44 protein-coding genes (1 of these 44 running past the window's edge) are annotated in these 57,671 nt (G+C 45.8%); 20 read left to right on the top strand and 24 right to left on the bottom strand.

Annotated features, from left to right (window positions below; translation table 11 throughout):
- From QUB35_RS07130 to QUB35_RS07120, 3 genes are all read right to left on the bottom strand, one after another.
- Positions 1-34, bottom strand: the start of a protein-coding gene (locus QUB35_RS07130) for a hypothetical protein (protein WP_333140672.1). The gene continues 242 nt to the left of window position 1, outside the view; only the first 34 of its 276 coding nucleotides appear in the window; its start codon is at positions 32-34; its stop codon lies beyond the left edge, outside the window.
- A 97-nt stretch (positions 35-131) separates the two neighbouring features.
- Positions 132-302, bottom strand: a complete 171-nt coding sequence (locus QUB35_RS07125; RefSeq protein ID WP_333140670.1) for a hypothetical protein — start codon at positions 300-302, stop codon at positions 132-134.
- A gap of 56 nt (positions 303-358) precedes the next feature.
- Complete coding sequence (locus QUB35_RS07120) at positions 359-679, bottom strand: DUF433 domain-containing protein (protein WP_333140667.1); 321 nt, start codon at positions 677-679, stop codon at positions 359-361.
- A gap of 318 nt (positions 680-997) precedes the next feature.
- On the opposite strand from QUB35_RS07120, the gene QUB35_RS07115 reads away from it, so the two are divergent.
- The 4 genes from QUB35_RS07115 to QUB35_RS07100 all read left to right on the top strand — a co-directional run bounded on the left by QUB35_RS07115 (position 998) and on the right by QUB35_RS07100 (position 5,343).
- Positions 998-2,110, top strand: coding sequence for an SPFH domain-containing protein (locus QUB35_RS07115; RefSeq protein WP_333140665.1), 1,113 nt, complete (start codon positions 998-1,000; stop codon positions 2,108-2,110).
- 558 nt (positions 2,111-2,668) lie between these two features.
- Positions 2,669-2,986, top strand: a complete 318-nt coding sequence (locus QUB35_RS07110) for a YkvA family protein (RefSeq protein WP_333140663.1) — start codon at positions 2,669-2,671, stop codon at positions 2,984-2,986.
- A gap of 143 nt (positions 2,987-3,129) precedes the next feature.
- Positions 3,130-4,170, top strand: coding sequence for a UDP-3-O-(3-hydroxymyristoyl)glucosamine N-acyltransferase (gene lpxD, locus QUB35_RS07105; protein ID WP_333140661.1), 1,041 nt, complete (start codon positions 3,130-3,132; stop codon positions 4,168-4,170).
- 309 nt (positions 4,171-4,479) lie between these two features.
- On the top strand, positions 4,480-5,343 hold the full coding sequence (locus QUB35_RS07100) for a CPBP family glutamic-type intramembrane protease (RefSeq protein WP_333140659.1): 864 nt from the start codon (positions 4,480-4,482) through the stop codon (positions 5,341-5,343).
- A gap of 421 nt (positions 5,344-5,764) precedes the next feature.
- On the opposite strand, the gene QUB35_RS07095 is transcribed toward QUB35_RS07100, so the two are convergent.
- The 4 genes from QUB35_RS07095 to QUB35_RS07080 all read right to left on the bottom strand — a co-directional run bounded on the left by QUB35_RS07095 (position 5,765) and on the right by QUB35_RS07080 (position 7,757).
- Positions 5,765-6,223: a hypothetical protein gene (locus QUB35_RS07095; protein ID WP_333140657.1), complete on the bottom strand. Its 459-nt coding sequence runs from the start codon at positions 6,221-6,223 to the stop codon at positions 5,765-5,767.
- Between the two features lie 65 nt (positions 6,224-6,288).
- On the bottom strand, positions 6,289-6,651 hold the full coding sequence (locus QUB35_RS07090) for a hypothetical protein (RefSeq protein ID WP_333140656.1): 363 nt from the start codon (positions 6,649-6,651) through the stop codon (positions 6,289-6,291).
- Between the two features lie 84 nt (positions 6,652-6,735).
- Positions 6,736-7,074, bottom strand: a complete 339-nt coding sequence (locus tag QUB35_RS07085) for a hypothetical protein (protein WP_333140654.1) — start codon at positions 7,072-7,074, stop codon at positions 6,736-6,738.
- 173 nt (positions 7,075-7,247) lie between these two features.
- Positions 7,248-7,757 carry a hypothetical protein gene (locus QUB35_RS07080; RefSeq protein ID WP_333140652.1) on the bottom strand — a complete coding sequence of 170 codons (510 nt, stop codon included), beginning with the start codon at positions 7,755-7,757 and terminating at the stop codon, positions 7,248-7,250.
- A gap of 695 nt (positions 7,758-8,452) precedes the next feature.
- Here QUB35_RS07080 and QUB35_RS07075 point away from each other — a divergent pair.
- Positions 8,453-10,435, top strand: coding sequence for an NB-ARC domain-containing protein (locus tag QUB35_RS07075; RefSeq protein WP_333140650.1), 1,983 nt, complete (start codon positions 8,453-8,455; stop codon positions 10,433-10,435).
- A gap of 206 nt (positions 10,436-10,641) precedes the next feature.
- Here the strand turns inward: QUB35_RS07075 and QUB35_RS07070 are convergent, their stop codons facing one another.
- Positions 10,642-10,839 (bottom strand): hypothetical protein, encoded by a 198-nt coding sequence (locus tag QUB35_RS07070; protein WP_333140649.1) that lies wholly within the window; start codon positions 10,837-10,839, stop codon positions 10,642-10,644.
- Positions 10,840-11,193: 354 nt separating this feature from the next.
- On the opposite strand from QUB35_RS07070, the gene QUB35_RS07065 reads away from it, so the two are divergent.
- A complete protein-coding gene (locus QUB35_RS07065; RefSeq protein ID WP_333140647.1) occupies positions 11,194-12,882 on the top strand; it encodes an SWIM zinc finger domain-containing protein in 1,689 nt (562 codons plus the stop codon).
- Between the two features lie 9 nt (positions 12,883-12,891).
- On the opposite strand, the gene QUB35_RS07060 is transcribed toward QUB35_RS07065, so the two are convergent.
- The 5 genes from QUB35_RS07060 to QUB35_RS07040 all read right to left on the bottom strand — a co-directional run bounded on the left by QUB35_RS07060 (position 12,892) and on the right by QUB35_RS07040 (position 22,606).
- Positions 12,892-17,649: a CHAT domain-containing tetratricopeptide repeat protein gene (locus QUB35_RS07060; protein WP_333140645.1), complete on the bottom strand. Its 4,758-nt coding sequence runs from the start codon at positions 17,647-17,649 to the stop codon at positions 12,892-12,894.
- Between the two features lie 421 nt (positions 17,650-18,070).
- The gene (locus QUB35_RS07055) at positions 18,071-18,913 is read right to left on the bottom strand and encodes a DUF1822 family protein (protein WP_333140643.1); all 843 of its coding nucleotides are present in this window, start codon (positions 18,911-18,913) and stop codon (positions 18,071-18,073) included.
- Positions 18,914-18,916: 3 nt separating this feature from the next.
- The gene (locus QUB35_RS07050; protein WP_333140641.1) at positions 18,917-19,615 is read right to left on the bottom strand and encodes a hypothetical protein; all 699 of its coding nucleotides are present in this window, start codon (positions 19,613-19,615) and stop codon (positions 18,917-18,919) included.
- Between the two features lie 403 nt (positions 19,616-20,018).
- Positions 20,019-21,323, bottom strand: a complete 1,305-nt coding sequence (gene cbiE, locus QUB35_RS07045; RefSeq protein WP_333140639.1) for a precorrin-6y C5,15-methyltransferase (decarboxylating) subunit CbiE — start codon at positions 21,321-21,323, stop codon at positions 20,019-20,021.
- A gap of 542 nt (positions 21,324-21,865) precedes the next feature.
- Positions 21,866-22,606: a DUF1868 domain-containing protein gene (locus tag QUB35_RS07040; protein ID WP_333140784.1), complete on the bottom strand. Its 741-nt coding sequence runs from the start codon at positions 22,604-22,606 to the stop codon at positions 21,866-21,868.
- Between the two features lie 173 nt (positions 22,607-22,779).
- Between QUB35_RS07040 and holA the strand changes: the two genes are divergently transcribed.
- Positions 22,780-23,757 carry a DNA polymerase III subunit delta gene (gene holA / locus QUB35_RS07035; RefSeq protein WP_333140637.1) on the top strand — a complete coding sequence of 326 codons (978 nt, stop codon included), beginning with the start codon at positions 22,780-22,782 and terminating at the stop codon, positions 23,755-23,757.
- A 230-nt stretch (positions 23,758-23,987) separates the two neighbouring features.
- Positions 23,988-25,025 carry a hypothetical protein gene (locus QUB35_RS07030; RefSeq protein ID WP_333140635.1) on the top strand — a complete coding sequence of 346 codons (1,038 nt, stop codon included), beginning with the start codon at positions 23,988-23,990 and terminating at the stop codon, positions 25,023-25,025.
- Between the two features lie 197 nt (positions 25,026-25,222).
- On the opposite strand, the gene QUB35_RS07025 is transcribed toward QUB35_RS07030, so the two are convergent.
- Together QUB35_RS07025 and QUB35_RS07020 are read right to left on the bottom strand one after the other, a co-directional pair.
- Positions 25,223-26,257: a histidine kinase gene (locus QUB35_RS07025; RefSeq protein WP_333140633.1), complete on the bottom strand. Its 1,035-nt coding sequence runs from the start codon at positions 26,255-26,257 to the stop codon at positions 25,223-25,225.
- 611 nt (positions 26,258-26,868) lie between these two features.
- Positions 26,869-28,284, bottom strand: coding sequence for an S-layer homology domain-containing protein (locus QUB35_RS07020; protein WP_333140631.1), 1,416 nt, complete (start codon positions 28,282-28,284; stop codon positions 26,869-26,871).
- Positions 28,285-28,353: 69 nt separating this feature from the next.
- Here QUB35_RS07020 and QUB35_RS07015 point away from each other — a divergent pair, with 69 nt between their 5' ends.
- From QUB35_RS07015 to QUB35_RS06995, 5 genes are all read left to right on the top strand, one after another.
- Entirely contained in the window at positions 28,354-28,908 is a 555-nt protein-coding gene (locus QUB35_RS07015; protein ID WP_333140629.1) for a hypothetical protein, read from the top strand.
- Between the two features lie 16 nt (positions 28,909-28,924).
- Positions 28,925-29,125, top strand: coding sequence for a hypothetical protein (locus QUB35_RS07010; RefSeq protein ID WP_333140627.1), 201 nt, complete (start codon positions 28,925-28,927; stop codon positions 29,123-29,125).
- Between the two features lie 405 nt (positions 29,126-29,530).
- Positions 29,531-30,013, top strand: coding sequence for a BON domain-containing protein (locus tag QUB35_RS07005; protein WP_333140625.1), 483 nt, complete (start codon positions 29,531-29,533; stop codon positions 30,011-30,013).
- Between the two features lie 398 nt (positions 30,014-30,411).
- Positions 30,412-31,644: a histidine kinase gene (locus tag QUB35_RS07000; protein ID WP_333140623.1), complete on the top strand. Its 1,233-nt coding sequence runs from the start codon at positions 30,412-30,414 to the stop codon at positions 31,642-31,644.
- A gap of 1,488 nt (positions 31,645-33,132) precedes the next feature.
- Positions 33,133-34,194 carry a pentapeptide repeat-containing protein gene (locus tag QUB35_RS06995; RefSeq protein WP_333140621.1) on the top strand — a complete coding sequence of 354 codons (1,062 nt, stop codon included), beginning with the start codon at positions 33,133-33,135 and terminating at the stop codon, positions 34,192-34,194.
- Between the two features lie 495 nt (positions 34,195-34,689).
- Here QUB35_RS06995 and QUB35_RS06990 read toward each other — a convergent pair whose 3' ends face one another.
- Entirely contained in the window at positions 34,690-39,597 is a 4,908-nt protein-coding gene (locus QUB35_RS06990) for an ATP-binding protein (RefSeq protein ID WP_333140619.1), read from the bottom strand.
- Positions 39,598-39,670: 73 nt separating this feature from the next.
- Between QUB35_RS06990 and QUB35_RS06985 the strand changes: the two genes are divergently transcribed.
- Both QUB35_RS06985 and speD read left to right on the top strand, forming a co-directional pair.
- Complete coding sequence (locus QUB35_RS06985) at positions 39,671-39,874, top strand: hypothetical protein (protein ID WP_333140617.1); 204 nt, start codon at positions 39,671-39,673, stop codon at positions 39,872-39,874.
- A gap of 253 nt (positions 39,875-40,127) precedes the next feature.
- Positions 40,128-40,550 (top strand): adenosylmethionine decarboxylase, encoded by a 423-nt coding sequence (gene speD, locus QUB35_RS06980; RefSeq protein ID WP_190743421.1) that lies wholly within the window; start codon positions 40,128-40,130, stop codon positions 40,548-40,550.
- Between the two features lie 84 nt (positions 40,551-40,634).
- On the opposite strand, the gene QUB35_RS06975 is transcribed toward speD, so the two are convergent.
- Entirely contained in the window at positions 40,635-41,231 is a 597-nt protein-coding gene (locus tag QUB35_RS06975) for a hypothetical protein (RefSeq protein ID WP_333140615.1), read from the bottom strand.
- Positions 41,232-41,376: 145 nt separating this feature from the next.
- Between QUB35_RS06975 and queF the strand changes: the two genes are divergently transcribed.
- Positions 41,377-41,796: a preQ(1) synthase gene (gene queF, locus QUB35_RS06970; RefSeq protein ID WP_006633986.1), complete on the top strand. Its 420-nt coding sequence runs from the start codon at positions 41,377-41,379 to the stop codon at positions 41,794-41,796.
- Between the two features lie 37 nt (positions 41,797-41,833).
- Here queF and QUB35_RS06965 read toward each other — a convergent pair whose 3' ends face one another.
- From QUB35_RS06965 to QUB35_RS06950, 4 genes are all read right to left on the bottom strand, one after another.
- The gene (locus tag QUB35_RS06965; RefSeq protein WP_333140612.1) at positions 41,834-42,031 is read right to left on the bottom strand and encodes a DUF2283 domain-containing protein; all 198 of its coding nucleotides are present in this window, start codon (positions 42,029-42,031) and stop codon (positions 41,834-41,836) included.
- Between the two features lie 130 nt (positions 42,032-42,161).
- Entirely contained in the window at positions 42,162-43,574 is a 1,413-nt protein-coding gene (locus tag QUB35_RS06960) for a cytochrome c biogenesis protein (protein ID WP_333140610.1), read from the bottom strand.
- A gap of 315 nt (positions 43,575-43,889) precedes the next feature.
- Positions 43,890-44,621: a cytochrome c biogenesis protein CcdA gene (locus QUB35_RS06955; RefSeq protein ID WP_445252019.1), complete on the bottom strand. Its 732-nt coding sequence runs from the start codon at positions 44,619-44,621 to the stop codon at positions 43,890-43,892.
- A 644-nt stretch (positions 44,622-45,265) separates the two neighbouring features.
- On the bottom strand, positions 45,266-45,982 hold the full coding sequence (locus tag QUB35_RS06950; protein WP_333140608.1) for a pentapeptide repeat-containing protein: 717 nt from the start codon (positions 45,980-45,982) through the stop codon (positions 45,266-45,268).
- 526 nt (positions 45,983-46,508) lie between these two features.
- Here QUB35_RS06950 and QUB35_RS06945 point away from each other — a divergent pair.
- Positions 46,509-47,222: a tetratricopeptide repeat protein gene (locus QUB35_RS06945; protein WP_333140606.1), complete on the top strand. Its 714-nt coding sequence runs from the start codon at positions 46,509-46,511 to the stop codon at positions 47,220-47,222.
- Positions 47,223-47,302: 80 nt separating this feature from the next.
- Here QUB35_RS06945 and QUB35_RS06940 read toward each other — a convergent pair whose 3' ends face one another.
- Positions 47,303-48,652 (bottom strand): peptidylprolyl isomerase, encoded by a 1,350-nt coding sequence (locus QUB35_RS06940; RefSeq protein ID WP_333140604.1) that lies wholly within the window; start codon positions 48,650-48,652, stop codon positions 47,303-47,305.
- A gap of 119 nt (positions 48,653-48,771) precedes the next feature.
- Here QUB35_RS06940 and QUB35_RS06935 point away from each other — a divergent pair, with 119 nt between their 5' ends.
- Positions 48,772-49,323 carry a peroxiredoxin gene (locus QUB35_RS06935; RefSeq protein WP_333140602.1) on the top strand — a complete coding sequence of 184 codons (552 nt, stop codon included), beginning with the start codon at positions 48,772-48,774 and terminating at the stop codon, positions 49,321-49,323.
- Between the two features lie 710 nt (positions 49,324-50,033).
- Here the strand turns inward: QUB35_RS06935 and QUB35_RS06930 are convergent.
- Positions 50,034-50,573 carry a phosphate-starvation-inducible PsiE family protein gene (locus QUB35_RS06930; protein WP_333105942.1) on the bottom strand — a complete coding sequence of 180 codons (540 nt, stop codon included), beginning with the start codon at positions 50,571-50,573 and terminating at the stop codon, positions 50,034-50,036.
- A 381-nt stretch (positions 50,574-50,954) separates the two neighbouring features.
- On the opposite strand from QUB35_RS06930, the gene QUB35_RS06925 reads away from it, so the two are divergent.
- A complete protein-coding gene (locus tag QUB35_RS06925) occupies positions 50,955-51,557 on the top strand; it encodes a superoxide dismutase (RefSeq protein ID WP_333140780.1) in 603 nt (200 codons plus the stop codon).
- Between the two features lie 370 nt (positions 51,558-51,927).
- Here QUB35_RS06925 and QUB35_RS06920 read toward each other — a convergent pair whose 3' ends face one another.
- On the bottom strand, positions 51,928-54,648 hold the full coding sequence (locus QUB35_RS06920) for a bifunctional acetate--CoA ligase family protein/GNAT family N-acetyltransferase (RefSeq protein ID WP_333140599.1): 2,721 nt from the start codon (positions 54,646-54,648) through the stop codon (positions 51,928-51,930).
- Between the two features lie 420 nt (positions 54,649-55,068).
- On the opposite strand from QUB35_RS06920, the gene pflB reads away from it, so the two are divergent.
- Entirely contained in the window at positions 55,069-57,297 is a 2,229-nt protein-coding gene (gene pflB / locus QUB35_RS06915) for a formate C-acetyltransferase (protein WP_333140597.1), read from the top strand.
- Positions 57,298-57,671: the final 374 nt, after the last annotated feature.

The raw sequence follows: 57,671 nt of genomic DNA, 5'->3' as shown, positions 1-57,671 counted from the left end.
AATACTGTGGCTTTTCAGGTTGAGAAATGGACATGGCACTGATTCCCGTGCGGTATGGTGCAAAAGCGGTCTTGTTGAGTACATTTTAACATAACCTATAGTTTCATTTTTCAATTGTTAAGTTTATTTTACTATGTTCTCGCGATCGCCTTTCCCATACCGAATCCCTGCATTGCGATCGCTCCTTTCCATCCAGCTATCCCAAAAGCGATCGCCCTTTTTGTCCGAAAGTGCGATCGGCTTACAATCATGTCAAATATATTCAATCCTCCCGCTCGTTTCTTCAGGTGCATACACTTCATAAATTAAAATCAAACTACGGATAATCTCGCCCACAGAACGAGAATAACGAATTTGCTCACTCACCTCTAATTGCCCTCAATTTTTCTTGTAACGGAGATGGTGGACTATTACGCTTTAATTCTTCCACAATAGCTCGACTTTCAGCCGTGCGACGATCGATTTCTTCTCGACGATCGTAATAATAGGTCATTGCTGCATGAACCGAAGCCAGTGGCAAATCATACTTGCCCGCGATTTCTTCTATAGAAATCCCCATTTTCAGATACATTTCGGCGATGTGTGCTACAGCAATTCGATGGCCAGCAATGCGTGGCTTACCACCAAGTACCCCAGGCGTAATTTCGATATGTTCTGTGATGACGGATTCCTTAGACATTATAGTTAAAGGCTATTAATTGGTAATTTTTAAGCTCTTTAATATTAGCACAAATAGTCACAGTTACAGGAAATTGTAGGGTGCGTTAGACATTAATTCTTTCGATTTCAACAGGTTTAAAGGATCAGACGCACCCTACGGACAGTATTTCGATCGCCCCCACTACCAACTAGATGCAAACTAGATCCAGTCCGGCCTGAATCGCGGGGAGTCTAGAAGTATAGAATAGAGGTTGCGAAACCGGCACACCGCCCGATCGCTCGCCCCCAGCAATTTGTTACCCTAAAAATAGAATCTCCCCTCCCTCAACTCCCTCCCATGAACAACGCTTCTCCCCTGATTCAAACGATAACTCCAGAACGCTGGGCCGGGTTTAGTATGGACTTTATAGGGGCGGGTTACACGGGTTTGTTGGTCAAAAACGGCCGCGCCGTGCGTACCCTGAAATCCGGGCGGCATTTCAGCTTTGCCCTTCCCCTGCTGGAACAGGCTCAAATTGTCCTCGTAGACACCAAACTCCGCAATTTGGAGGTGCAGTCGCACGGAGATTTTTTGTCTAAGGATCGATTTTTAATTGATGCCACTCTGACCGTTATTTATCAAGTTATAGATCCGAAACGGGTAGCTTTGGAATTGTCCGATCCTATAGGTGCTTTAGCAAGTGCAGTTAAGGATTGTATGGGATTAGCGATCGGGCAAATACCCCTACAACAGCTTATCAGTCAAGGACGGCTGTTGCTGCGCCAAAATTTGCTCGATCGCGTCCAAGATTTTTATACCCTAGGTTTTAACTTAGAAGACGTGCGAATTGGCGATGTCAGCTTTCCCGAAACCAACGGAGTTATTCGCCAAGTTGAGGGAATGAGTGCCCGACAAGAAGCAGAAAATGCCGCCGCCCTGCAAATGAGAATTGCCGAAGCCGGCCGCCCGATTGTTCCTCAATCTCCCGTACAGCAGTTAAACTTAATTTCAGGTAATTCTCCTGCGAGTCTTCCCGCTTCTGACACAGCAGCGGGGTTCGATCGAGATTTACAACAACTAACACAACAACTTGCTCAAAACAGCCTCCCTGCGGGGAGAAATCCTCCCCAACTTGCACCAACCGTACTCGCCAGCAGCGATCGCCAAACAACCGCATATTTAATCTACAAACTTTCTGGAGAGGCGATCGCCCTAACAGCCAATCCCTTTACAATTGGACGCGAACCAACCAACACTTTAGTATTACAAGATCCGCAAAGTTCGCGCTACCACGCTCAAATCCGCCGCGCCACTGACGAACTTGGCAAACAGCGGTATCAGCTTGTCGATAGCGGCAGTTCCAACGGCACTTTTGTGGGTGGGCAGAGGCTGGCTGCTAACGAGCCTTTTTGGCTGCCAAATGGCTGCGAAATTGCGATCGGCGACCAAAGATGGATCTTTCAAAATTAGTGAGTGAGAGAGATGAAGATTTGTTTAAACAGCAGATGAACACAGATAAATCCCATCGGCGTTCATCTGTGTTTATCTGCTGACATCTGCGGTTGAAAAATCCCAATCTAAGTAACTTGCTTTAATCACGATATAAAAGTAATAGATTCCGAATCTACCGTCAACAATATGAATGTTTTTTTAAACCGCAGATAAACGCAGATAAACGCAGATTCATTCCATCGCCTTTCATCTGTCAGGTTTCTGTAGGGGCGTTGTCAAGAGTCCCCGCCCTTCCCACACAGCTTGACCACGAATTTCAAAGGTGGTACCCGCCACGTGATTTATCCGTGGAATCAATCCCAAATCGAAAATCGAAAATCCTCAAGCCCCCGCATTTATCCGTGGGGTCGCCTCGAAAATCTAAAATCTAAAATCTAAAATCGATTGACACCTTCTCCCTCCCCAATTCCCTATACTCCCAGGTAGAAGTCTCTTGCCAACCCTAGGGGGGATATCTCCACAAGCATTTCGAGCGACAATTTGTCAAGATGGAAAATATAAGTAGAGGACAACCTGATGAACTTTTCTATACAATCTGTTTACAACTGGTATCGCGACACCCTCCGCAACCCCAAATACCGCTGGTGGATTATTCTGGGAACCCTGGCATATCTGGTAAGCCCGATCGACATTGCCCCAGACTTTCTCCCCGTCGTTGGACAAATTGACGATGTGGCAATTGCAGTCTTGCTGATTTCCGAAGTTTCCCAAATGGCGATCGACTACTTTAAATCCCGCCAAACAGAGACAGCTTCAGCATCCGAAGCCACCGGTGCCAATTATTCAGAAGCCAACGGCAGCACCGTTGACGTAGATGCAGTTTCTGTAAAATAATTGCCAAAAATAATCGAGCGCTACAACCCCGACTTCTTCAAGAAACCGGGGTTTTTGTTTTTTAAATGGCAACTGCTCAGATCGTGCTCCAAAGCTGGTAATTTTAACTATGATCCATCTGTGCTAACAACAAATTTTTATAGATGAAGTTTAGCGAAATAGTACAAAAACTTAATTTAGCCACCAGTCGCACCCTCACAGCGTCGGTTGCTACCGATCCAGAAATTACAGGCGCGGCCCCTGTTGATGAAGCTGCATCGGGCACAATCAGTTACATAGAAGGTGCTAAATTTGCCGTTCATACAGCCACTACAAATGCTTCGGCTTTAATTTTGCCCTTAGATGAAAGTCTTCAAGCTCAATGCGACGATCGCAATATTGCTTGGGTTGCCGCAGCAGATCCGCGATTGCTGTTTGCTGAAACGATCGCCATTTTCTATCAACCGTTTCGCCCAGCATCCGAAATTCATCCCTCAGCCGTCGTTCACCCCTCAGCAGAAATTGGTGAAAATGTCTATATCGGCCCCCACGTCGTTATTCAAGCAAAAGTCAAAATTGGCAGCAACGTTTGCATTCATCCAAATGTCGTAATTTACCCAGATGCGGAAATAGGCGAAGGCACTGTTTTACACGCTAACTGTGTCATTCACGAACGTACTCGCATCGGGGCAAATTGCGTGATTCACAGCGGTGCGGCGATCGGTTCCGAAGGTTTTGGGTTCGTGCCGACAGCCACAGGATGGGTGAAAATGGAGCAGTCTGGCTGCACTGTATTAGAAGAGGGCGTTGAGGTTGGCTGCAACAGCACGATCGACAGGCCCGCTGTCGGAGAAACCCGCATCGGCCAGAATACAAAAATCGACAATTTAGTACAGGTAGGTCATGGCTGTCAAGTAGGGAAAAATTGCGTTTTTGCCGCTCACGTTGGCATGGCTGGCGGAGTAAAAATTGGCAACAATGTAATTTTGGCAGGTCAAGTAGGAATTGCCAATCAAGCCAAAATCGGAGATGGGGCGATCGCCACTGCTAAAGCCGGAATTCACAGCGATGTGCCCGCAGGTGCGATCGTGACGGGCGTTCCAGCAATTCCGCATAAATTATTTCTCAAAGCCGCAGCCGTCTACAACCGCTTGCCCGAAATGTACCAGTCTCTGAGGCAAATTCAGCGCAAGCTCGATCGGTAGTCAATTGGCAGTAGTCAGTTGGCAGTTGGCAGTTGGCAGTTGGCAGTTGGCAGTTGGCAGTAGTCAGTTGGCAGTTGGCAGTTGGCAGTTGGCAGTAGTCAGTAGTCAGTAGTCAGTAGTCAGTAGTCATTAGTCATTAGTTATTAGTTATTAGTTATTAGTCATTAGTTAACAGTCAACAGTCAACAGTTAACAGTCAACAGTCAACAGTTAACAGTCAACAGTCAACAGTCAACAGTCAACAGTCAACAGTCAACAGTTAACAGTTAACAGCCAACAGTCAACAGTATTATAGTTGCAACCCCTTAAATGTGGAATAGTATAACTAACCTGCGACTGCTGTCGCCGTCAATACCAGCAATTGTCAAAATAATCTTCTTTTTCTTGACTTGGATTGTTGTGTGGCTGCCCATAGCAATTGTGCTGGCGATCGCCCTCAAATGGCATCCGCCCCAACCCCTGGGAAACAAAAAATTACCTTTACTAGCTTCCCTCTACGTGATTGTCCCCTTCATTTTATGGGCGACAATGTGGATTGAAAACACCTCTTTTACCAATTGGGGTTGGGATTGGCAACCCGCAGTTTTGATGTCATTAATGCGGGGATTAGGATTAGGAATAATTAGTTTAGTAATTTTATTCGGTCTGCAATTAACCGCAGGCTGCATCGAGCTAAAAAAAAGCGAAAATTCCACAGAAACAGGCGAAAAAACAATTAATTTTTGGACTTTAATTTTTAGCCCTGCTAGTCTGCTGACTCTGTTATTAGGATTGTGGATTAGCGCCACAGAAGAGTTAATCTTTCGCGGCTGCTTGCAAACAATCCTCCAGCAAGATTACTCAATGCTAATCGCAGCAGCGATCGCCAGTTTCATTTTCGCGATCGCCCACCTAATTTGGGCCGCCAAAGAAACTCTACCGCAACTGCCCGGATTATGGCTGATGGGGATGGTTTTAACATTAGCCCGCATCGCCGACAATGGCAGTTTAGGATTGGCGATCGGCATTCACGCAGCTTGGATTTGGGGTATAACTACCGTAGATACAGAAGGGGCAATTAAACCTACTTCTACCGTACCAGAATGGATTACAGGAATTGCCGCCAAGCCGCTAGCCGGTGCAGCCGGAATTCTGTTATTGCTAGCAACAGCAGCCGTGCTTTTGTTAATTTAAATAAGACTTACCCTAAAAAATCCGGTTTCTTATAAAAGATTGGCTCTCCTATATTTGTGGTATAAATGATAGTATAGCAATCCTCAATCATTTGTGAATTTCTTACTCCCTCCCCTTACCAAGGGGAGGGTTGGGGTGGGGTTAAAAAATTTATGGCTCATGTAGGATTGCTATATAAGCGTCTTCCTCATCCGGGATAGGGGGATCGCACAACGATAATTTTTATTTTGCTGAGCACCATAAACTCAGGACATTTGGATTATGATATCAATTCCGGTGGTACTCCTCATAATAGTTGACTGTTAATTGTTAACTGTTAATTCGAGGTCGCCCAACTCAATGATTGTTGAGTGTTGAATGTTGACTCGATTTTACTGCCGACGATCAAGCGCGGATTTGATATGATATCTACTCTGTTGAATCAAATATTCAAAGGACGTGATGGCGGTGGTGGCATGGGCGGTTTAGCGATCGCCAGAGACTTAGAATAGCGAGCCTCTAAAACACCACTTCTAAACTGAGCCACTTTTTCTCCCTTCCTGTGAAATACTATCACATTAACCCGACTGCTGTAAATAGTCAGATACCGCTGTTTGACAATGAAGGCAAGAATAATAAAGACAACACCGATAAAAATACTGAGAGTCGGAATTCCTAACCAAAACAGCCACCAAGTACAACCCTCTCCTGTTTCAATCGCTCTAACATCCTCAATCGGAATAAACACCTCTTTTGTTTCTAATCCAAAAAAAGATTCCGAGCTGATTTGTAACATTTCGCCAGCCAATTTAACCGTAATTGTGCCATTACTTTGAACTGGAACAATCCCCACAATTTGACCAGGTGTACCGCTGATTTGGATGAGTTGATTAGATTTCATATTTATTGTCTATTGGCGGTAAGGCAGAAACTCGGAAAAGCTATTAGATCGCCTCCTTTTAGGATTTAGCACGTCCGAAGAATTGTATAACAACAACCTCGACCTATTTGTTGACTCAAACTTGCTCTACCTATCGCCACAAGTACCACTAAAACCTCCTGCGTATAATAGGCAAGCTGATGCCCATAGCTGTAAGGTAAATTTAACTTGCTGGCAACGGGTTTGAGGACATCTGCTGCTTCATCTTTATTAACTTGATGTCCCTTGAGTTGATTGTACAAATACTCCACTACTTCACAAGTAATGTTTTTTGTAAATACGATTGTAGGTCTTTGAGCCTTAATCACATCTACTCGATAGTTTGAGCCTTCACGGTAGACGAGGTGGCAGTTGCGTAATCTAACCTCTCCAATCAATTCGCTCTCCATCTGTTCCTCCTATTTGATTCTCTAAGCAATTAGCAGCGATCTATCTTGGGCAATTTACAAATAAAATTGCTCATCTCATGTTTACTAAAACCCAAACTCTTCCCCAAGTCTCCGCCTCAAATCTCCAGATAGTGGTAATTGGCGGATTTCTTTGCAAATTGCAGCATGAGATTCTCCATTTTGAATTCGCTGCCTGTAAATTCCAATTAACAGCGCTTCAAGACCGTACTTAGATAACATTTCTGTCGCTAAACCGATGATGCCCAGCAAGGCAATGCCACCGAACATTCCTGCTGGCCCACCTAACATTGCCAAAGCCGTCGTAATTGCGGCCGCTCCTGCAAAACCTGTAGTTGCCATCACAATTAGAAGTAAAATCACAGGCAATCCTAGTCCAGCAGCTTTCCTAACAAACTCGTCCATAATGTCGCTCCTAGTCTGTATATAGAGGGATTAAAAATCAGAGATTTTTGTTTTTTTGCCTTAACTTCCCTTTAACAAAAGCCTTCAATGAAACAAGCCCAAAAATTTATTTACTCATTTCATGAATTTTTACTAATTTATTGAAGTATTTGGTAGGTGTTTAAGTTTGGTCTCTAGTCTCTTACCTCCTTCCACTCCAAAAACTTGATAGACAAATCATTGTTACTACGATCGCCTAGTTGAAGAGCATTATCCATAATTCTCCTGAATTCATAACCCTGATTGGGGGTTAATACACCGCCAAGCGGAACAGTCAAAAATTCGACTACAGCTCCGTCTCGTTTATCGATAAATTGGACGCTGATAGACTGAACTTTAGCCGTCTTACTTTGCTTGTTGGTCAACCGCCCTACAAGGAATCGCTGAGTTCCTGTATTTTCCATCGCTAATCCAGTTAACTCCAGTCCATTCACGAGCTGAACCCTAAAAGGGTCTGGCTTCCGCGTGTTTTCAGGTGGTTTGGGAAATCGACAAAGCTGATCGAGAGATTCATACTGTTTTCTTTCAGAATTCAACTGAAAACACCCCGGATACTCTTGGGCGATCGCCCTCGGAAACAGATTGAAAACAGACAGAAGCGCGATCGTCGGTAAAGCGGTTATCAACTTGACCCACCTAAACATGGCCTTTTACTCTCCAATCGAGTAACGATACTCATCAGTTGTTTTAGTCCAGCAGTTTTCACAGGTAAATCTGGTTTCGACCTCTACTGATTAACCAGGGTCAAACCCAAAAATTATGCAAAGCTGAGGGGGAAACTGTATTCAGGTTCGCTGAACTCAGAAAGCTCTCCGGCTGCGCCGACTTTCTGAAACATCCACCGCGCCTAACTGAGATCAATGTATCAAGTATAGTTCTAGTTTGTCAAGCTAATGCTCAAAAAAAACTCATCAAGTGAGATAATTCTCTCAAAAGTCGATTGCAAAACGCTCTAGCCCCTCTAATGGCAACTGAAACAAGCTCTAAACCTCTACCAATCAAGTATCCCGATCGAGCAATGGCTCCAAATTTCAGCCGATCGCCCCTCAACTATTCTCTTTTGTATCTCGTTTACCTACTTCTAAGTGAGACAAATGCCCATATAATCAAATTACAGCCCAGAAGCCTCTGTTTGCGCCACCCCTCAGTTCTTCTGTTGTCTATCTCGTTTATCTCGTGATAAGTGAGAAAAATGCCCATATAATCAAGTTACAGCCCAGAAGCCTCTGTTTCCGATGCCCAAATTTCTGTGTTAGCTTACTTCCAGCGATCGCCCCGTCCTTTCCCAGCTATCTTTGAGTAGAACCGCCCGCTTTGTAATACCTGTATTCAACGTAGTATGAAACTTCCCGAAGATTTTTTAATAACTTTAGCCACTAAAGTTGGCATTTCCGAAAACGAATTTGAAGTCTTATCAAGAGCAATCAAAGGCGAATCCATGTCTGATATTTCAGACCAGCTTCGCGTTCGCAAAGATGCCTTACAAAAACGCCTGGGAGAAGTGTATAAAAAATTTGAAGTTCAAGGTGCCGGGCCTGGAAAATTAGCCAAACTCCAGCAAATTCTCGTAACTGAATACCAGAAACAAGTTGCCAATAACCGTCACGATGCTACAACCGATCGCGAAGTTTATCCAACCGTAGAGAATACCCGCTTCCAAGACGCAACTAACCCTCAATTCTCACCGCGTATTGATTGGGGAGAAGTCCCTGATCAAGAACCTTTCTACGGACGTAATTCCGAAATAGAAACTCTCAAAAAATGGATAGTAACAAACCGTTGTCGAGTAGTCACAATTTGTGGCATGGGAGGGATTGGCAAAACAGCATTAGCTACCAAAACTCTACAACAAATTCAAGGGGAATTTCAAACCATAAGCTGGCGAAATCTCGCCACATCGGGCCCCCTTGAAAAACTATTGCCAGACCTCTTGCAATTCCTATCTCATCATTCAGAAATCGACATTCCAAAACCCAGCAACTCACTCATCTCCCAATTAATAGAATATTTGCGTTTAACCCGCTGTTTATTAGTATTCGATGAAGTCGAAACTATCCTCCAAAGCGGACAGCTACCAGGACAATACCGCCCCGGATACGAAAGTTACCGGGAACTCTTCCAACAAATAGCACAAACCTCTCACCAAAGTTGCCTGCTTCTCATCAGTTGGACTCCCCCTATAGAAATCGATAATTTAGCAGAAAAAACCTTACATTATCGAGCTTTAGAACTGAGTGAGTTACCAGAAAAGGATGCCAAACAAATCATTTTATCCGCCCCCCACGTTTCTACTTCAGAGAGTAATTTACTATCCGAACTCATTTACCTATATGGGGGCAATCCCCTCCTTTTAAAAATAGCTGTCACTCACGCTCAAGATATGTTAGCGGGCAATTTAGCACAACTCGTCAAAAAAACTCCGTCGGTTATTGAGGCCATTGTCCGAGATTATTTTGAGGAGCAATTTCAGGAGTTTCATGAATTAGAAGTAAAAGTATTGTCTTGTTTGGCGAGCAATAAACCCGCCACCCTTAGCGAGTTGCAATTCAGTCTACTATTTGCTGAAGACTTATCAGAATTGAAACTGGCTGTAGAAATTCTAATCGAGCGATCGCTCCTGCAAGCCCTCACCGACTCCGGGGAAGAACGCCTGACAGTCAGGCCGCAGGCTAGGCGATTTGTCACCCATCAATTAATTGCTAAATACCTGAATCAAATTGGTTACAAGAAATACTTAGAGAGTGAGTTACAGACGGCAAAATGTTATTTAACACAAACCCTTCGCTACAATCCAGAACTGCCAGCAGCTAACTACAATTTAGGGTCAACCTACGAAAAACTCGAAGATTTGCCCAACGCTCGCCAGCACTACAAAAAAGCAGCAGAATATAAAAACAGTCGCGCTGCCGGTGCTGCTGTCAATAATTTAGCTCGATTGGAAATTCTCAGCGAAAATTTTGACATAGCGGTAGAGCTAATTCTCTCCATTTTGCCACAAGTTAATGACAAAATGGTGCAAGTCACGCTCCACAAAAATCTGGGATGGGCTTATCTAGGGCTGCAACTTTACAGTGACGCCGAGACTCACTTGCAAAAAGCAATTGAATTAGATAAATTCTATACTGTAGCACACTGCTTGCTAGCACAAGTTCTCGAAGCAAAAGGGGATACAACAGCAGCTCTTTCTTGCTGGCAAAAATGCCTGAATTGCTCGACACAAGGCCAACAACAAGAAGGTGTGGCGTGGAAACTTCCAGAATTAAGTATTTGGAAGAGTTTTGCCCGCGAAAGGCTCAGTGCTTCGGGCCGAGAAGCTAATTAATTAAATTACAGTAAGCTGTTCTCCATTTAAATTGTGTGTCAAAAATCACTCAAATTATTGTGGGATGGGCTTCTAGCCCGTCCCGAATATGCAATTTAAACACGCAACAGCTTAGGGTGCGTCAGTAGTTCTCAGTTTTTCGCTCCTACTTCACCATTGAACTAGCTGACGCACCCTACTGAAAGCTCGCTAGCAATTAAAGTTATTTAGTTCGGAGGAACTATCGGATCGTCCTCTCCAGAACTGCATTGTGTTCGGCGCTCAGCTTGGGCAATTTCCATCAAGGGATAACTACCAATGGCTGATACTAAACTTGCCTCTATATTGGCAATGATTTCTCCCGCAGCATTGGGAACCCCCATTACTAATAATGTCAGGGGGGTAGATGAAACTATAGGTATCACAGCTCGTTTCTCCGTCAAAGAAAGGGATAAGGGAGAAGCGAGTTGGCCAACTGCGCTCTATTATTAACCAGGGGGTAGGGAGACAATTATGCAAAATTTTAATAAAAAATGTCGCCTCATCAAGCTGCAAACGTTCTCAGTGCTTGCTTTACGGATTATTAAATTTTCTGTAAATCTTACATTGAGAGGCAATTAAATCCTAGGCAGAGTACATCTCTGAGGTAAAATTAAGTCTAATCCTTTAATTGCTCAGGCATAGTCTCATGCCAATTCCCAAGCTTAGTGAAGCGACGAGCCAGCATAATACCTCTGCCACCTCCCTCAAGCGCGGTGAAACTTACTATTTAGCGGGTAATGTTACTAGCGCTGTCCTGCGTGGCAATTATCGTGCAAGCAATAGTGGAGGGTTCTGCTGTGCAACCTTACCGTATTACGATAAACTTTGATGACGCTAATGTGGCATCATCAAATTGCACTTGTGCTTACGATCGCGTTGGGTGGTGTAAACATATTGTTGCTACCATGTTATTATGTCTGCGACAACCACAAATAATTGAGCAGCGCCCCACACTGCAACAGTTACTCGATCGCCTCAACGATATACAAACCCAGCAATTAATACAACATTTAGTAGAAAAGGAGCCCTCACTCATCGATCCGATCGAACGATACATTAACTTAATTGCTATTCCTACGCCTCCACAGCCACCTACTAAATCACCCCGTCGTACCTCCATTAATCCGGCTCCTTTTCGACAACAAGTACGACAAATTTTGCGAAATGCTGTGCGTTATTTCGACGAGGGATGGGGGGAAGAAGACCCCATTACAGAAGAACTTTTAGATGTGATTCAGCAAGCGCAGGAATTGATCGCAGAGGGAGATGGTAACAACGCCTTAGTAATTTTACAAGCCATCACCGCAGCTTGCGTTGAAGATTGGGATGATGTAGAAGAATATGGCGCTGAAAGTTCTGATATAGCTAACGCTTTGGATGAAGCTTGGACAGAAGCCATTTTAACGGCTGAACTAACTGCTGAAGAAGAGATCGATCTCCAGGTGATGGTAGAAGCTTGGCAAGATGAATGGGATTGCGATTTCAGCATGAGCTTGAAAGCTTTACGCCAAGGTTGGGATGACCCCGTAATTCAACAGGTACTTCAAGGAAATATTACGGGGCAAGAAATAGGAGCTAATGAGGCACCAGAATGTGCTAAAAGCTTAGCATTAATTCGCTTGCAAATCCTCGATCGCCAGGAACGCTATCAAGAATACTTATACTTAGCGCAAGCAGAAAACTGCTCTCAACAATACTTGACGATGTTAAGTCGTTTGGGGAGAGTAGAAGCAGCAGTGGAAGCTGCTGCTACTCAGATGAAATCAGCGGAAGATGCTTTTGCTCTCGCTCAAAGTTTACAAGCACAGGAAGCCCAAGCTGAAGCTCTAAAAATTGCTCAAACTGGGTTGAATTTGTCAGGCAATTGCCTTTATAAACTGGCAATTTGGACGAGTGAGTTGGCTGTTGAATTGGGAGAAAACGAAGTTGCATTAAATTCTAGAATGCGGGTATTTCAAATCAAACCATCCTTTGCCGATTATCTTTTAGTGAAGGAGTTTGCAGGAAACAGTTGGTCAACTGTGAAAGCAAATTTGTTAGCAACTCTGAGAAGTGATAGAAGTTGGGGAGTTTCTGAAGCACAGGTTGATATTTTTCTCTATGAGGGACTTATTGAAGATGCGATCGCTGTTGCTGATGGCTTGAGTGGCTACGAATCGGCACTGATTCACCGAGTAATGGGGGCTGCGATCGCCCACCGCCCCGATTGGACGATCGCCAATGCTTGTCGGCTTGCTGAATCGATTATGGATCGGGGAAAATCAGAGGACTACGATCGTGCAATTAAGTGGTTGGAAAAAGCCCGCGCTGCCTATTTACAAATGGGGCAAAATCTTCAGTGGTGTGCTTATCGTTCTCAACTTATGCAAGTACACAATCGGAAGCGGAAGTTAATGGGAATGCTGAAGAGTCCCGATTTAGATTGAGGCTGAAGTTTACCGTAAACCGGAACAAGTGAAAGCGGCCCAATAAAAAGGGTCAGCAAAAGGGAAATCTAAGCAACTAATTATTTCCAGTCGTTCCAAAGTTTTGTAATTGCGTGTTGCTGTTTCGGCCCGCTTTTCTTCCTCTTGTAGCCATTGTAGGTAGTCGGGGGAACCTTCGGGATAGGAATTACGCTGGTTTTCTGCCAACTGGCGATCGCCCTCCGCCTCTTCAAATTTGCGTTCTAATAAATCAGCAAGTTGGGGAGAATAGCAAGCGACAAATTCTGATCCAGAGAGCGATCGCAAATTTATTTGTGCTTGCTGCAATGCTTTTGGGCGGCTACTTCCTTGCTGCCGAAGTTTGTGATAAAAAATTGAAAATAACGCTGTTGCTAAATCATCTACAGCCCACAGCGTGCTCACAACACTCCGAGCACCCGCACATAAAAAGCCCGTCGATAATGTCAAAATATCATCAGTAATTTCCGTAGTTCCTAACCCTGTTTCACAACAGGATAAAAACACATCAACTAAATGAGGCAGCCGCCAGCCCGGTGTCATTAACTGTCCCAAAGTAATGCTACCATCTGCCAATTGCAGTCGGGATTCTAACGGATTATCAAGGCGAGATTGAGCATGATGGCTAGAGATAATTCCCTGGACTTGTAAAGAAAGTTGCCGATAGTTGCTGACCGTTGCTTGGCTACGTCCTCGTAAGTGTTGTTCATTGCGAATATTATACAGTTTGGCAATTTGTTCACCCTCAAAACTTGCACAGGGTAAATCTTCCGTTGCATCTTCCACAATACCATACATTAGTCGATCGTTGACAGGTGGACGTTTGTGGCAAAATTCTAAAACTTGACAACTAGGACTGTAACGAATAAGAAATTTATCTCCTAAATATTGACCATTTTCTAAAGGTAAAGCAGCAAAAGGAATTTGGTGTAGGCAAAGGTGAGGAACAATAATCAGTTCCTCGATATTATTAAGGTAATGACGAATCAGGTTATCGATTTGCAGACGGCGGGAAAGTTTCGCTAAAAACTGCGGAATTCGCTTTCTCCACTTAGCTTTACATTGTAATTGCTCTTGGGCTGATTTACTTGAATCGCCAGAATCTAAGTAGGGTGTTAGCCAATTTTTATTAATCCATTTTTGTAAGTTTTTGCCTCGTTTTCTGGTTATTTTGTACAAATTTAGTTCGGCTTGTCGCAAAACAAATATATATGTATCTTCCTCAGTAGTGTAAAAATTAAGTATTGCTGTAGTAGGGCGATCGATGAGTTCTTGGATAGCGGTTAAATTAGGGGGACTGACTTGAATTTCGCCCGCTAAAACCGGATCTAAACGTCTTAGTTGTTCCCAAATTAGTTGTTTTTCACTTTCTAAACCTTGGATATTTTCACTAATGGCTTCTAAAGCTGCTCTATTGCGTGTACAATCCATATCAATTAGATCCTTAGCTCTAAATGCAATTAACTTCTGCTTTTTACTTGATTTCTTTAAACCGGAACGTTCGCAATCTATCTGTCGTTGAATTCCTTCAAATTCGGCTAAATATTCTTCTACTTCTGAAGGTATATCTCCATGAGAGTAAAGGTCATTACTGGCAATTAAATCTACTAACCGACGAGAGCGGGAACGTTCTACATATTCAAAAGCTTGTGGAAAATTTTTCGTATTAACTAATGCTTGTACAATATTTTCATAAAGATATATATCTTCTCCTAAAATTTCTTGGCGGCGTCGATCGGTATTAGCCCAAACTCGCAATTGTTCTAAAGCTTCAATACCAAGACTATACCCTTCAATGGCTTCTCTCCATAGTCCTAATTTGAAGGCAATTTGACCTAAAACTTGTCCCGAAATCAGACAAAGTTGTGGGAAAGCTTGAGGCGTTCTGACTTTTAATGCTAACTTAAAGTATTGAATTGCTTCGGTAAACTGCTCTAAATTGTGGTAGAGATAACCTAAATTATTTTGTACAGTTGCCCAATTTTCAGGAAAATCTTTGAGAGTATAAACTTCTAAAGCAGCTTGGTAATAGTCCCGCGCCAGTTTGAGGTTTTCGTCAACACTTCCTTGAGTGCGATCGCTATAAGCATAACCTAAGTTTAATTGCACCATAGCCCAATCTTCAGGAAAATCTTTCTGAGTATAAACTTCCAAAGCTGACTTATAGTAAAAAATAGCCATTTCTAAATTTTCAATTTCATTTTGAATAGTGCGCCTCCTATAGGCATTTCCTAAATTATTTTGGATCATTGCCCAATTTTCAGGGTTAATTTGACGGGTATTTACTTGCAAAGCCATTTGATAGTAATTAATGGCTATTTCTAAGTTATTATCCTCATCTCCTAGCAGACGTTCGCTATAAGCACTACCAATTATATTTTGCAGCATTGCCCACTGTTCAGGGAAATCTGAACGAGTATATATTAGTAAAGCATTTTCATAACATTTGATAGCACTTTCTAAATTGTGTAAAGAATCTCCATAAATTCGTTCACTATGAGCAACTCCTAAATGCTGTTGTGTTTCCGCCCACTGTTCAGGATAATTTTCATAATTACGAACTTGCAAGGCATTATTAAAAGCTTCGATTGCTAATTCTATATTTTCGAGACGGCTACCATATTTGCGATTGAGATAAGCAATCCCTACATTATTTTGAATCATCGACCATTGTTTACGATTAAATGCTTTTTGATAAGATTCAAGACAGGTAAGATAAAGAACAATAGCTTCTTCTACGTTTTCAGCTTGATTCCCTTGAGCATTTCTTAAATAAAAAGTTCCTAAGTTATTTTTGAGCAAACCCCAAATTTCAGGAAATTGACTATAACCGCAAGCATCTAAAGCAATTTTATAATAGCCGAGAGCTTTCTCAAGGTTATCAACTTGCTCTCCTTTAACTCTATTTTGATAGCCATACCCTAAATTATTCTGAATTTTCAACCAATTTTCTAAATAACTCTCTGGATTATAAATAGTTAAGGCATTTTGAGAAGCAGCAATTGATGCTTCAATATTTTCGGAAAGGTCTCCTTTTATTCTCTCTAAATAAGCAACTCCTAAGTTAAGTTGTATCAATCCCCACACTTCTGTAAAAGTCTCAGAATTATACACTTGTAATCCTAATTCATAATATGCAATTGCTCGTTCCAAGTTATCGGAATATTTCCCCGTTGTAGAAAGGTAATAGGAAAATCCTAAATTATTTTGAGTGTTCGCCCAATTGTCGGGATAGTCCTCACGATTATAAACTTGTAAAGTAGCCTCTATCAAACTCCTACCTAATTCTATATTCTGTTCTTGACTTCCCTTGAATCTGCTGAGATATGTCGCCCCTAAATCATTATGAATAAAAGCCCATAATTCAGGAAACTCTTCTTTCTTACAAATTTGTAGAGCAGTTTGATAACACTCAATCGCTTTCTCAAGATTATCAGCACGATTTTCTATTTTTTGACGGTAAGCATCTCCCATACAAAATTGGATCGTACTCGATTGTTCGGGGAAGTCTTCAGCACTATAAACAGTTAAAGCTGCTTGATAACACTCAATTGCTTTTTGGAGATTGTCGTCTCGATTCTCTTCAATTGTAATATAAGCATTACCTAAGCTCTCTTGAGTTTCTGCCCAGTGTATGGGATAATCAGTATAAGTACGGACTTGTAAGGCATTGTGAAAAGTGGCGATCGCCCTTTCAATGTTATCTACTTTTTGCCCTTGAATACGATTATAATAAGCTAGACCCAAATTATTTTGAATTCTTGCCCAATCTGTAGGATTATCCTCTTTTGGATAAACAGCCAAAGCAGCTTGATAATATTTAATTCCTAGTTCTATATTTTCCGATTCATCTCCTTTAACACGGTGGAGATAAGCCAAACCTAAATCATGCTGAATTTCCGCCGTTTTTAAGGGAAACTCTTGACACTTGCACACTTTTAATGCTAATTCAAAAGCAGCGATCGCCCTCTCCAGATTTTCTTCTAAATCACCTTCAACTCTGTCAAAATAAACTAAACCTAAGCGATGTTGAATTACACTCCATAATTCCGGTTCATCGGTATCATTACAACATTGTAAAGCTAATTCATAACACTCAATTGCTCTTTCTAAATTCCTGCTACGGTTCCCAGCAATGCGAATTTGATAAGCAAACCCCAAATGGTTTTGAGCAATCAACCAATCCTTGTGGTAATCTTCCCGATTGAGCGCCGCCGCTACTTGTTGATATCCCGCGATCGCAATTTCAATATTGTTTACACAATCGCCCCGAGTAAATTCTTGAATAAGACCACTAAAAGTGCCAATTACAGTGGCTATATCGTAAGCTTCTTCAGACTCTAATTTCGCTAAAACGTCAGTTGCCCAACTTCGCAAAAACCAATCAAAATTATCATCTAATTTATCTAATTTTTTTTCTAAAATAGGATATACAACTTCTGCATTTCCTTCACTTGCTTCGATTGCTTCCAAAACTTCTAGGAAAAAATTTAACGATTCCTCAGAATTAGCTAATTCCGATCGAATATTAATTAAGTCTTTTATCCTCGTCGCAGCACTCCGCAGCCAGTCAGATCCCTCTTCATTTTCCTCAACCAATAACTCATCTGCTACCTCCTCCATCACCTCTAATAAACCTTCATTAATGAGGTTTGAATAGTCATCCAAAATATCTCCTTCTTCACCATCTGGACAGGTACGTAGCATTTCAATTAGGTGACGATAAGCAGAGTTGAGCTGTTCTTTCATGTTACCTTTTTTGGGTTAATATCATTTTGGTTTTATATCAATTCCGGTTGCACTCAGACAGGATATAGAGGAGACGGCAATCCCCTTGGACTACCCGGATTAATTTTCGGGACATGGGGCACTGCGCCGTGTCGAAAGCTGTGGGTAATAGACTTCTTGCAAAAGTCCTTTCGATCAAATTTTCGGACGGGCTCTCCGGCCCATCCCACAAGAGAAAAAACTTTTTGTGGGACGGGCCGGAGAGCCCGTCCCAGCTATTTTTGCAAGAGGTCTAATATTAATTCCGAGGGTAGGGATTTGATACCACAGGAGTGCAAGTATCTGTATCGTTACAAATATATAGGCAAGCGAGCATGATACTCGCATTCCTAAAAAACGCTTTTTACAAAATGGGGAGGTTCTCAGTTTTTTGAAAAAATATTTAAGCTTTTGTTTCAATATCCCAAATTCCTGCTAATTTATTTAGCATTTTTTGGGCTAACTGTTGGAGGTTGAAATCTGCGGAGAGAACTTTTTCTTCTCGACTAATTTCTCCCATAAAAGCCTGTTGTTCAGGAGAATACTCAACTATTTGGTTGTGAGGATTAATAGGAATACTAGCGACTAATACATCTGCTCCTGCATACCGCCATTTAATGGGCTTGGTAGTTCGGTAAATGCGCTCTAATTGAGCGATAATTTCTGAAAAATTTTGTGTTTCTAAGAGTTGTCGCACTTCTAAGGCTACTGGATCGTCACTTCTCAAAAACTGATTTCCTAATTCCAGACGATAGAGATGATCGATCAGATCATCTAAGTTTTGGAGTTGGGCAATCTGGATCTGGCTTGGCAACGGAGAATTATCCAGTGATGGGGTAAATCCTAGCAGTTTCCCTGAGTCTAAATTTTCGCCAAATTCAACTATTACATAGCCGATTCTGTCTTCTATGGCTGCTGGTGGAACTACGATCGCACTTTCTCCAAACCAAACCGGGCGGCATTCTAATTTACCCATCCCTGGTAACACTAAATCAGCAATATCCCACTGGGCACGGACGACTGGATGCCAACTATCGCCTTGAATTAAATCGGGTTCGTAAGCTTGCCATTTGAGGTAACTATAGACAACATAAACTGCTAAAGTATTCACATAAACTCGTTTGGCAGCCTCATGCTTTGTCAATTCAGGAGCGAGTTGCAGAGTTTCGGCCGCAAATTTTCGAGCAGTGCGGTGAGCATCAGTACCTAGTGGAACTGTCAATAGCGTTGGGTTTGTGCTTTGCATAATTTAATCCTCTCTTGTGTATCCTAGCTCTAATGCGATCGCTTGGAGCAAGGGGCGACAGTTCCTTTCCCAGTGTGATTTTAGAGTTTGGTAGTTGATGTTAAATTCTTTGGCGATCGCAGTAAACTTGTCAGGGGTGGTTTTAAACAGCACCTTTAATGTGAGAACTTGACAGTTACACTCTGGATGATTTTTAGGATGACAGGAGCGAAATTTCCCATCGGGGTCTTCTTGGACGTATTGTTCTAGCTTTTGAATAATATTCTGATAATTTTCTTGCTCTAAAAGTGCGATATAGCCATCCAAACCACTGCGGGTAGGAGTAGAAAAACTTGTTTCTGAAAGCAAATCCAGCAACGCGGTTTCAGTATCTGAGCTTCCTATGGGGGCATCTAAACTGTAGGTGGGCGGTTCAGAAGGTAAATTCAAATCCTTAATGCGCCACTCTAGGTAACTATTTATCCATTGTCGTAGTCGTGTTGAAACATTCGGATCGCTAAGCTTGAACTTTGAGCAAATGCTTTTGTTCACCCATTGCCAGGTTTTATTTAAGGCTTCTAAATAATCGGGATGTGCAGATCGCCGTAGTCCGGGAAGTTCCTGTAGTTCGGCGAGCAATCGGTTCATCGCTTTGCGCCTTTGGGAGCTGTTTTGGGGATACTCGCATACCTCCTCAATTAGTTGGCGCAGCAGTTGATCCATAGGTGTTAAATTAATTATTTGAGTTCTCAACTGATTGTTGCAATCCTTGGAGATTGTCCGCTAACCAGAGGATGCTCTGTGTTCTGCGTGCACCCGAAAGTTATACAGCATATTCCATGTATATTCGGTACACACAACCTTGTCGTAAGTAAGGTGCGTCGCCACCAGTCAATCTGCAAGTTTCATTAAACATGAGCAGCGACGCACCCTACATAACAATGTACCAACAATAGAGCTTTATAGTGTACTTCACGAACCACCGAATATGCTGTAGTTATATCTATTCCGGTTGCACTCCTCATGACTGTTGACTGTTAATCGAAAAACTGAATGATGGTTGAGTGTTGAATTTTGACTCGATTTTACGCCAGACTTTGGAAGCGCGAATATCACAGATTTCAGATTAATTCAAGTGTCGATCGATCGTCACAATCGAAACAGGCCGCAACGCATCAAAACGAGTTGAATTCCCCCCAGCCACAGAACGCGACAATTGCACTTGCACGATTCGGTAACTCCAGTGCGGTTCCCGGCGCACCCGATCGCCCATCCAGCTCAAAACAGTAGCAATATCCTCAAAAGCATCCAAAGCCAGGACGATCGAGCCTCCAGGGAGCAGCCGCAGCGCGCAAACGCCCAAAATTTTAGTCAACCCTCCCCCACTACCGCCAATAAAAATTCGGTGCGGAGGACGCAAGCGGTGCAAGATTTCCGGGGCGGTTCCGTGAATCGAGAACACATTTTGCAGCCCAAAACGGCCATAGTTGAACTCGATCGCAGAAGTACCAGAAACCGTTTTTTCGATCGCATACACCTCAGACTGCGGGAATAAACGAGCAATCTCGATCGACACAGAACCGTTACCAGCACCCACATCCCAGACAACTTGTCCCGGTTGCAAAGCCAATTGTGCCAGCACCAACACCCGCACTTCCCGTTCAACCGTCAAACCAGGCTTGTCGCCACAACCGATAAAAGCTGCATCCGGTATTCCCAACAAAGGCAACTTTTCCAAATCCAAAGGTTCCGTCCCCGCCGGGGACTCCCGCAGCATCACAACCACGCTCAGCGGTGCAAAAGACTCTCCCAGCAAAGCTGACAGAGAACGGAGGCCCACGCGCTCGTCAGCAGAACCCAAATTTTCGCAAACCCAAAACTCGTAGCGTGTAGGCAAATCTAGAGCTTTCACCAAATTTGCCAGGGCCGCCGGAGTATGAGTTTCGTCGGCGAGCACCGCAATTTTCTCGACACCGAGTTTGAGTTTTGCCGTCAGTTCCTCAAAATAACGTCCTTGAGAGCCAACAAAATGAGCGTCTTGCCAAGGGATTTGCAAGCGGTTAAAAGCCAACTGCACAGAACTGACGTGGGGGTGAAAACTCAATTTTTCTGCAGGCAATTGGGCAATTAACAACTTTCCCCAGCCGTAGAACAGCGGGTCGCCGGCCACTAAAATTACGATCGGTCGATCGCGGGGTTCCACCGTCTCCCCAGAGGGATATAATTCGGGTTCAGTCGCCCACCAGCGCCGAATTTCCAGAATTGCTTCGGTCAAATCTTCCAACGCCCAGCGCTCTCCGTCGTGCTGGGGAAAATAGCTTAAATGGCGCTCGCTGCCTATTAGCAGAGCGGCCATTTCTACAACCTGCCGCGCCGATTCGCTCAGCCCAGCAGCTCCATCTAAACCTATACCAACAACGTTTACTGTCACTTTTTAAGCAAAAAGTAAAAAACCAGAATTACTGATTTTTCCTGGTTTTTCATAATTTTTTTCCTTGACTTTAATGTCAAACAAAAATAATTAAAGCATGTGAACAAACCAGACGGTCAACTGAGTACAGTTAGACCGAAGGCTTCTTTTTCCTTTTTTTTCTCATGCTTTTTATAGTGAGGTAGTTCCACCCCCACTTGCTAATATAGTATCAGAGTATTTCCCGAGCATCTTGGGGTATAAAAGAATAATTGTCGGTTTCGGTACCGAAACCCGACGAGCCTTTCATCACGCGGGCGTAATTCCCAACGGGGTACGGGGCCCAGCGATCTGATTAATCCCCTCTAAATATACGCCCGGGACTTCCCGGCTGGTAGTTAATAGGCAATATCCTGACTATTGCCACAGGGGAGAGGGGGAGAGGGGGAGAGAGACTGGGAGAGTGGGAGATGGGGAGAGGGGGAGATGGGAAAAAATCTTCCTTCTTCCTTCTTCCCTCTTCCTTCTTCCTTCTTCCTTCTTCCTTCTTCCCTCTTCCTTCGTTAAAACTCAAAAACAGGCCATTCCGGTTGCCGGAGATAGGTGGTCATGTCGTCAAACTTCCGCAGTTCCACTCGGTTTACGGACAGTTCTTGCGGCGTGTCCAGCCATTGCTCGTTTAACTCTGACAGCAAAGCGCACAAGCGAGCGCGGTCAAGGTTCGGCCCGATGTCCCCAAAATAAGCCAGAGTAATGTGTGCCGTAAGATGATATTGCTGTTCAATTCCCAAAGCCATTAAATCGGGATTTTGATAGATCGATCGGCGAAACTCCAGAATTTGCTTGTAAGAGTTTTCGTCCGTCGGTGCCAAACAAACACCCACAGCTCTAGTCATCACCATCAACCCCAGCACTATCCAGCGAATCGGAGGGCCGCCCGCCAAGGGTTTACAGGCGGCAAAACGATCGGCCATGCGCGAGCGCAGTTGCTCCTCAAATTCGGGATTTTTATCAGAGGCATCTCGAAAAGCGCTGCTCCAAATTAAATCGGCTACGGTTAAATGGAAGGTATCAGGAGGCAGTGCCACGATCGCACCCTCCGCTATTTCCTGCAATATCCGTTGTTGGCTCGAGTGCAAATTACTATAAAATGCAGCATTTTCTGCATCTTCCCCCGCAGGGGGCGTAATCACCGAATAACCTGGAAAAGGTACAGGATTTCTCCGGCCTGCTTCGTCGGGCTTAAATTTTGGAGATTCCTGAATGTGTTCCACCTGGGACTTGTAGGAGTCCAGCAGCGTCATTCGCGCCACCCGATTTACGTAAGCTTGATAAGTATCATCCAATCTTGATTTCCTCGCGGTGACATACTCCCACACCAAATTTTATATTATGGCGCGGGCTTCCAACAGCCCTATTCAGGATATGTTGGACAAGCCTCGCCTGCAACTCTGATTTTTTTGGCTAGTGAGCGTTTATGCAAATTTACCTGTTTTGGGGGGAAGACGACTTTGCGATGGCGCAGGCTGTGACAAGTTTGCGCCAAACAGTCCTCGACCCCAACTGGGCTAGTTTTAACTATGACAAAATTATTGCCGATTCCGCCGGAGCTGTGGTCGAAGGGCTCGATCGAGCCTTAACGCCGCCCTTCGGTACCGGCAGCCGTTTTGTCTGGCTGGCAAATACGACTGTAACGCAGCAGTGCTCTCCTGAACTGTTAGCACAATTTGAACGGACGCTGCCGGTGATTCCCCCTACCACCGTGCTGCTGCTGACATCCGTCAAAAAACCCGACAGCCGGCTCAAATCTACCAAGTTACTGAAAGAGTCCGCCGAATTTCGAGAATTTTCACCGATTCCGCCTTGGAATGACAAAGAATTAGCCCAGCGGGTGCGTCAAGTCGCAGGCGAAATGAACGTAAAATTGACCGCCACGGCGATCGAACTTTTGGCCGAATCCATTGGCAGCGATACCCGCCAGCTATACAGCGAACTCGAAAAATTGCTGCTGTTTGCGGGCAACCGCAGCCAACCTCTGAACCCGGAAGAAGTTGCGGCACTGGTGCACTGTCACGCCCAGAATACCTTCCAGCTAGCCGATGCGATTCGCGAGGGCAATACCTCCGCCGCTTTGGATTTATTGGCAGGCTTAACTGGCCGCAGCGAGCCTGGTTTGAGGATTGTGGCTGGCTTGACTGGTAAGTTTCGGATTTGGCTGTGGGTAAAGGCGATGATCCAAGCGGGCGATCGCGATGATAAAATTGCTCAAGCTCTAGACCTCGGCAATCCGAAACGAGTATACTATTTTCGTCAAGAAGTCAAGAACGCCAGCTTAGAAAAACTGGAAAAAAGTTTGCCCTTGCTGCTAGACTTAGAAGCTTCTTTAAAGCGCGGCCGGGAAGAAATCTCAACCCTGCAAACCAAAGTTATAGAACTTTCTAGCTTGTTTCGCTGATGCGCGACAGGGCACAGGAGCGACCCGTTACTGTAAATTTTTACAACAAATTTCTTTCTTCGGCTATGTGCTTGATGCCGGCTCGCGGGCCAAAAGGTCAATAGATACTAGAAATACTCTCAGAATGCCAAATTAGAAGTTAATGTGGTAAATAAATATTGTCCGCCGAATGCCGATCGGTTAATATTATTTGCCGGCTCTCCACCCCCCCAAAAAAAAGAGCGCTACCCATGACACAACAGAACCCGCGGGAACTGCTCAAGCAAGGCGATCCAAAAGCGATCGCATCTAGCATCAACCGTACACTCAAACCCAAAGGCATCAACGCCGATGTGACGCGGGACAACGGCTGCCTCCACATAATTCTGGAGGCAGACAAAGTACCGGATCAAATGGTATTGGTCGATTTCATCCGCACCGGCATGACGAAGCTGGGACTCGAATCAATTCACACTGTAAAGGTTTACGGGCGTCGAACAGGTGACGGTGAGCCTGCGTGGGAAGATGAAATTGATCTGATGCCTGCAGATTCAATGCCTTACCCCTTGGATAGTGGAATGCCTGACGAATCTGTAGGTTTAGATGATGTCGAGCCAGAAGAGGAAGACTATTATCAAGAAGGAGAATTCGATCGAGATGACGACGAGGAAGACGAAGACGAAGACGAAGATCAAGCCCCGCCTCCGAAAAAACAATTTCCCAAATGGGTAATACCTGTGGGTATCTTAGTACCTCTGGCGGCGATCGCAGGGCTTTTCTTTACTAAAACTTTCCCCTTCGGCGACTCGAACCCAGAACCCATCGCCCCCGAAGCTGCTTCCCCTTCCCCGAAACCCGCATCTCCCGCGTCTAAAGCCGCCGCATCCTCTCCGGGTGCATCTCCGGGCACCCCACAGGCAGCCTCCCCTGCACCAAAACCCGCTCCCACTGCTGCTGCGCCAGCAAGCCCAACTCCGACATCTCCACCACCCAAAGCTGCTGCTGCATCTCCGGCGCCCAAGGCAGCCTCTCCTGCACCAAAACCCGCCGCGCCTAAGCCTGACTCTTGGAGAGAAGCCGTTAACACAGCTCAGAAGGCAGCAATTTCGGCCCAGACGGCTCAGTCTCAAAATGAGTGGATCGCAGTAGCAAGCGAGTGGCAGCAAGCCGTTAAGCTCATGAGATCCGTACCGTCAACCAGCCCGAACTATCAAAAGGCTCAGCAAAAAGCGGCAGAGTATCAGGCTAATCTGATTGTTGCCAACCGCAGGGCGGCAGCAGCGCCTTAAGAGTTTTAAGTTTTGAGTTTTGAGTTGAATACTCGATGTGCTAAAAGTCAAAAGTCTAAAGCCAAAAGTAAAAAATCTTTTTTTACTCAAAGCTTTCTTACCTTTTGACTTTTTTCGATAAAAGTAAGATTCACTGAACAAACACAGCAACAACCCGCTTTCTTGGATAAACCGGGTTGCTAAACACAGAGCTTGATTTAAATCGGTTCTTCCCCTTGATTAAAACGCTGAATTCCTTGATTTTCCTCTACGCACCCAATAGCATCTTTAGGAATATTGAGGATACCTGTAAACGAATTTTGGGTTACTTTCAAAGCTTGTTCCTTATTTTTGTGTTCTGCAAGTTCGCGCTGTAAATTGTCAATAGTCTGTTGAAAGCGAGTCGCTTGTCTGAGCATTTCTTGTTCGGAAAACTCCAGCAATTGCATCAGATTTGCAACTTGAGATTCCAGTAATTTGGTTTCGTAAATATTGTTATTTGTAACAAAGCTGGTAGGATTTTCTGAATATTCAAAAACACTTTGTTTGTCGGGCATGGACAATGCTGTTTTGACACTAAGTGCCAAATCTTTAAACATTTCAGCCGTGCTTTGGGGAATTTTAACTTTCAGGAAAATCACTACCGCAAACACACTTCCTGACGGCAGAAGTCCCCCAAATCCCAAGACAGACTTGACTTGGTAGGGGATAATTAAGGAATTTTGCTCAGGAATAAAGGGGCTGCCTTTTGCCTCTGATACGTGAAAAATATTTAATACTGCGGACTCTAATTGCAGGAACCTTTCTCGCTCAATTCCGAGGAAGGTAGGAATGTCTAAACCAAACTGCCGGATTATTTCCGAAATCGCCGGCATTTGAGCCACTAATTTTGGGCTAACTAATGGAATAGCTGTATTTTTTGCTGCTGTGTGCCGAGAATTCCACTGCGGTTCTGTGCCTGCGGCTGCTAGCAGAGTCCAACATTTCATGTCGGCGGCGGGGGAATTGCCCTTCATCAAGCGGCGCGCAGATTGTTGCAATGAGTCTTCTAATTCCCCGTAGGGATGAGTTTTGAACAAACGCACTAAGGCACAGGTATTTTCTCCAGTTTGCGAATCGCAAAAATGTCGGTAAATATAGTTAACAATCTTCTGGCTGCTGGCTTCCATACTAGCAGTATTTCTACCTAAATGGCGCAGGACTAAGCTGCATTTCGCCATGTCTTGCGGGGTAAATAAGGTAATATCGTACATTAAAAAATGCTCTCCAAGAGCTCAAACACTGTTTTTCATTTATCGTTAAGTCCGCTAAGCCATCCGGAATCCTACTGAGAGTTTTAAACACAGTGTTGGTTGAAATATCTATAAAATTTGCCCCCCAATGCAGCGGTTGTATGGCAGGATACAGAAATTAAGATTAAAGCAAAAAAAATCTATCCCCTAGGGTAGGCCACAAGGAAGAAAAGCCGATGTATAATTTAGCAAACGGTTTTTTACGATAACTCCCCCAGAGGAAAAGAAACAGGGTTTTTCAACGGATATGCCTCGCGTTTGAGTGGGCATTTTCGTAGATAAAAGTCGGTTTCTGGGTAAGCTATCTTCACAGAAATCCTTGAAACTCAAGCTGCAATTTTTGTGGCTGGCGATCGCACGCCGATCAATCAAAAAATGGTACAATTTCGTCAGTCTTGGACGCAAAAACCGGGTTTGCTTACAGAGAAACAACCCGGTTTTTGAGGTATTGGTAAGTATAGCGGTTCTCAAAAAAGTGAGGTATGCCCTATGCCCTATGCCCATGAGTACCTCATCTTTCTGAGAAAGGCTATAGATGCTGTGGTGAAAACTTTTAACTACCCCAAAAAACTCTACTCAGCAGGTTGAGACTTTGCTTCCAGGGCATCTTTAGCAGACAATCCCTGATCTTGAACGCCAAAATACCACAAACTAGCAGCAGCTTCGGCGCGAGTCACGGATTTCTTAGGCTGAAACAGAGTAGTAAAACCAAAAACGCGGCGAATATTCGCCAAATCTCCATTGTTAAAATCAGCTAAAACTGCCCGCGACGCCTGGGAATCAATCTTAGAAGCATCTTGAAAACCCCACTTTTCTTTCACTCCGTCAATGTTAGCTGTCGGTAAAACTTGACGACTATCTAAAGGCACTTTCCAGAGAATCATTGTTTCGCGAGTTAAAGGTGCATCCGGGCGAAATTTCACATCTTTAGTTTCTCCCGAAAGCGAACTCGGAATTACACCGGCTTCTGCTAAACCTTGAATTGCTGAAAAATCCGGGTCTGTTTTGGGTACGTCAGAAAAAGCCGGTTCGCTAGAGTCTACTGCTAATCTAATTTGTTTGGCTTGACGGCTAGCATAAATCTGATTGTTAGCTGCTACTAACCAGCGGGCGTATTCGCGGCGAGTGATAATTTTGTTGGGTTTGGGCAAAGTGGTGGCAGTTTCTAAATTAGCACTTTCTGCGGCTCGCACTTTCAGCACTTCCAACTGACTTAAATCTGCCACATACTGCCGCAACTGTTGAGGAATTTGGCTTTCTTGTTGGCTAACTTTTGCTGATTTTGGCGAGGCAGATGGTGTTGGAGTAGTTCCCTCGGAATTAGATGGAGTTGGTGAAGCGGTTGGAGATGCGCTAGACTCGGAATTATTAGGTTGGGGACTGGCTGCAATTTCGGGGCTTTCTTTGCTGTAGTCGATCGCAAATTCTGTAGAACCCCCTACTTTCTGAGTAGGAGAAAGCGACACTGTTACCCGTAAATTATCTCGCGTTGCTACCAAAGAACCTTGTCCCTCGGCGGTGGGGCGGCTGACTATTTCCCAGTTGCGACGCCCAAACTCTGTGGAGTAAAAGTTCTGTACCGAATTCACAGGATCTGTGCTCTCCCAGCGCAGCCGCACATTTTTTGGCAACGAATCTGTTTGCCCACTAACTTCGATTAACTCAGCATTAGGATAGAGTGGAATCTCTGTAGGGAAATCGGGAGGAAGTTTGGCGGTAGAGTTTGTCTCAATTGCTGTCGCTGGTGGCGGGGAAGAGAAAACCACTGGATTTTGTTTTAATGTCGGATCGGCGGCTAAAGATTCTTCGAGTGCCTTGCTGTTGGGGCTGTTTGCACAAGCTGTGACAGCAGCCAGCAGACACACCGCTAGCCAAGTATTTACAGCAGCGAGTATATTGGTTTTATTGGTTTTATTGGTTTTACTGGTTTTAGCTGGCGATCGCCCTTGAGAGTTGCGTCGCCGTTGAGTAAATATAATATTCAGCATAAATCCCCCCTTTGCGGATATATTTCTAGGCTAGCGCAGATCGATCGGTCAAATATATTTCTTAACCAAATGAAATTTCTGTATTTACTTCTAGCTACTGCTACATTACTTGTATTGCCTCTCAAATTTGCCCGTCCCGCTGCATCTCAACCAGCCCCGCTGCGGACAGCCATTCCGACGGCAGAGTGGCAGCCATTTTGCTCAGCGATGGGTCAGTTTGCGATCGATATGCCGGGAAATCCCAAAATTAATTCCGAAATTTTTTCAAATCAAATTATTGCTCATACATACCGATCGAACTTAAAAAATAAAGAAACTTATTTGCTTCAATACTTTGACCTAGATTTTCGGATGAGGAACAATAATATCAATAATATCAGAATTACTTTAAATAATGCCGTTGATTTATTTGTAGTGGGGGCGAATGCTAAATTGTTGCAAGTGCGGGATATTTCCCTCGGAGGCTATCCGGGAAAAGAATTTGAGTTTCAGCCGCTTTCCCCCACTGAACCTGTAGGTGTAGGTCAAGTTTTTTTTGTGGAAACGCGCGTTTACGGGCTGGTTGCCACTACCCCAGAACCCGAAAATGCTCAAAAATTTCTCGACTCTTTTCGTTTGTTTTGAAGCAGGAAGTTTTACAATGAGTAGTGTAGCGAGATTTAACAGATTTAATGGAGGGATGTTGAGGGAAGAAGTCCCAGGTTCGAGGTTCGAGGGAAAAATTAGTTGGGAGTGGCGATCGAATTTATTAATAAAACTTACGCATTTAAACTTGGTTTATAGGAAAATATTGGCTTTGGTAACGAAAAATGAAGCTATCTACCGAGTTTCTGAGGAATAATGCGGTCAGAACTCATTAAGGATCGTGGATTAAATAACTTCCGTAGTAGGTTGGGCCCGTGGAACGAACCCTCCGTTTCACTCCGCCCAACAATCAAGCTTGGGGTTGGGTTTCGTGCCTCAACCCAACCTACAAAAAATGCAAGTTATTTAATTCTCATTCCTAAGTTAAATGTGACTTAATACCTTATTTTGTTTTTTGTACTCTATCTAACGGTATAGATAAATTTTACACCTGTGGAGCGATGTAGATACTTCCTCAAGTTTATATATTTGATATAAGGATTTTTAAATCGCAGAAAGCACAAATAAAGATGCTGTCTTGATCCATCTGGCTCCCATCTGGCTTAACGAAGGCAGGGAAGTCAGGCTCATCGAAAGCTTACCCGGAGGGTATTAACCTATTATGAACAAACTAACACCCATTCTCCTCAGCGGCATCCTATTATTTGGAGCTGCTGCTTGCAGCGAGGGGGCTAAAACTAGCGCTGATGCTCCTAATTCTACCACAGAAAATACCACTAGCCCGCCTCCAGCCGAGACTGTTCAAAAAACTCAGGGTGACGCAACTAGCGATATTCGCAAAGCACAAGCAAATTCTGATATCAGGGCCAGAGAACAGCGCAACAATGTGACGGGTGGCGATGCCATCAGAGCCGATGGCGACCTGCAAAGTGAAGTACGCTCCAAGTTAGAAGTAAACATCACTAAAGGTCAGCTAACTGTTGACGCAAAAGATGGGCTTGTCACCGTAGGTGGCACAGTTCCCAATCAAGCTGATTTAGCTAAAATTGAGCCACTAGCTAAAGAGATTAAGGGTGTCAAACAGGTGAATGTTACGGCTGTTGTCGCCCCTGCTGCACCCGCATCGCCTAGCAGCAATCAATAAATTAGCAGGAAGAATTGCGAGGGAAAGAAGGGAAAAGGATGTAGTTATCTAGGAGAGAAGTCTGAGGGAAGAGGGTAAAGTTGGGCATTGTAAGATGGCTTTCGGAGCGGATCGCAAGGCTTAGGTGACTCTCTAGGGAGAGTGGGGTTTTAAGTGAAAGAGTTTAAATTGAATTTACAATTTCCGCACTCAAAACTCGCGCAATACCTGCAACTTCCCCTTCCCAATTTCCGATTTCCCATCCCGGACAATTAGTTGGAAACCAACCTGAAGATAGAGCGGGAAGTTATTCCCAGCGACCGATGAAAATTGTTGGGAAAAAATGACTAAATGTGATTGATGGCAGAGCATAAATTCTGTGGTTGTGTAAAAGTAGTATATTTTTCAGGAGAAAAAAAATGGCTTTAGGTCAACACAAGCGAGCTGTAGGAGCATTTTCTAATTACCGAGATACGGAACTAGCCCTGATGGAACTGCAAAGTACCGGGTTTCCGATGAATAAAGTTTCGGTAGTTGGCGAAAATCTCGATCGCAGCCAAATTGCCGGCGCTAGCACTGGTACTGGTACTGGTACTGGTAAGGGTACCGACGACAAGGTGGGCGGCGGCGCAAAAGCAGGCGCGACAGCGGGAGTCGTGACGGGTGGTTTGATTGGGTTACTCGGAAGCATTGGAGCGCTAGCGATTCCAGGAGTTGGCCCGGTGATGGCGGGGGGTGCGATCGCAACTCTGCTGGCAGATACTGTAATTGGAGGCGCGATTGGGGCAGCAGCAGGCGGTTTGGTAGGCGGTTTGGTCGGCTTGGGAGTTCCGGAAGAAAAAGCTAAGGCTTATAACGATCGCGTCTCGCGTGGAGAATATTTGGTATTCGTAGAAGGAACAGATGCCGAACTTGCCACAGCCGAAGGAATTATGACTGTGCGGGGCATCCAGGATTGGGGCATTTACGATGTGCCGACAGACACCGGCCGCAGAGCTTCGGGTCGCCAGAAGCGCGCCGTGGGAGTGTTTTCAACCCGCCGCGAGACGGAACACGCACTGGGAGAACTGAGAACTGCCGGTTTCGACATGAATCGGGTTTCGGTCATCGCTAAGGATGCTGAGTCTAAAGGCGACATCGCAGGCATTGACGTACACGACAGCGCGGACAACAAATCCGATGAAGGGGCCACAAAGGGCGCACTCACAGGTGGCACTTTGGGCGGTTTGACAGGCTTGTTGGTAGGTCTGGGCCTAGTGGCAATTCCGGGAATCGGGCCGATTATGCTGGCAGGAGCCTCAGCTACGGCGATCGCCACTACACTCGCCGGTACGGCTTTGGGTGCGGCAGCAGGCGGCTTGATCGGAGCTTTAGTCGGTATGGGAATTCCCGAAGAGGAAGCTAGAGCATACAACGATCGCGTGGCAAGAGGAGATTACTTGGTACTGGTTGACGGCAGCGAAGCAGAAGTCGCTAAAGCTGAAACCATTCTGAGCCGCGGAGGCATTCAGCATTGGAACACCTACGACTATAATAATCCCAGCGTCGATAGCGCTCGGGCTGATTACGGCGCACCGGGCACTCCAGGGGTTGATACTACCGCTGGTGTTTACGATCCAACTTATGGCACTACCGGCCGCCCTCTGATTTAATACTTCAGAGTTTGTTTGGTTATTGTTTCTACTTTCTGCAAAGTAGTCGCACTCGCGCGATCGGATTGTGGAAAGTGAGCGAACCAGGACGGGCGAGCTAGCGGTTTTGCACTTCGTCAGTAAAATTATCTCAAAAGTCGGCTTTTTCTCTGAAAGCCGACTTTTGTTTTGTTCTGAAAACTTAAAAAAGCCACCGGTCAAAAGTTTAATTTTGATTAGGGGCCCAGTCCGTGAGCTGGGCTTTGCGCCGGAGGATCGATCGGCTCCCTTAATTTTTATACCCTAAATCCGCAGTGTTTTTTGAGTCTGTAACACTCACTACAGCTCGATTGCAAACCCTGTAGTATTATCAAATTTGATGACATAAATTACAGCAGATATTGCCCAGTTAGTCAAAGAGCGACTATCTTTAATTATGGGGTGGCTAATTTCACCAACTTATACAGGTGAAGTATCCAGTCCCGCGCGCCCAGAAATGCCTGCGGTGGTCGGCAAATATTAGAATAGTAATAATTGTCGGAGCCTTCGGGCAACACTTAGGCTGGTCATTAGTTGGCTGTAGCAGCCGAATTGCCGTTGGCAAGACCTGCTACAGGAATACAGTTTTTCTGGGAATGCCTCAGCGAAACATTTGAGAAGCCCAGGAACAGCTTTTATGTCCGGGAGCGCGTCAGGTGTCCGGTGTTCTGTTAATTAGAACCGCAAGCGCTCATGGATCGAGTAAAGATTAACAGCAAGCACAGCAGCGCGGGAGCACAATGGCTCGCGGCGTCTTTTTTCGCGAAATCTCAGGCTCAGGGCAGCGTATTGTTTGCTTTGCCTGGGACTCGCTCAGCACTCCGAGGGAAACAGCCTTCCTGTGGGATTTCACTGGCGCGCAGCACAGTGGGGGGAGGTGAAACTAGCTGAGCTGACCGGGCTCTGCTTTCATGGGCGATCGAAGATAAAAGGCACTTATGTAGAAGGCATTTGGGGTTGAAGCTCCGATATCTTGTTTCTTGATTGCACTAATAAATTCGATCGCCTGTAGTGGCAAATTATCGGGTCAGAATGCGGCGCGGATGCCGCCAGCAATACCCCCAATATTCGAGCGACCTTGACAAGATCGATCGACAAATTCTCGGTATTTTGGTAAATAGTTAGCAGTTAATAGTTAGTGATTAGCAGTTAGTATAAATACAACTAACAATTAACAACTAACATCAACCGCCAACTAATTACTAGCCCCATAAGACTTACAGGGCTTACAGGCGGCGAGCAACTCGGTTTCTTCAGGACTGCCGCGCTGAAAACACCCAGATTATTTACGACAAACCGGGTTTTTCGTGAGTTATAACTAGGTGAGCGGGGTGATGCTAGGAATCAACCAGTTTTGACAATTGTTAATGTGGCAGTATAGGTTTAAAAAACTTACGGCCAAACACGATAGTACAAATTTTCAGACAACATAGAACATCGAGAAATTAAGGAAACTCACTCAATTTTTTTATGAATTTCACTGAACTTTTAAGTGCCGATGAACTTTTAACTAGACATAGAAACGGGGAACGAGATTTTCGAGGGGCTAACCTCATTGCAGCTCATTTGAGTGAAGCTAATCTCAGTCGAACAAATTTGAGCAACGCTAATTTGAAAGGCGCCAACTTAATTAAAAGCAAACTGATTGGAGCTAATTTAAACGCCGCCGACTTGAGCGGGGCTAATTTGTCTAAGGCGAAATTAATTGAAGCTAACCTCGGTAGTTCTAGTTTAACTGGAACTGTGGCGATCGCCGCAGATTTTAGCGGGGCAAATCTCAGCGGAGCAATATTGTCTCAGGCTGACTTGAGCAAAGCTGTGATGACGGGAGCGAGTTTAGTAGGAGCTTGTTTGCTAAGCGGCTCGAAACTAACGGAGGCTAATTTGAGCGGGGCGACGCTGAGCCGAGCAATTATGAGCGGCGTTGATTTAAGCAGAGCAAATCTGACTAGAGCGATTCTCAGCGAGGTAGATTTGACCGGGGCGAACCTGAGCGGAGCAACTTTAACTCGGGCTTATCTCAATCGCGGAAATCTCAGCGGCGTCAATTTAGTTGGGGCTTGTTTGAGCGAAGCAAGTCTGCGGGAGGCTTCTATTAGCGCTGCTAATTTAAGCGGTGCTGACTTGAGCGGTGCTGACTTGCAATCGGCCAATCTAAATGGCTCTAATTTGAGCGGTGCCGACTTGCAGGGAGCTAATTTGAGTAAAGCTAATTTAAATGGTTTGATTCTGCACAATGCTGATTTGAGGGCTGCGAATTTGAACAAAGCTTCTTTGCGGGGAGCTAATTTGAGCGGTGCGAATTTGGCAGGCGCTAGCTTGCTGGAAGCGGATTTGCGGGGGGCGAATTTGAGTCACGCCAATTTGTCTGGAGCGGGTTTGCTGCTAAGTTCTCTGACAGGGGCGAATTTGACAGGAACTAATTTGTCCGAGGCTAATTTGATTGGGGCGAGCTTGAATGTTGATAATTTGAATGAAGCAGCTTTGGGCGGCGCAATTTTGCCGAATGGAGCTACTCACAGCCGGGATTGATATCGATTCCGGTTGCACTCCTTATCATTGTTGACTGTTGACTGTTGACTGTTGACTGTTGACGGTTGAAGGAGGGGTTAAAAAAATGAAAATTGCGCGAATTATTTGTTGGCATTGGGATTCGACTTTACGCCCTACTATGAAGCGCGGATTTGATATCATTCCGGCGCAGCAGGAATTGATATGAGGAGTTGATTAAGGGAAAATAGTTTTGAGTTTTAAGTTAAATAATCTTTAATTTAAAACTCAAAACTTTTGACAATAAAGAATTCAGGAGCCAGGAGTCAGAATTGAGTAATTGGTTGTGCGAGGCGGGTTTATATATAGCAATCCTAAATGATTCAGATAAATTTGTAGGGGTAGTGCTACCCCTACTCCCCGTGCCTACCCCCTATCTATCGGGCAACCACGGGGGGATTGCCCCTACAATAATTATGCAAATGATTTAGGATTGCTATAGATTTTCGATCGCAGACAATCTATTAAAATTCGCAGTCAGCGATTCAGTTTCCTTAGCAATGTCACGATTGCTTGGACTAACTCATTGGGTTCGACAGGTTTTGCAAGATGACGTTGAAACCCAACAGCAAGAGCTTGGTTCTGATTAAAGTCTCCAGCATAAGCAGTCAGGGCGATCGCCGGAATTTGCCCGCCCTGCTCTGGTGGTAGAGCTCTCACTTGCCGCACTAGCATATAGCCATCCATATCCGGCATTCCGATGTCGCACAGGAGGATATCGAAGGGTGTGGTTGAGAGCAGTTGCAGTGCCTCGATCGCAGACCCAAGGGCAGTCACTTTGGCTCCGGCTTGTTGGGCTACAAACGCCACAAACTCGCGTGAATCCGGTTCATCATCCACAACCAACACGCGCAGAGAGGCAAGGTGAAGATCGTTCGATCGAACTTCAGTTGTATCGGCAACTTCTTCAACCCGATTCGCGGTATGCAAGAGGGGAAGTTCAACGGTGAAGGTGGCTCCCTGTCCTTCACCCCTACTTTCAACCCAAATTCTGCCACCGTGCATCTCAACAACTTGCCGTGCGATCGCCAGCCCCAATCCCAAACCCCCAAATTTACGAGTTGTGGCTCCATCCTCTTGCCGAAAATGCTCAAACACATAAGGCAGAAAGTCAGGATTGATGCCTTTTCCAGTATCGGTGACAAGAATCTGGGCATGAGTTCTACTTTGGGTTAACCTAACGCTAATTTGCCCGCCTTGAGGGGTGAATTTCACCGCATTGGATAAAAGATTCCAGATTACTTGCTGCAAACGCCCGGAATCGCCAATTACCATTCCCTGGGAGGGTGAAAAGGTGGTTTGAATTTGCAGTGACTTGGCTTCGGCGGCTAGTCGAACGGTTTCTAAAGCGGCCGAGATCACCATATTCAAGTCAACAGACATCGCATTCAAACTCAGTTTGCCGCTCAGAATGCGGGAGATGTCGAGCAGGTCATCAATCAGTTGTAGCTGGAGTTGGGCGTTGCGTTCGATCGAGGCAAGGGCGCTAGCCGTTTTTGGAGCGCCCAGTTTGTTTTGCTGCAACAGCTTCGACCAGCCGAGAATAGGGTTGAGGGGCGTTCGCAACTCATGAGACAGCACTGCCAGAAACTCGTCTTTAATGCGGTTGGCACGTTCGGCGGCTTCTCGTGCAGTCTGTTCGCGTTGCAGGAGTTTTTCGCGTTCACCTTCCATGCGCTTGCGATCGCTAATATCTTTGAACACGACGGCAACTTTTCGGGCTTCTGGCTGCCCGGTGCGGCAAGCATAAACGTCAAACCAACGGTTCAGCGCTTCGGAGCCATTTTCAAAGCGAACGGATTCACCCGTCAGGGCGACTTGTCCGTAAACCTTAATCCAGTGGTCTTCAATATCTGGAACTAACTGACGCACCGTTTTACCAACGGCTTGTCGAAGTCCTGTTTGTTGCTCGAAGACAGGATTGATTTCCAAGAAGCGGTAGTCGATCGGCGTATCATTGGCATCAAATAGCACTTCAATGATGCAAAAGCCTTCATCGATCGACTCGAACAGCGTTCGATAGCGTTCCTCCGATTGGCGCAGGGCTGCTTCCGCTTGAATTTGATCGGTGACATTCTTGAAATAAACGGTGATTCCCTGTGCGGCAGGGTAGCTGCGGACTTCGTACCAACGATCGTGGTCGGGATAAAACGCCGTCAGTGACGCAGGCAGGCGATCGCGCATGGCGCTCCAGTAGATCGGCTCAAACTCGCTACCAATCAGTCCTGGGTATTCTTCCCATAAATTCTTGCCAATCAAATCACCCGGAGTGCGATCGAGCAAGGTTTCGGCAAATTGATTGACGTAGGTGAACCGCCAGTTCTCATCCACGGCAAAGAATGCTTCACCAATGCTCTCTATAATATTCCGGCTCTGCTCCTCGCTTTCACGCAAGGCTGCTTCCGCCCGTTGGCGCTCGTTTTCGACGCGCACGCGCTCGGTGATGTCAACGGCAGCACCGTAAATCACTTGTTCTTCTGGGTGCGGCTGGGCATTCCAGATAAACCAGCGATAGGAGCCATCTTTGTGGCGGTAACGGTTTTCAAACGTAAAGGTTTTGTTACCGGAGAACAGACTGTCGGTTTCTGCAATGGAGGTGTCCAAGTCGTCCGGGTGCACAAACTCAGTCCAGGGGCGGGATGTCATTTCGTCTGGTGTCCAGCCGAGGGTTCGTTCAAAGGTTGGGCTGACCCAGTGGAAATACCCGTTTATGCCCGTAATCACTTGCAAATCCGAACCGACGGCCAGAAACCGTTCCCGTTCCTGCTCAATTTTTTTGCGATCGTTGATATCCCGGAAGAAAAGAGACAGCCCCGTCGGTGAAGGATAAACGTGAACCTCTAGCCACAAATCAAACGGCGCATAATATTCCTCAAATTCCACCGCGATTTGCTCGCTGAGCGATCGGCGACACTGGATTTCAAACTGATTGCCGATCGTGCCTGGGAAGGCTTCCCACATCGTTTTGCCCAGCATTGCTTCTAGGGGGGTTCGCGACACTCGTTGTGCCGATTCGTTGGCGTAGATAAAGCGAAAGTCGAGATCCATTGCCATAAACGCATCGGTCACCCGCCCCAAAATGGTTCGCTCTCGCACAGTTGCTTCCTGTCGTAGCCGTGCCAGCTTCAAACTTGCTTCTACCCTTGCCAGCAGTTCACGCGCCGAGAAGGGTTTAATCAGATAGTCGTCGGCGCCGGCTGCGAGTCCTTCAATACGCGCTTCTTCGCCCGCGCGGGCTGATAATAGAATGATGGGAATGTCTTGGGTTGCGGGATTAGAACGCAGCGATCGCAACAACTCAAACCCATCCATCCCCGGCATCATCACATCTGTCAATACCAAATCGGGTGGATTCTTCTCAATGGCAGTCAATGCGGCAATGCCATCGGCGACGGTTTGAACAATATAAGAACCGCTCAGGAGTCGTCGAATATAATCGCGCATATCAGCGTTATCATCGGCCAGGAGAATTTTAGATTTTAGATTTTGGATTTTAGATTGAGCGGGTTGATTGACGAGTTCATGAGTGGATGGAGCCATGCTCGATTCTTCTAATCTAAAATCGCCTTCTGGCAACCAGCGTTGAGCTTCTTCGATATATGGCATCGCGCCTAACGCCGTTGATGCTAACCTGCGACTGGCACCAATGCGCTCCGGCTGCAGATGAGCTGTTCCGGTGGGAATCGTCACTGTAAAGCAACTTCCCAGTCCAAAAGTGCTGGTGACATCGATCGCTCCCCCATGTAGTTTGACGAGTTCTTGTACTAGCGATAGCCCAATGCCGGAACCTTCAAAACTCCGCCCTTGCGAGTTTTTGATTCGATGAAATCGCTCAAATAAATGCGGTAGTTCTTCGGACGGAATACCGACTCCTGTATCTGCAACTGATAATTCAACACAATTTTCGCCGCACTGCAATCGAACAGTAATTGTTCCCGCTAACGTAAACTTAAAAGCATTTGATAATAGATTGAGAACAATTTTTTCCCACATCTCGAGATCGATATAAATCGCTTCGGGCAAGGGTGGACAGTCAACAATTAGCGACATTCCCACCCGTTCAATCAGCGATCGAAACGTGCTGGCAAGTTCCGCCGTATAGGTTGCCAAATCTACAGGTTCATAAGCGGCCTGGACTCGACCTGCTTCGATGCGTGAGAAATCGAGCAAGCTATTGACGAGTTTGAGCAGTCGCATTCCGTTACGCTGCACCAACTGTAATTGTTCGCGTTCTTGAGGTGGAATTGTTCCATTCAAATTCGCGATCGTTTCTTCCAACGGCGACAGCATTAAGGTCAGCGGCGTGCGGAATTCGTGCGAAACATTGCTAAAAAACGTGGTTTTGGCGCGGTCTAACTCAGCCAGTGCTTCGGCGCGTTTGCGTTCTGCTTCATAGGCTTGGGCGTTCGCGATCGCTGTTGTCACCTGCCCTGCCATCAAGTCAAAAAAACCTTTGTAATCATCATCAAACGTTCTCAGCGGACTCACTCCCGCAATCAGGAACCCGAAGGTTTCTCCCGATCGAGCTAGTGGTAGAACTACCGCTTGATGAGGAGACCCGGACCACGCGCCGCCCGGTAAAAGTCCAAATTGCGCCTCCAAATCTTCAATGATTCTGCTTTCGCCCGTCTCCATGACTTGCTTCAATTGCCACTGGCACTTTTGGGCGGATGTAAGCTCGATCGCCTCACAAGAGGCTCCGGTTCCGGCTGCTAACCTTGTTGTACCCGCGAGTCGTGCGATCTCGCTTTCGCCATCGAGTAGATAAAACAGCGCAAACGGGATGTCATAGGCGTTATTGGTCAATACGGTGGCGGAAATCTCGCAAGCTGCTTCTTGCGTCTTGGCAGTGACTGTTTCTGCTGCTAATTCGCGCAGCGTTGCCAAGCGGCGATCGCTCAAAACGCGCTGAGTGTCCTCGCTACAGGCGCAGAAAATGCCCCCTACTGGGCCATCATCATTCGCCACCGGACTGTAGGAAAAGGTAAAGTAGGTTTCCTCTGTATACCCGTTGTGCTCCATTACCAGAAGCAATTCTTGATTCCACGTCGATTGTCCCTGGTTCAAAACCGCTTCTGCTTGCGGCCCTACCGTGTCCCAGACTTCAGCCCATACCCGTGACGCAGGCTGACCTAGTGCTTGCGGATGTCGCTTGCCGAGGACAGGAATGTAAGCATCGTTATAAAAGTTGGTCATCTGCTGTCCCCACCAGACGAACATGGGGTAGCGAGAGCCTAAGATGATCCGAATCGCGGTTTTCAAGCTTTGAGGCCAGGTTTCAACGGCACCAAGGGCAGAAAGCGACCAATCGTGCGATCGCATCAGCATCGCCATCTCGCTATTGCCTGCAAAAATCTGTTCAACGAGTTGATACTGCTGGATCATGCGCTTGTCTTTCCATTGATCCCACACCAACGGGCAACGATACTATCTCGGCTGACCGGGCGGGTTTAGCTAGGTGACGCCAGAAACCCAGCGGAGATCGCCTGTTGCTGGTCAACTTTTACAGCATAGGCTGCCAGAGCGAGCGCTGGAATCGGCCCGGCGGGCGATCGTTCCGGCTGTGGCGAATTTTACGCATGAGAGGATAGCCGTGCATCTTTTGCCTTTCGATCTCATATCAATTCCGTCACGGCCGGAACGATCGAGCTTTGGTTTTTAGCCAATGGAAACAAAAGATCGCTTTAATCAAACAAGGTGGTTTGAGAAGAACTTGGCAGCGCTGAAATAACACGAATTCGATTAGTGGCCTCTGCCTGTGAGACAGTTCGACCCCACTATACCGCAAGCGGTTGGTGATGCGTACTTCTCCTAACCTGCATCTTTCTTTGTGAAAAATACTTGCAAAATTTTTGACATCGTGCTAACGTTAAAAGGTTTGAGACTTAACTTCAATAGAGGTAAAACCCCGCAGAATGAAACAATTGGGAACCCATCTGGTCGCTGATGCTTGGCAGTCTCCTGGAGACCTGCTCAACGATCCTGAACGTATCCGCCGCGCTATTCTCGATGCGATCGAAGCCGGAGGAGCTACTCTCATCGATTTGTGCGTACACCAGTTTAGTCCTCACGGAGTGACAGCTACTGCTACTTTGGCAGAGTCCCATATAGCAATCCATACTTGGCCTGAACACGGTTATTTTGCTGCAGATTTATTTTTCTGCGGAGCCGGCGACCCTCACCGAGCCATGAAGGTGCTACAGACAGCTTTGGAAGCTAAACAGGTAAAACTCACTGAGTTCACGCGCGGTTTCGAGCCAGGGGTGGGAATCGTAGGTTCTGCTTGTGAAGAGCAGTATGCCCCTCGTTCAGTAGAAACGATTGCCGCCAGAGGATGATGGCCAATTAGCGTAACTTTGAACAATTTATGCTAGGTTTTGTTTAAAATCCCACGGCTTGAGCCGTGGGATTCTTGTTGGAATTTACTTTTTCATTAATAAAGGGCGGACAACTAAATAACCTGCACCGAAAGCTGCAATCACAATCAGAAAAATCGCGATCGCCAACCACAATCCGCTTAAATCTGAGGTTTTTTTGAGTTGAGATCGCACACGGTAAGGAGTTTCTGGCACCTCTGTAAATAATTTTTCGGGAAGTGGCTGCGGCATTGAGGTGGCTGTTGGCTCCGGTTCCGGTATTGGGAAGGGGAAAGCCACTGTCTGAGGTGGTTGAGGTATGGCAGAGTTAGTCTGCGAGGTTACAGGTGGTGGGGGCGGAGGTTCAATGCTGAAATTGAATTTGACTGACGGCATTTGAGGCATTCCTGTCTGGGTGACGCTCTGAGCCGAGTTGACTACTTGCTGTAACTGTTGGGATACTTGAACTACTGTTTCTACTTCTCGCCGCAGTTGTTGATTTTGTTGGACTAATTGCTGATTGTGGGTTTTGAGGGAGTCCACCATCGCTTGGGCTGCTTGGAGCTCTGCCGTGACTTCTCGATAGAGGGAAATCGGTACCGATGGAGAGTAACTATTTGAGTTTTCAGGGGAAGTATTGTCAGATAAGGTAGTATTTTGCATAATTGTAGATGGCGAGGGTGAACTTGTTTTAGTTTAGCCTGAGACTATTTGCAATTAGATCGATCGCAACAAAATTCGTCAAGATATTTGTTACAGATATTGAACGTAAATTTAATTTAATGTTACAAGTTTTTGGTCAATCGCTATGAACAACTACGCACCGGAACAAACTATGTCGCAAAAGTCAAGCACCGAAGAAATGAAATACGGCGAACGCCAGATTTTGGAAGGGGAGTTAATTACTTTCCCGAATCCGCGAGTCGGGCGGCGCTACTCGATTAACATCACTTTGCCGGAGTTTACTTGCAAGTGTCCGTTTTCTGGCTATCCCGATTTTGCGACTATTCACGTTACTTACGTGCCAGACGAGCGGGTGGTAGAGTTAAAAGCGCTCAAACTCTACGTTAACAGTTATCGCGATCGCTACATTTCTCACGAAGAATCGATCAATCAAATTTTAGACGATTTTGTGGCGGCTTGCGCGCCGCTGGAAGCGACGATTAAGGGCGATTTTTCGCCACGCGGGAATGTCCACACCGTGATTGAGGTGTCGCATCAGAAGTAGGTGCAGTCCCTGTGAGTGTCCGCCCGCTTGAACTGCTTTAGCGGGTAGGTATCTCATCGGAGAGAGATTCTAATGACATAAATTGTTTGACATTTAATATTTCAATCAACACCAGTTCTCCGCTGCTAGAATAGTGCAGAATCATGTTTCCTTCATCTTCGGCATAGGCGATCGGGCAATCGGAAATTTCGATCAGCATCGCATCTACATCTTGGCTGTATCTAATCTTTTTCATATCTTGACTTTCTAGAATCTCTCTTTTTAGTAATGCGTGTTAACTGAACTCAATCCTTTTTATCACATTTATTTCCTGTTTAATTATCCGTTTTTTACCTGGTGTAAGGTGCGCCTAGCGCACCCTACGGTTAGTTTTGATTCGCTAGAGAAGTCGGCGCTATTTCGCTCTTTTCTTCCTCTTTTTTCGATTCTGCCAACTTGTCCAAAATCTCCACAACTTCTCTCTCAAAACTCACCTGAGCGCGATTTGTGCGCCCGCCGACGTATAGTTTGCCGTTGGTTTCCAAAGCCCAAATCTGCGAGTGAGACAGATAGCTCATCAGCACGCTAAGCATCAACAACCCAAAGCCAGTATAAACGATCGGAATACCCGGATCGGCTTTAATTTGCAATCCCGTACTGCCTACAACTTCGTCAATTGTCAGCATGACTCCGTTAACTTCTACCGCCGTGCCTGCGCGAACTGTAGTTAACAATTTGCCATCCGTACCGTACACTAACATCGTTCCTTGCAAGTCTTTTGCTAGCAGAGAAACTCCCGCACTCAAATCGGGTTTTGTGGGAATCCAAGCACCCCAAATTCGGCCTTTACCTTGGGTGTCTAGCTGAGCCATTGGCAATTGTAAAACCGGGCTTTTGTTGAGGCGAACTCGCACGGCGGCTATTGCCCAATCTGCTTGATAAAAAGTGACTCCCCGGTATCTGAGGGGCTCGTTAACGTGAATGGTTTTGCGATCGACCTCTTGGCCTGTTTTGTCCAAAACTGACAGGTCAGAGTAAAATTGGTCGATTCCGCCTTCGGGAGTATAATCAATCCAGAACCGATTAACTCGCATCGACCAATCCTTCGGTATTTGCGGCCCGGCCCAAGGCCCCGCATCCAGGATATTCTGCACCTGAAATGTTTCGCCACTGGGAACAATTTCTTGACCGAGAAATCCCGTCATTGCGCCCCATATCGACCCAGTTAAAATAATTAGCATACTGGCGTGAACAATAATCGGGCCGATTTTACCAATTATTCCCTTGCGGGCATAAACTTTTTCGCCTTCTCGAAATATGCGGTAATTTTTTTGCTGCAAAAGTGGTTCTAACGAACTTAAAGCAACTGTTTCTAATTCCGCACTGAGAGCTAATTTTTCAAACTGCTTTGGTTCTTCATAAAATTTCCAGCGGCGGGCGGCTTTTAGTGCGGGAAATTGTCGGGTAAATGTACAAGCTGTTAAGCTGCTGCCGAACAAAATGAGGATTGACAAAAACCACCAAGTGCGGTATACGTGGTCAAGTCCTGCAATTAGCACAACTTTCCAAGTTAGGAAGCCGAACAAAGCGGGGTGTTCTGGATAGTTAGATTGGTAAAAGGGTACTGATTGGCCTTGTTCGATGACAGTGCCAGAAATGCTGAAAAATGCGATCGTCAGCAGCAAGATAATTGCCAGCCGCAAATCTGCTAGCACCGGCAAGATTTCTCGCTTGAAAAACCTTTGAGGGGCTGTCGCCCAGTTTGAGAGTTTTGATAGAAATACTTCTTTTGATGTCATTGGTAATTATGGAGGAAGTTCGGCAACGAGCAATGTACGGGATGTAACGGATGGAAGGAAGTTCGGCAACGGATTGTGTAACGGATGTAACGGATGGAAGAAGGGAGAAGGAAGAGAAAGGAGGGAAAAAAAAGATGAACCCAATATTATTATTTTTATTGAAAAAGTTTCAATCAATTTTGAATTCTTTCTCTTTTCTTTCTTTCTTCCTTCGTGTTCTTCGCGTCTTCGCGGTTCGTTAAAAAAAACTTAATTCACGCATTTCGTAGTGATTGCCATATCTATAAATAAGGGCTGAAGCCCTGAGTACGAACCTTACGCGGGAAGTATCCGGGAAAGCAGGGAGAAAACACCAAATCCTACTAGCAAAACGCCGCTAAAAGGCGTAATCCAACTCGACCACCGACGTAATTCTAACAACTTTTTAATGCTAGCAGTAAAAGTACCTGCTATAATCAGCGGAGCGACGTAGCCAGCAGCGTAAAACAGCAGCAACACACCACCTAAAACTGTATCTCCCGTTTTGGAAACCCAAGCTAAGAGTGTAGCTAAAACCGGCGTGCTGCAGGGAGACGCTACTAAACCAAAAGTTAAGCCCAATAAGTACGATCGCACGCCCGCCGGCAAATCTTTCGGCACCCACCCCACAGCGTCGAAAGACGGCAGTTGCAAAGGTAAAGCTTCGAGTAAATTCAGCCCCATTAGAATAGCAATAATGCTGACAAGAATCGGCAAACCCACGCCAATTTTCCCGTAAACTTGTCCGGCAAATGATGCTACAATACCTAAACCCGCAAGGGTGGTGGCTAATCCCAGGGAAAACCACGCAGACTGGGCGGCAGCTTGCAGGCGGCTTTTTGCTTCGTATCCGCCGATGTAGCCGATCGTGATCGGCAACATGGAAAGCATACAGGGTGTTAAGCTCGTTAGCAACCCTGCCAGAAAGATGACTCCGACGCTGACTAAACTGAGGTTTGTCAGTTGAGTATTTACTAAATTATTAGCAAATTGTGCGAGTTCGTAAAGTTGAGTTTGCAGGGTTTCCATCAGTCGATTTTAGATTTTAGATTTTAGATTTTAGATTGACTCACAGCCCATCGATTTTAGATTTTAGATTTTAGATTATTAGATTTTAGATTGACTCCACAGCCCATCGATTTTAGATTTTAGATTTTAGATTTTAGATTGACTCTACAGATGAATCTGGGAGTTTCAACTAAATACCTAATATTTTTGCTCTTCACGACTCCTGTCGGGGGCTTGTAGCCCTAGGCAGGTGACTTCAGGTTCGGGGGTGTTCTGGCTTTGTTGAAAATTGTAACAGATGCGCGCAGGTTCGGTTTGAGATTTTAGATTTTAGCGATATTTACTGGTTGGGAGTTAAAAGGTCGATCGCACCCTGGTTTAAATTGATATCTTGACCGCAAGCATCCAGGATACAAGCCCCCGGATTCATTCCTTCGCAGACTCAGGACCCAGAAATAAAAACCTGTATCCGATAAAGGAGCCCCCGAATTTATCCGTGGGGTCAAGGCTTCAATCTAAAATCTAAAATCTAAAATCTAAAATCGATTGACAGCCTCCTCAACAAGCTGTTGGCAACGGGCGCAGCTACACCCGATAATTCATTCACTGCGAAATCAGCCCGAAAGCCTGTTGTTGAAATTATTCAAGCAGACTTTAATTTTACTCTACTGTAAATTCAAGCCACTTTCTTCATTAATAGACCCGTCCGGCATTATTGCCCCTGCCAGCACCGCACCTCTGAGATTTGCTCCCGTTAAAGTAGCACCTTCTAAATTAGCATTGCTCAAATTTGTGACTTGTTTGGAACCTCGGAAAAAGAAGCTGTGCAAGTCAGCACCTCTCAAATTACTGTCGGCTAAATTAGCATATTGCAAATCAGCACCGTGCAGCGTCGCATCCGTTAAATTAGCTTCCGTGAGATTGCTTCCCCAAAGTCGAGAATCTAAGACATTAGCATCTTGTAAATTGGCGCGGCTCAGATTTGCCAAAGTCAGATTAGCATCCCACAACTTCGTGCCGTTGAAATTAGCTTCGGTCAAATTGGCTCGACTGAGATCCGTGCCTAAAATCTCAGCATTTGCTAAATTAGCGCCACTGAGGTCTGCACCAGAAAGGTCAGCATTTTTTAAGTTAGCACCGGACAAATTAGCACCGGACAAATTAGCGCCGGACAAATTGGCTTCTTGGAGATTAGCTCCCCGCAAATCGACAGCGCTCAAATCGCATTGCTTCCAGAGAAAGCTGACGCACCAATTATCTTTTAATAGGTGACTCAAATCCTCCCCATTCGCGGCCATCACAGGAGGAGTTAAGTAGAGAGTGAACAGGACGATCGCCAATACGGCCGCGAAGAAAATTTTCAACCTCATAACTCTTTTCATTGACACTAATTTGCGCCATTAATTATTGATGTCTAATCAAAGCATAGCAAATAATCTGCAACTTTCCTCAGCAAGATTACTCAAAAATATTAGTAATTTGTGGAACAGGCCGGAAAGCCTGTTAAGCGAGAATGGTGCTCTGGGCGTGAGTAAAAACCGGGTTTAAGATGGCCGTGTTCGATGGACAAATCCCGATCGAATATCGCTACAAAGTAATACTTGCTGCGGGCAGTTGCGATCGCTCCCCCAGGGGCCTACCTGCAAACAATCCCGGTAGGAACTGCTCACTATGGGAAGAAAGAAACCGCCAAGCTAGCCTGAAAACCTTATATTTAAAGGGTTGTAGACGCATTTGTTCACAATTGCGATCGTCATCACTAACTAAGCCCAACTTTCATCACACAACTCAAGCCCCAGCATCACCAAATCTCATCAAACTTATCACGTTCCTGAGACTACGGATATCACTGTCAGTAGCTGAAGTATGGAGGAAAATAAGTGCATACAGTTGAACACCACTCCTCCCATGCCTACTATCCCCCTTCTCCCAAGCCAATTAGTTGTCACAACTATTTTCAATTCGATCGAATCTTTGGGATTCACTAATATTGCAGGCAAAGTATTTCCGGGGGAGCAAGCTGAATCCCGACAAGAGGCAAATTTAAAAGTTAGTACCCAAAAGTTTTACACTCAGGGTTTAAAAAATCTCGAACAACAAGACTTGCACGGCGCTATTAAAAATTTTACTGCCACAATTAACATTAATCCGCAATTCGCGTCAGCTTATAACGATCGCGGTGTGGCCCGCTACAAATTAGGCTACAAGCAATCGGCGATCGAAGATTTAACTACAGCCATCGAACTCAATCCTTACCGAGCCAAGTATTACAGCAATCGGGGGTTTATGCTGACTGGTTTAAAAGATTATACTGCGGCGATCGCAGATTACAACTCGGCACTGCTGCTGAACCCCAATTTAGCCCAAGCTTACTTTAACCGAGGTGCTATCCGCCTGCAAATGGAGAATTCCCTGGCAGCACTAGCTGATTTTGAGTCAGCAATTCGCCTCGATAGCGATTTTGCTAAAGCTTACTTTAACCGAGGAGTGATTAGATATAAATTGAGAGAGGTTCAGGGAGCATTTGAGGATTTTCAGAAGGCGGCAGGGCTTTTTAAGCTGCAGGGGAGAATGGATTCTTATCAAGATGCGGTTTCTAAAATTAGCCAGCTATGGTATTAGTTGAATTGGGGAATTGGGAATTGGGAATTGGGAATTGGGAATTGGGTAAGGTGCAGCGCACCTTACACCTCTAGTTAAAGTTAGCCAATTCTCAAGGCTGCATCGGTAGGTTGAGGGTTAGGAGCACTAGGAATCCTAGATAAAGGAATTGCAAAGGCTGCATTTTGAACAGAGGCGACGGTAGCATTTTGTACCACAGTAGAAGCCGCTGCCAAGTTAATTACAGTATTGCTTCCAGATTGAGTGAATGTAGTATCGGATAAATTTCCTGTCAAAGCAATGCGATCGCCTTCCTCTGGTCTAAAATCAACTATTGTATGACTTGTCGGGGGTAGGGTAATAAAAGGAAGAGAAGCAGGATCTACTCCGAGCAAAACAAAAGTATCTGCACCACTACCTCCTGTGAGAGTATTGTTGCCTGTATCTCCAATCAAAATATCATTGCCATCACCACCAATTAAGATATCATTCCCTTGACCGCCTCGCAAAAAGTCGTTACCAGCATCACCATTGAGAATATCGTCAGCGAAATTGCCAATCAGAATATCGTTGCCAACACCTCCGCTAATGGAGTCGTTACCTTTGCCGCCTCTGAGAAAGTCGTCACCCGCTTCGCCCGTGAGGGTATCGTTGCCTTGGCTGCCATTAATTGCATCATCCGTGGGTGAACCGAGGATCGCATTGTTGCCGCTACCTCCCACTACACCGCTGGGATTTTGCTGAGAGTCTTGGGAAGTGACTTGATAGTTATTGGTGGTGTTTGACAGTCTGAGCGCTCGCAAAGATAGATTTACGAAATTGGTACTATTGATTAAAGCGTTAAGCGCATTAACATCGCTAACTATGCTAGAAACCCGACTGGGAACGATTCCTTGAACGACTTTTGCAGTCGAAATGCGATCGCCCTGCTGCACCGCATTCACCGTTTCAAAACCTTGAATAACGTTGCCAAAAACAGCATAATTACCATCCAAAAATGGCAAATCATCCAAAGCAAAATAAAACTGCGAAGAAGCAGAATTCAAAGCATTAGAACGAGCCATTGCCACAGCCCCGCGAGTGTGCGGCAACTGCGGCGTCTGGGTTACAACTTGGTTGTAAACAGGTTGCGCGGCCCCTTGTGGCTTAATTTCCAAAGGAATAAAACGCGGCTGATTGGTATCCGGGTCAATAAAATTACCCGTTCCCAATTGACTTGCGGGAATTGTCGTATCTCTGCTGCGCGGATCGCCTCCTTGCACCACAAAAGGCTCTGGCTGGCGCACAACTCGGTGAAACATCACCCCGTCGTAAATGCCACGTTCAACTAAGTCAACAAAATTTCCCCCAGTAATCGGGGCATTAGTGCCGTCTACTTCGATCGTAACGGGTTGACCGTTAATTACCTGGACTACTATAGCTTTGCCTGTTAACGGGAGTGCAGCGCTCATGGGTAAATTGCTATTTGAGTGAGTGATCGTTGGGTTTTAGAAGCAATCCGCGAATTGCCCTTACCCATTTAATCAGAAAACTGTAAACTTGTCTTAAGTACAGTTCTACTTCTAAATTTATGATGTCCCGTCGCAAGTTTTTTAGCACTTTATTGGCAATTTGTCTAGTTGTTCTAAGTTTCAATTTTGCCACACCTGCATTGGCCCTCGGTGGCAAGCTTCCGACGCTGAATGAAGCGGCACCGGATTTTAGTTTGCCGACAAACAGCGGCGAGGGACAAGTCTCCCTGTCCGATTATCGCGGTAAGTGGCTGGTAGTCTATTTTTATCCGAAAGACTTTACATCGGGATGTACGATCGAAGCACGGAGATTTCAGGAAGACTTGCCGAAATACTTGGCAAAGAATACTCAAATTATCGGTATTAGCGCTGATGATGTCAACTCCCACGCGGAATTTTGCGATTCGGAAGGTTTAAAGTTTCCGCTGTTAGCTGATACGGATGGTAAAGTGAGTAAAGCTTACGGTTCTTGGATGAGTTTTATCTCGGCGCGGCACAGTTTTATTATTGACCCTGAAGGCATTTTGCGGGAAACTTTTGTGAAGATTAATCCGGCGATTCATTCTAAAGAAGTGTTTGCCCGTTTGGGGGAATTGCAGGCTAACGGGTAATACCATTTTAGATTTTAGATTTTAGATTGGAAGAATTGGGAATGACTGAGGAAGCTTGTGTTTGTAGTAAGGACTAAAATCCTCTGAAAATGCAGATGATTTTAGTCTTCACTGCAAACGTTATCAGGTTGATTTGGGAGCATCTCATATTTGTAAAAATACTTCTTCTGGCTCCTTCCTTCTGCCTCTTTCCTTCTGCCTCTTTCCTTCTGCCTCCTGCCTCCTGCCTCCTGCCTCAAAACTCCAATTTCTAGCGGAGGGCTGCAAAGGTGAGATGCTCCCGTTGATTTGACCTCACATCTTGCACCATTCTCAATCAATACGCTTGGGTTAAAACTATTTATTCCGGGCTATATCCCCCTCGCATACCCCCTACTCCCCCTGATTGTTGGGGAGTAGGGGTTGACTTTGAGTAATTTCTTGTCCCACCCCCTACTCCCCTTCGTAGGGGCGGTGCCAAGAGTGCCCGCCCTAGGCGCCGGGGGATCGAGCTTAACCCAAGCGTATTGCATTCTCAATAATCCTTTTTTGGGTGGGTTCTCCTGCCCAACCCCTACTCCCCACGAGAAAATCTACTCTTTGTGGAACGGGCAGGAGAGCCCCTTATTGACAATGGTGCAACATCTCAGTTTTACGGGAAATGATGGCTGGTAACGTGACAAGCAATATCAGAGTAAATTTAAAATCTAAAATCGCCTGTCATGCCATATTCAATGAGAATTAAACTTGCTATTGACTGCAAGAGGCTCCGAAGAAGATTCAGGCTCTGAAAATTTTCTATTTCTGCTAGCAAGGCGGCGTTCCGGGTCAATTCCCTCGAAGGTTGGCGGCAACCAAACTCGGACTACCAACAACACTCCCAAAACCAGCAAAAATGCGCCTGTTGATAATATTTGAACCCAGGGAGTTTCCAGCACTCCCCGCACGATAACTTCTCGCAAAACAGATACTATACAAACTTCCACAGCCACACCTATCGAAACCCGCTGCTCTTGTAAATAAATAATTAGCAGGCGAAATAATTCCACCAAAACCAATAAGAATAGAATGTCGGCAGTGACTTCCTGGAAATTCAAAGGAGGTAGCAGCGAGAAGAACATTTCTCGCAGTTCGAGCACCATGAAACAAAACAAACCAATACATAGGGAAATTACAATTAAGTCTTGGACTGTTTCCAGAGCGGTGACGATTAATTGAAGATTCAACCATTGAGGGGGGTGACTGGACGAGTTGTTTAAACGCTTTTCCATTGACAGCTCCTGCAACTTGTTTGACTTCCTTACAGCTTAATTGAACTTAGGTTAATCTTTGACAATTTACAGGTTTAATCTATTTATCAGTCTCATAAAATTTCGCTCGGTTGACAATTTCACACACACTTTTATTTGCCACCCCGGTGGCTTGACATTTAGTGATACTTTATGCTATGTGAAACCTGCAATAAGTAGCTTTGATATCTAAAAAATACAAGTCTGAATGCTGGAATGCCCCAACTGCTATAAAATATGAAAATTGTAAAGAATTATTTACCACAGCTTGATAAACTCAAGCTAGCGACTCTCGGCTTTAATCATACAAAAGCCGGAAAGTTAGCCCAAAAACCAAAAGTAATCCAGAGAGGATTGAACACAATGGCATTTGAACTTGCACCATTACCCTTCGCCGCTGACGCCCTAGAGTCAGGTCATATGTCGGCCAACACTTTTTCGTTCCACCACGACAAGCACCACGCTGCTTACGTGACCAATCTGAATAAACTGATTGAAGGAACTGAAATGGCGAGCAAATCCCTTGAAGAAATTGTCAAGGAATCTGCTAAAGACCCATCCAAAGCTGGCATTTTCAACAATGCAGGTCAAGTTTGGAACCACAATTTTTTCTGGAATTCCCTCGCACCGGGCGGCGGTGGCACTCCGACAGGAGCTTTAGCTGAGAAAATCAACGCCGACTTCGGCAGCTTCGACAAATTCAAAGAAGAATTTAAGACTGCTGCGACAACTCAGTTCGGTAGCGGCTGGGCTTGGCTGGTTGTGGACAACGGTACTTTGAAAGTTACCAAAACAGCTAACGCTGACACCCCCGTAGCACACGGTCAAACTCCGTTGCTGACTTTGGATGTGTGGGAACACGCTTATTATTTGGATTTCCAAAACCGCCGTCCCGACTACATTACTAATTTCTTGGATAATTTGGCTAACTGGGATTTCGCAGCAGCAAATTTGGCTGCGGCTTAGTAGCATCTTAGTTTGAGGACTAAAGTCCTCACTACAAACTTTATCGGTTTGTAGTGAGGACTTTAGTGGTGATGAATGAGAATTATTTAACCTGACATCTTGCAGCAATATCAATAAGAGGATTTTTCGTGGGGTCGGGCGGGTTTATAGAACCTATTTGCAAGCTTTAAGGCTGTTGGCGAACCCGCCCCTACGGCTAATTGAGAATGGTGCAAGATATCAGTTTAACCAAACTTGCTATTAAGCTGTTCGGCATTTAAAAGACGATTGTAGGGTGCGGAGCGTACAGAAGTGTTTCCCGCATAAGCGCGTAAGTGTTCACTCCTGACGCACCATACAAGCCTCGTTAGTGGTTTAAATGCTCCACAGCTTAGCAGACAAAAACAGCTTTCAACATTCCTTCGTCTCGGTCTGGTTGGAGTTCAAATCCTAGTTTTTTACAGAGGCTCTGCATCTGGTAGTTGCTATTGAGAATGTAGCCAACGATCGCCTCTAATTTCTCTTCCTGACCAATTTGCAGCATCCGCCTCAATAATTCTGTTCCCAAACCGCGCTTCTGATAGCTATCGCTAACGATCAGCGCAAATTCGGCTTGGTTTGTGCCGTGGAGTTTGCTCAGACGCGCTACTCCCAAAACCCGGTGTTCTGAGGTTTCCGGGTCTTGACGATCGGCTACTAACACCATTTCCCGATCGTAGTCAATAAAACAAATCCGGGTCAAACGTTCGTGAGCGATGCGGTGCTTTAACTTTACCATGTGAGCGTAACGCAAATACACGCTCTCTTCGGAAAGTTCTTTGTGGAAGAGCACCATCAGCGGCTCATCTTCTGGGCGAATGGGACGGATGGTGAGGGGACGATCGCCGTTTGTTGACCATGTTTGAACGTATTGCGTAGGATAGGGGCGAATCGCGGGTGAAATGCGGTTTTCTGTTGTCTGGAGAACAACGCGGGCATCAAGAGCGATCGCACCTTCAGGAGAAACCAACAGCGGATTAATATCAATCTCGGAAATTTGAGGTTGCTCTACAATCAGTTGACTGAAACGAACTAATAACTGTTCGAGTTGTACCAGGTCAATTGCCGATCGACCGCGCACTCCTTGCAAAGCTTTATAGATGCGAGTTTGCTCCATCATCCGCCGCGCTAGGGTGGTATTTAAAGGCGGAAGGGCGAGCGATCGATCTTGAAAGACTTCCACTAATTGTCCGCCGGAACCAAACAGCATCACCGGCCCAAATTGTGGGTCAATACTGCTACCCAAAATTAGTTCATAGCCTTCCAAATGCACCATCGGCTGCACGGTTACGCCAAGAAACGCTGCAGGATCGATCGCCCGTACCCGCTGGGCGATCGCCTCAAAGGCACTAATTACAGCGTTAGCATCGCCTAAATTTAGTTTTACACCCCCCACATCGGTTTTGTGAGTAATCGTCTCAGAATGGAGTTTTAGCACCACTGGATAACCGAGGCGATCGGCAATTTCCACAGCTTCGGCCGCACTTGCTGCAATTTCTGTCGCTACGGTGGGAATGCCGTAAGCAGCCAGCAACTGTTTTGATTCGTACTCGGTTAATAGAGTGCGATTGTTTTGGCCCGCGGCAGTCAAAATCTTCGCAGCAGTCGCACACCCGGAAGTCTCGATTTCGCAATCAGCGGGGAGAGATGGCGTTTCGTAGATAGCGCGCAGGTTGTATGTGTACCGCCACATATAGTTGAATAACCTGACGGCGGTATCGGGATAAGGGAAAGTCGGAATATTTGCCTGATTGAGAATTTGCGTTCCCGCTGACACTTCCACACCGCCCATCCAGCTTGCTAATAAGGGCTTTCCGAGTTTGCTGTAAGACTTGAGTTTTTCTGCGGTTTGGGTGGGATTTGTCATCGCTTGTGGCGTCAGGATGACCAGCAATCCGTCACTATTGGGATCGGGAGCGACAACTTCTAGAGTTTTGGCGTAAAGATCGCTACTAGCATCGCCCAAAATATCGATCGGGTTGTGATGACTCCACTGAGGGGGCAAAAACTCATCAAGCTTCTGCACCGTCTCCGGTGACAGATTTGCCAGCGCACCGCCGTCGCTAATTAAGGCATCAGTGGCGATCGCCCCTGGGCCTCCTGCATTGGTGACGATCGATAGGCGGTTGCCCTGCGGTCGCGGTTGCTTGGCCAGAATTTCTGCCATGTCGAACAAATCGGAAATCGTATGTACGCGCAACGCGCCACAGCGGCGGAAAGCAGCGTTAAGCACGTCATCGCTACCGGTCAAAGCCCCCGTATGGGAAGCGGCGGCTTGGGCGGCGGCGGCGGTACGTCCTACCTTGAGAATGATGATCGGTTTGTCGATCGCCACTGGGCGGGCGGCGGACAGAAACGAACGAGCATCACCCATAGATTCCATGTACAAAACGATACTGTGGGTATGGGGATCGTCCCCGAAATACTCGATCAGATCGCCCCAACCGACATCAAGCATAGAGCCGATCGACACAAAAGCGCTAAAACCGACATTTTCCCCCAAACTCCAGTCGAGAATCGAAGTACAGAGGGCGCCGCTTTGACTGATGAAGGCGACATTACCCGGACGGGCGATCGTACCTGCAAAAGTAGCATTGAGCCCAAGCACAGGATTCATCACCCCGAGGCAATTTGGGCCGATAATCCGCATTCCGCCCCGACGCGCCTCGGCCATAACTTGCTGTTCTAAAGCCTCCCCAGCCGCGCCAATCTCTTTAAACCCAGCAGAAACAATAATTGCCCCTTTCACCCCAGCAGCGATACATTCGCGGATCACTTGCGGCACCCCAGCAGCAGGCGTAGCAATCACCGCCAGATCCACTACTTCCGGGACGCTAGCAATGTCAGGATAAGACTTGAGTCCCAAGACGCTGTGGCGCTGGGGATTCACTGGAAAAACTGTTCCGCCAAACGGATTCCGAATCAAGTTCCACAGGAGAGTTCGTCCGACGCTTCCTTCTCTCTCTGTTGCGCCGATTACAGCCACGGAGCGAGGCCGAAAAATCCGATCGAGCGGATGACGCTGTTCTTTCCAAATATCGTGAGCCCGATCGCTCGCAGTGCTTTGATTCATTGAATTTATCTGCATAGTACCCTACTTCAATTAATCAGCAATTAATATTGCTCTGCTTTCGATAACAATCACCGAATCAAATCCGAACTCTTTTTCGGCTTTTTCTTCATCTTTCTCTCGTGTTCGCGGTTCGTGACCCAAAAATCTCATTGCCCGTTGCCGACCTACCCGCCCTTAAACAACCTTTCCGTTGTCCAAGTGTTAGTTGGGGAGCCAAGTTTGTCAGAGCTTCCTCAACAATAATTCAAGAGGATGCTCTGCCTACTATCTATCTTAATTCTTCCCACCGAATTAGCAAGTCAACTTTTGTAACAAATAGCGAACTGAGGATTTAAAATAGTGAAATTAAATATATACTAGATGTAGTGGTCGAAGAAGAAAAGATCGATCGCTAACAAAAATTTGAGGGGAAAGCAAGCTATGTTTGCAGAATGGCACGGCTTTACTGAAGGCAACTGGACAAACGAAGTCAACGTCAGAGACTTCATCCAAAAGAATTACACCCCCTACGAAGGGAATGCAGAATTTCTCGCAGCACCAACAGAAAAAACCCAGCAGCTTTGGCACAAAGTCCTGGAACTAATGAAGCAAGAGCGCGAAAAAAGTGTATTGGATGTTGATACAAAAGTTCCCACATCTATCACGGCTCATGCAGCAGGATACATCGATCGCGACTTAGAACAAATAGTAGGTTTGCAAACAGATAAACCTTTGAAACGCGCGATTATGCCCTTTGGCGGAATTCGGGTGGTCAAGGCAGGTTTAGAAGCTTACGGCTATCAGCTAGATGAGCAAACAGAAGAAATATTTACGAAATATCGCAAAACTCATAACGATGGTGTATTCGATGTTTACACGCGCTCGATGCGTCTGGCGAGACGTTCTGGTATCATCACAGGTTTGCCAGATGCCTATGGACGCGGGCGGATCATCGGTGACTATCGGCGCGTTGCTTTGTACGGTGTCGATCGCCTAATTGATGATAAAAAAACCCAGCAAGAATCACTCGAACTAGAGGCGATGGACGAGGCAACAATTCGTTTGCGCGAAGAGTTATCCGAGCAAATTCGGGCCTTGTTTGAGTTAAAAGAAATGGCGGCTAGCTACGGCTTTGATATTAGCCGTCCGGCGGCAAACGCACGAGAAGCTGTCCAGTGGGTGTATTTTGGCTACTTGGGAGCAGTGAAAGAACAAAACGGGGCAGCGATGTCTCTGGGCCGCGTATCGACGTTTTTAGACATTTATTTCGAGCGCGATTTGCAAAGTGGCGCGAGTTCCGAAGTGGAATTGCAAGAACTGATCGACCATTTTGTAATGAAACTCCGCATGGTGCGGTTTTTGCGGACTCCCGACTATAACGCTCTGTTTTCTGGCGATCCAACTTGGGTAACAGAGGCGATCGGCGGTATAAGCACTGACGGTAGAACATTGGTAACTCGTAACAGTTTCCGATTCTTGCACACCCTGTCAAACCTCGGTACTGCACCAGAACCAAACCTCACTGTTTTGTGGTCGGAAAACTTGCCGGAAAACTTCAAAGAATTCTGTGCCAAGGTATCCAGCGATACGAGTTCGATTCAGTACGAAAACGACGACTTGATGCGTCCTCAATACGGCGATGATTACGCGATCGCCTGTTGTGTTTCTGCCATGCGAATTGGCAAGCAAATGCAGTTTTTCGGCGCGCGAGTTAACTTGGCTAAGACTTTGCTCTATGCGATTAACGGCGGTAAAGATGAGAAGTCCGGCGACCAAATCGCGCCGCAGTTCCCACCGATTACTACCGAATATCTCGATTATGACGAGGTAAGAGCCCGGTTCCACGACATGATGGCGTGGTTGGCAAAAACGTATATCAATACGTTGAATGTCATTCACTATATGCACGACAAATACTGCTACGAACGGCTAGAAATGGCATTGCACGATCGCGATGTTTACCGGACAATGGCCTGCGGAATTGCCGGACTCTCTGTGGTGGCGGACTCCCTATCGGCGATTAAACACGCTAAAGTTAAGGTGATCCGCAACGAGCAAGGTTTGGCAGTGGATTACTCGATCGAAGGAGAATATCCCAAATATGGCAATAATGACGATCGTGTAGACAGTCTAGCCATCGAACTTGTGCAAAGCTTCATGAACGAAATTCGCCAGCACAAAACCTACCGTGGGGCTGTAGCGACTCAATCGGTACTAACGATTACCTCTAACGTAGTGTACGGCAAAAAAACTGGTAGCACTCCCGACGGACGTAAAGCAGGCGAACCCTTTGCTCCCGGTGCTAACCCGATGCACGGCCGAGATTCCTGTGGGGCGATCGCATCCTTATCTTCTGTAGCAAAACTGCCTTACAGTGATTGTCAAGATGGCATATCGAATACTTTTTCGATTGTACCGCAGGCCTTGGGCAGAATGGAGAGCGATCGGACTAATAACCTAGTTGGTCTGTTAGACGGTTACTTCCACGATGGCGGCCATCACATCAATGTTAACGCCCTCGATCGGCAAACATTACTAGATGCGATGGAACATCCAGAAAACTATCCCCAGCTAACAATTCGTGTCTCCGGTTATGCGGTTAATTTCATCAAACTTACCCGCGAACAACAATTAGATGTGATTAAACGGACTTTCCACGAGCGCGTCTAAATCCCAGCAGAAAAAACTCGGCGGTTTCAACCGCTCAAGAGTCAAACTTTCATCCGAACAGAGGGGGACTGAAGAAGCTGTTAAACAATTAAGCTCAATCCCCCCTAGCCTTAAGAAAGGGAGAACCGGAAACTCGGAAAATCCCCCTTCGTAGGGGCGGTGCCCCCGTGCCCGCCCTTGGCCAGGGGGAGCGAGCCTCGGCTATAAACAAGAGATCCGAAAAGTTTTCCGGCTATTGTTAAGCCCGCCCTCCCCCTCATATCAAATCCGTTAGCATCGGAATAGTAAATTCGAGTTCACAGTCAACAGTCAACAGTCAACAGTCAACAGTCAACAGTCAACAGTCAACAGTCAACAGTCAACAGTCAACAGTC

The sequence above is a fragment of the Microcoleus sp. B13-B6 genome, from assembly GCF_036705405.1.
Taxonomy (GTDB): domain Bacteria; phylum Cyanobacteriota; class Cyanobacteriia; order Cyanobacteriales; family Microcoleaceae; genus Microcoleus.
Note: the sequence above shows the minus strand (reverse complement) of the source record. Positions and strands in the feature narration are given on the sequence as shown.

What these genes read in the sequence shown, in the direction of transcription:
- QUB35_RS07125 (WP_333140670.1), bottom strand. Translation starts at nt 302, where the DNA reads ATGAAGTGTATGCACCTGAAGAAACGAGCGGGAGGATTGAATATATTT.
- QUB35_RS07120 (WP_333140667.1), bottom strand. Translation starts at nt 679, where the DNA reads ATGTCTAAGGAATCCGTCATCACAGAACATATCGAAATTACGCCTGGG.
- QUB35_RS07115 (WP_333140665.1), top strand. Translation starts at nt 998, where the DNA reads ATGAACAACGCTTCTCCCCTGATTCAAACGATAACTCCAGAACGCTGG.
- QUB35_RS07110 (WP_333140663.1), top strand. Translation starts at nt 2,669, where the DNA reads ATGAACTTTTCTATACAATCTGTTTACAACTGGTATCGCGACACCCTC.
- lpxD (WP_333140661.1), top strand. Translation starts at nt 3,130, where the DNA reads ATGAAGTTTAGCGAAATAGTACAAAAACTTAATTTAGCCACCAGTCGC.
- QUB35_RS07100 (WP_333140659.1), top strand. Translation starts at nt 4,480, where the DNA reads ATGTGGAATAGTATAACTAACCTGCGACTGCTGTCGCCGTCAATACCA.
- QUB35_RS07095 (WP_333140657.1), bottom strand. Translation starts at nt 6,223, where the DNA reads ATGAAATCTAATCAACTCATCCAAATCAGCGGTACACCTGGTCAAATT.
- QUB35_RS07090 (WP_333140656.1), bottom strand. Translation starts at nt 6,651, where the DNA reads ATGGAGAGCGAATTGATTGGAGAGGTTAGATTACGCAACTGCCACCTC.
- QUB35_RS07085 (WP_333140654.1), bottom strand. Translation starts at nt 7,074, where the DNA reads ATGGACGAGTTTGTTAGGAAAGCTGCTGGACTAGGATTGCCTGTGATT.
- QUB35_RS07080 (WP_333140652.1), bottom strand. Translation starts at nt 7,757, where the DNA reads ATGTTTAGGTGGGTCAAGTTGATAACCGCTTTACCGACGATCGCGCTT.
- QUB35_RS07075 (WP_333140650.1), top strand. Translation starts at nt 8,453, where the DNA reads ATGAAACTTCCCGAAGATTTTTTAATAACTTTAGCCACTAAAGTTGGC.
- QUB35_RS07065 (WP_333140647.1), top strand. Translation starts at nt 11,194, where the DNA reads ATGTTACTAGCGCTGTCCTGCGTGGCAATTATCGTGCAAGCAATAGTG.
- QUB35_RS07060 (WP_333140645.1), bottom strand. Translation starts at nt 17,649, where the DNA reads ATGAAAGAACAGCTCAACTCTGCTTATCGTCACCTAATTGAAATGCTA.
- QUB35_RS07055 (WP_333140643.1), bottom strand. Translation starts at nt 18,913, where the DNA reads ATGCAAAGCACAAACCCAACGCTATTGACAGTTCCACTAGGTACTGAT.
- QUB35_RS07050 (WP_333140641.1), bottom strand. Translation starts at nt 19,615, where the DNA reads ATGGATCAACTGCTGCGCCAACTAATTGAGGAGGTATGCGAGTATCCC.
- QUB35_RS07040 (WP_333140784.1), bottom strand. Translation starts at nt 22,606, where the DNA reads ATGACGCTGCTGGACTCCTACAAGTCCCAGGTGGAACACATTCAGGAA.
- holA (WP_333140637.1), top strand. Translation starts at nt 22,780, where the DNA reads ATGCAAATTTACCTGTTTTGGGGGGAAGACGACTTTGCGATGGCGCAG.
- QUB35_RS07030 (WP_333140635.1), top strand. Translation starts at nt 23,988, where the DNA reads ATGACACAACAGAACCCGCGGGAACTGCTCAAGCAAGGCGATCCAAAA.
- QUB35_RS07025 (WP_333140633.1), bottom strand. Translation starts at nt 26,257, where the DNA reads ATGTACGATATTACCTTATTTACCCCGCAAGACATGGCGAAATGCAGC.
- QUB35_RS07020 (WP_333140631.1), bottom strand. Translation starts at nt 28,284, where the DNA reads ATGCTGAATATTATATTTACTCAACGGCGACGCAACTCTCAAGGGCGA.
- QUB35_RS07015 (WP_333140629.1), top strand. Translation starts at nt 28,354, where the DNA reads ATGAAATTTCTGTATTTACTTCTAGCTACTGCTACATTACTTGTATTG.
- QUB35_RS07010 (WP_333140627.1), top strand. Translation starts at nt 28,925, where the DNA reads ATGAGTAGTGTAGCGAGATTTAACAGATTTAATGGAGGGATGTTGAGG.
- QUB35_RS07005 (WP_333140625.1), top strand. Translation starts at nt 29,531, where the DNA reads ATGAACAAACTAACACCCATTCTCCTCAGCGGCATCCTATTATTTGGA.
- QUB35_RS07000 (WP_333140623.1), top strand. Translation starts at nt 30,412, where the DNA reads ATGGCTTTAGGTCAACACAAGCGAGCTGTAGGAGCATTTTCTAATTAC.
- QUB35_RS06995 (WP_333140621.1), top strand. Translation starts at nt 33,133, where the DNA reads ATGAATTTCACTGAACTTTTAAGTGCCGATGAACTTTTAACTAGACAT.
- QUB35_RS06990 (WP_333140619.1), bottom strand. Translation starts at nt 39,597, where the DNA reads ATGATCCAGCAGTATCAACTCGTTGAACAGATTTTTGCAGGCAATAGC.
- speD (WP_190743421.1), top strand. Translation starts at nt 40,128, where the DNA reads ATGAAACAATTGGGAACCCATCTGGTCGCTGATGCTTGGCAGTCTCCT.
- QUB35_RS06975 (WP_333140615.1), bottom strand. Translation starts at nt 41,231, where the DNA reads ATGCAAAATACTACCTTATCTGACAATACTTCCCCTGAAAACTCAAAT.
- queF (WP_006633986.1), top strand. Translation starts at nt 41,377, where the DNA reads ATGAACAACTACGCACCGGAACAAACTATGTCGCAAAAGTCAAGCACC.
- QUB35_RS06965 (WP_333140612.1), bottom strand. Translation starts at nt 42,031, where the DNA reads ATGAAAAAGATTAGATACAGCCAAGATGTAGATGCGATGCTGATCGAA.
- QUB35_RS06960 (WP_333140610.1), bottom strand. Translation starts at nt 43,574, where the DNA reads ATGACATCAAAAGAAGTATTTCTATCAAAACTCTCAAACTGGGCGACA.
- QUB35_RS06955 (WP_445252019.1), bottom strand. Translation starts at nt 44,621, where the DNA reads ATGGAAACCCTGCAAACTCAACTTTACGAACTCGCACAATTTGCTAAT.
- QUB35_RS06950 (WP_333140608.1), bottom strand. Translation starts at nt 45,982, where the DNA reads ATGAAAAGAGTTATGAGGTTGAAAATTTTCTTCGCGGCCGTATTGGCG.
- QUB35_RS06945 (WP_333140606.1), top strand. Translation starts at nt 46,509, where the DNA reads ATGCCTACTATCCCCCTTCTCCCAAGCCAATTAGTTGTCACAACTATT.
- QUB35_RS06940 (WP_333140604.1), bottom strand. Translation starts at nt 48,652, where the DNA reads ATGAGCGCTGCACTCCCGTTAACAGGCAAAGCTATAGTAGTCCAGGTA.
- QUB35_RS06935 (WP_333140602.1), top strand. Translation starts at nt 48,772, where the DNA reads ATGATGTCCCGTCGCAAGTTTTTTAGCACTTTATTGGCAATTTGTCTA.
- QUB35_RS06930 (WP_333105942.1), bottom strand. Translation starts at nt 50,573, where the DNA reads ATGGAAAAGCGTTTAAACAACTCGTCCAGTCACCCCCCTCAATGGTTG.
- QUB35_RS06925 (WP_333140780.1), top strand. Translation starts at nt 50,955, where the DNA reads ATGGCATTTGAACTTGCACCATTACCCTTCGCCGCTGACGCCCTAGAG.
- QUB35_RS06920 (WP_333140599.1), bottom strand. Translation starts at nt 54,648, where the DNA reads ATGAATCAAAGCACTGCGAGCGATCGGGCTCACGATATTTGGAAAGAA.
- pflB (WP_333140597.1), top strand. Translation starts at nt 55,069, where the DNA reads ATGTTTGCAGAATGGCACGGCTTTACTGAAGGCAACTGGACAAACGAA.